Here is a 57,671-nt window from a genome sequence, read left to right on the forward strand (position 1 = left end):
GCTGGCGGCTCTCGCCGTGAACCAGCTGGCCGAGGGCAGAAGCGCGATCCTGTGCGTCCCCGACTACCGGGACGTCGAACACCTCCTTGCGGCGCTCGACGACCTCGGTGTCGGTGCCGCGGTCGCGAGGGCCGACGCCAAGCAGACCCCCGCTGCTCGCTACCGCTCCTACCTGGACGGACTGCATCCGGTGCCGCGGATCGTCGTCGGCAACCGGTCGGCCGTCTATGCACCGGCGCACGACCTCGGACTCATCGCCCTCTGGGACGACGGCGACCCCCTCCATCAGGAGCAGCTCGCCCCCTATGTGCACGCCCGCGACGTCGCGTTGACCCGGCAGGAGATGAGCGGATCCGCGCTCGTCTTCGCCGCGCACTCGCGCAGTACCGAGACGCAGCGACTCGTCGAACTCGGCTGGCTGCACGAGGTCGCACCGACCCCGCCGATACGACCGAGAGTCGTCGTGTCCCGGGCCAGCGGCGACGACGCCATGACGAGCCAGGCGAGGATCCCGTCGAGCGCGTGGCGCGCGGTCGACGAGGCATTGCATCACGGACCGGTGCTGGTCCAGGTCGCGCGGCCGGGGTACGCGCCGCACCTCGCCTGTCGACGGTGCGGGACGAGGGCCCACTGCTCGGTGTGCCACGGTCCACTCCAACTCGCCACAGCCCGTTCGCAGCCCTCCTGCCGGTGGTGCGGTCACCTCGCGGCTGGGTGGTCGTGCGAGACCTGTCACGACACCGCGTTCCGCGTCACGGCCGCCGGCACCGGCCGGACCGCCGAGGAACTGGGCCGGGCGTTCCCCCGGTACCGGGTCGTGGTGTCGGACGGAGACGCCCCCAAGTTCGAGGTCGGCCCGGAGCCGGCGCTGGTGATCGCGACGCGAGGCGCGGAGCCCGTCGCCGCGGGCGGCTATGCCGCCGTCCTCCTGGTCGACGCCGACCGCATGCTGGCGCGGGAGTCGCTCCGCGTCGCCGAGGACTGCCTGCGGTGGTGGTCGAACGCCGCAGCTCTGGCAGCTCCACGCGCCCCGGTGCTCCTGATCGGCGTCGAGGCCCCCGTGGCGAACGCCTTCGCCCTCTGGCAGCAACCGCGGTTCGCGAGTGAGGAACTCGCCGAGCGCAGAGAGCTCGGGTTCCCTCCCGCGGTCCGGAGCGCGACCCTCACCGGCACCCGCGACGCCGTCGACGCCGCTCTCGCCGCACTGCCCGCCGAGTACCGGAGCCGCGTGCTCGGCCCGACCGTCGACGAAGCGGGGGACAGCGTCGCGATCCTGCGGGTCGACTACGGCCACGCCAGGGCGGTCGCCGAGCAGTTGCGGGCGACCGTCGTCGCGCAGGCGGCGAAGCGTCGACGGCCGACCCCCGGCAGGCGGGCGCCGAAAGCCCCGCCTACACTCAGAGTACGATTCGACGATCCGGAGATGCTGTCATGATCCACCCCGTCCACGAAGTCCGAACCGCATGAGGCTGGTCTTCGCCGGCACCCCCGCCGTCGCTGTCCCGACGCTCGACGCCCTCGTCTCGGCCGGGCACGAGATCGCGGCCGTCGTGACTCGACCCGACGCCCCGCTCGGCCGCAAGCGGGTCCTGACCCCGTCGCCGGTGGCAGCGGCCGCCGAACGGCTCGGGCTCCCGGTCATCCGCGCTGCACGTCTCGACGACGACGCGACCGCGCGGATCGTCGCGCTCCGAGCGGAACTCGGCGTGATCGTCGCGTACGGCGGACTCGTCCGCGAACCCCTCCTGTCCGCGCCGGCACACGGTTGGATCAATCTGCACTTCTCATTGCTGCCGTCCTGGCGCGGCGCGGCTCCCGTCCAGCGGTCCGTGATGGCCGGAGACGCGGTCACCGGTGCATCGGTCTTCCAGCTCGTGCCGGCTCTCGACGCCGGAGACGTCTTCGCGACGGTGGAGACGCCGATCGGCGAGGGCGAGACCTCGGGGGAGCTCCTCGACCGCCTCGCCGAGCTCGGCGCACCGCTCACCGCGGAGGTCGTCGCCGCCATCGCCGCCGGCACCGCGGTCGCGGCCCCGCAGCAGGGCGAGGTGTCGCTCGCGCCGAAGCTCGACGGCCAGGACGGTCGGATCGTCTGGGACCGCCCCGTCGCCGACGTGTGGTCGCAGATCCGCGGGGTGACCCCCGAACCGGGCGCGTTCACCCTCCTCGACGAGTCACGGCTGAAGGTGCACCGCGCCGTCCCCGCGACGACCATGCCGACGGACCCACCGGCGCCCGGGACGATCGCGTCCGTCGACGGCCTCGTCCTGGTCGGCACGGCGGACACACCGTTGCAACTGCTGCAGGTGCAGCCGGCCGGGCGCACGGCGATGCCCGCCGCCGACTGGTGGCGCGGCGCATCCGCTGGAACCGATCGGCTGGTCACCGCGTGAGCGGCCAGCAGCCCGAGGGCCAGCGACGCCGCGACCGACGGCCCCGCGACGAGGAACCCCGACGCGGACGCCAGCGTCCCACGCGTCCGCGTGACTCGGCGACCGTGCAGCCGGCACGCCGAGTGGCCTTCGACGTCATCCACGCCGTCAGCACCTCGGACGCCTACGCGAACCTCCTCCTGCCGCACCGGCTGGCCGAGGCGAAGTTGAGTCCGGCGGACGCCGGCCTCGCGACCGAGCTGACGTACGGCACCCTTCGCCGACGCGGGTACTACGACCGCGTCATCGCGCACGCGGCGAAGCGTCCCGTGACCGAGATCGACGACGCGATCCTCGACGTCCTGCGGCTCGGTGCCCATCAGCTGCTCTCCATGCGCGTCGCAGGCCACGCCGCCGTGAACGAGTCCGTCGAACTCGCCCGGTCCGCCGGTTCGCGGTCGGCGGCCGGCTTCACCAACGGTGTCCTCCGCACCATCTCGCGGACCGAACCCGCCGAATGGGAGCGGATCCTGCTGGGTGAGGTCACGAACGACACCGATCGCCTGGCGGTGAGCACCGCCCACCCGTCGTGGGTCGTTCGGGCCATCAGGCAGGCGCTCGACCTGCAGGACCGCGGCGACGAACTCGAGGAGGCGCTGGCCGCGGACAACCTCGCCCCGCAGGTGAACCTCATCGCGCTCCCGGGGCTCGCCGACCGGCCTGAGGACGCCGAGCCGAACCGCTTCTCCCCGTACGGCTTCCGCAACCCCGGCGGCGACCCGGTCCAGCTCGTCGGGACCGGCGGCGGCCGCCTCCGCGTCCAGGACGAGGGCTCGCAGCTCGCCGCGCTCGCGCTGACGCGGGCGGTACCGGTGCGGCCCGGCGAGCGATGGCTCGACCTGTGCGCGGGCCCGGGTGGCAAGGCGGCACTCCTGGCCGCCGAGGCTCTCGCCGGGGAGGCACGCCTCGATGCGAACGAACTGGTCCCTGCGAGGGCCCGTCTCGTGGAACGCGCCCTCGCAGGTGTCCCGCTCGAGGTGTCGGTCTCGACCGCCGACGGCACGAAGCTCGCTGCGGAGCATCCCGGGAGCTACGACCGAATCCTCCTCGACGCCCCGTGCACCGGGCTCGGCGCGCTGCGACGACGACCGGAGGCGCGGTGGCGGAAGACCCCGAAGGACGTCTCCGAACTCACCCGACTGCAGGGCTCACTGCTCGACGCCGCCATCACCGCGCTCGCTCCCGGCGGGATCGTGGCGTACGTGACCTGTTCGCCGCACGTCGGCGAGACGGCACTGATCGTGGAGAGCGCGCTGCGAGCCCACCCCGGGATGGAGCGACTCGACACCTCCGCGGTGCTCGACCAGGTCACGACCGAACCGCTCGACGCCGCGGCGCCCGGTGGCGCGGTCCAGCTCTGGCCGCACCGCCAGGGCACCGACGCCATGTACATCGCGCTGCTCCGCAAACCCGCGGAGTCGGCCGGACCCGCTGTCGATCGATAGGCTCGAGCACATGTCCGCGCGCATCAACCCGAGCATCCTGTCCGCCGATTTCGTGAACCTCCAGGCCGACCTGGAGCGGATCGCGAGCGCCGACCTCGTCCACGTCGACGTCATGGACAACCATTTCGTCCCGAACCTCACCTTCGGTCCGCAGATGGTCGGTCGCATCCAGGACGTGTCTCCGGTCCCGCTCGACGTCCACCTCATGATCTCGGACGTCGATCGATGGGCTCCCGGCTACGCCGAGCTCGGGGCGTTCTCGGTGACGTTCCACGCCGAGGCCACCGGCGACCCCGTCGCCCTCGCCAGACGCCTGCGTTCCATCGGAGCGCGTGCCGGGATCGCGGTGAAGCCCGGCACGCCCATCGAGCCGTACCTGGAACTCCTGCCGGAGTTCGACCAGGTGCTCGTCATGACGGTCGAACCGGGGTTCGGCGGACAGTCGTTCATGCCGGAGACCATGCCGAAGCTGCAGGCGCTGTCAGCCGAGGTCGCACGCACCGGTCTCGACGTCTGGCTCCAGGTCGACGGCGGGATCTCCGCGGACACGATCGGGATCGCGGCCGCCGCCGGTGCCGACACCTTCGTCGCGGGGTCGGCCGTCTACAGCGGTTCCGATCCGGCCTCGAACATCGCGCTGCTCCGGGCCGCCGCCGAGGCGTCGACGCACACCCACTGACGCAGCGGGCCGGTCCAGCGCGTCCGCGGTGCGCGCCGCCGCCCGGAACCGGTACCCTGGAGCACGTGAAAACCTTCGACGAGCTGTTCGACGAGCTGCGCCTGAAGGCCGAGACCCGGCCGGAGGGTTCCGGCACCGTCCGCGAACTGGACACGGGTGTGCACGGCATCGGGAAGAAGATCGTCGAGGAGGCCGCCGAGGTCTGGATGGCGGCCGAGTACCAGAGCGACACCGAGACGGCCGAGGAGATCTCCCAGCTGCTCTACCACGTGCAGGTGATGATGGTGGCGAAGGGGCTCACCCCCGCCGACGTCTACCGACATCTGTAGGAGCACGTCGCGGCGCATCCGCCGCGCCTCCTGATCACCCTGTCGAGACACCATCGCACAACACGAAAGTCACCCCATGCTGAGAGTCGCCGTGCCCAACAAGGGCTCGCTGTCCGAGACCGCCGTCGAGATGCTGCAGGAGGCCGGCTACGCGACCCGTCGCGACACCAAGGAGCTCCACGTCGTCGACGCACGGAACGACGTCGAGTTCTTCTACCTCCGTCCGCGCGACATCGCGACCTACGTCGGTTCCGGCGCCCTGGACATCGGCATCACGGGGCGCGATCTGCTCCTGGACTCGCACTCCGCCGCGACTGAACTCGCCGAGCTGGGCTTCGGCGGGTCGACGTTCCGCTTCGCCGGTCCGGCCGACGAGTTCTCCGAGCTCTCCGATCTCGCGGGGAAGACGGTCGCCACCAGCTACCCCGGCCTCGTCGGCAACTTCCTCCGCGACGCCGGTGTGGATGCGACGCTCGTCCACCTCGACGGTGCGGTCGAGTCGGCGGTCCAGCTCGGGGTCGCGGACGCGGTGGCCGATGTCGTGTCCACCGGCACGACCCTCCGGAAGGCCGGACTGGGCATCTTCGGCCCGGTGATCCTCGACTCCACCGCCGTGCTCATCGCGTCGCCGGAGACGAAGCCCAACACCGCGACGCTCATCCGCCGACTGCAGGGCGTCCTCGTCGCGCGGCAGTACGTGCTCGTCGACTACGACCTCCCGGTCCGGCTGCTCGAGCAGGCGACCGCCGTCGCCGGTGGCATCGAGTCGCCGACGATCTCGCCGCTCCGCGACCCCGAGTGGGTGGCGGTCCGGGTCATGATCCCTCGCGGCGACGCGAACGACGTCATGGACCGCCTCTACGAGCTCGGCGCACGCGCCATCCTCGTCACGGCCATCCACGCCGCCCGACTCTGATTCGCCCGTCCCTCACCACCCGTCCCAGTCGCTCTGCGGAGGCCTCCGTGTCACTCGCCACCCGAGTCATCCCCTGTCTCGACGTCGCCGACGGGCGCGTCGTGAAGGGCGTCAACTTCCTCGACCTCCGCGACGCCGGCGACCCCGTCGAACTCGCGAAGCGCTACGCCGAGCAGGGCGCGGACGAACTGACCTTCCTCGACGTCACGGCCACCGTCGCCGAACGCGACACCACCTACGACCTCGTCAGCCGGACCGCCGAGCAGGTCTTCATCCCGCTCACGGTCGGCGGCGGGGTCCGCTCGACCCAGGACGTCTCCCGGCTGCTGGCCAGCGGGGCGGACAAGGTCGGCGTGAACAGCGCGGCGATCGGCCGACCGGAGTTGCTGGGGGAGATCGCCGACCGCTTCGGCGCTCAGGTCCTCGTCCTCTCCCTGGACGTGAAGCGACACGCCGGCAGCGCATCCGGATGGATCGTCACGACACACGGCGGCCGACGTGAGACCGAACTCGACGCGCTCGCCTGGGCCATCGAGGCGATCGAACGCGGTGCGGGCGAGCTGTTGGTGAACTCGATCGACGCCGACGGCACCAAGGCCGGGTTCGACACCGAGCTCATCAGCGCCATGCGCGAGATCAGCCGGGTTCCGGTCATCGCGTCAGGGGGAGCAGGCCGCCTCGCCGACTTCCCACCTGCGATCGCCGCGGGGGCCGACGCCGTCCTCGCTGCGAGCGTCTTCCACAACGGCGAGTTGACGATCGGCCAGGTCAAACAGGAACTCGCCGACGCCGGTTGGACGGTGCGGGCATGAGCGCGGACATCACCATCCCGGTGGGCGCCGATCCGGAGACCGCGATCGGGCAGCTCACCTTCGACGCGCAGGGCCTGCTCCCCGCGATCGTGCAGCAGTGGGACTCCCGCGAGGTGCTCATGCTCGGCTGGATGGACGCCGAGGCCGTCCGCCGGACGATGACCGAGGGTCGGGTCACCTACTGGTCCCGCTCACGACAGGAGTACTGGCGCAAGGGGGACACCTCCGGACACGTGCAGTTCGTCCGGGCGCTCGCCTACGACTGCGACGGGGATACCCTGTTGGTGGAGGTCGATCAGCACGGCGCTGCCTGCCACACGGGCACACGCAGCTGTTTCGACGGCCGGAGCCTCGACGTCGTCGCAGCGCCATCGCCGACACCATGAATCGAGTTGGAGCATGACCGAGAGCACTGCAGCACCCCAGTCCGGGCCGGTGGAGCCGCCGAGGCGCGACGAACCGTCCGAGGCTGACGAGCTCGAGTCACGAGCTCTGCGCAGTCGTCAGCGCCGCCTGAAGACCCTGCTCCTCGTCACCGCCGTCCTCGCCGACGCGCTCATCCTCGCGGCGTGGACCCAGACCTGGCTCTCGATCAGCCTCGTTGGCGTCGGCCCACACTCCGGCGCGCTCGACGTGGTCGGCTCCGTCGCCGCTCCCGCCCTGTCCGCACTCGCCCTCGCCGGTCTCGCCCTCGTCGCCGCGCTGGCGATCGCCGGGCCGGTGTTCCGCATCATCCTCGGCCTGCTGGAGGCCGTGATCGGCGCCTGCGTCATGATCTCGTCGATCGCCGTGCTCGCCTCGCCGGCGACCGCGGGCGCGGCGGCCGTGACCGAGGCCACGGGCGTCGCCGGGAGCCAGTCGACCATCGACCTCGTCGCGGCGACCACGCTCACCGCCTGGCCGGCGATCACCCTGGTGCTCGGCGTCGTGCTCGCACTCGCCGGGCTCGCGACCGTGCTCACCCACCGCCGGTGGCCCGGTCCGTCGAAGAAGTACCAGACCGTCCGGTTCACGCAGGTCGAGACGGCCCCGAGCGCCGACCCGGTTGGCGCCTGGGACGACCTCAGCCGCGGCGACGACCCGACGCGCTGACCGCTCCGCCGACCCCCGACGGCACCCCGGGCCACCTGGGAACTCGTGGCCCACGCACGGAACCGCGCGCCGGTTGCCGGTACACTGGAACCCGCACTCGCACAGAAGGAGAACCATGAGCACCGACCCCTCGGACCCCGGCCACGGACACTCGCCCGCCGCCTGGACGGCCGTGATCATCATGTTGGTCGCGTTCGCCGCCGGTACGGTCTTCTTCTGGCTCGACATGCCCGTCCTCGTCTGGGCCTCCGCCGGCGTCCTCCTCCTCGGGTGGATCACGGGTGGTGTCCTCGCCAAGGCGGGTTACGGCGTCGGCGGGTCCAAGACCGTGGCGAAAGAGCACTGAACATGCTCGCCGACCTGATGGCCGGCGCGAAGGAGGACGCTCTCGGGCGCCTCGCGGGCCGTCCGGCTGCAGTCGTCGAAGCCGCTGCTGTCGAGGCCCCTCCGGCCATCGACGCCCTCGCTGCGCTCGCCCCGGCCGACCAGGTCAAGATCATCGCCGAGGTCAAACGGTCCAGTCCGTCCCGCGGCGCGCTGGCCGACATCCCCGACCCGGCGCTCCTCGCCTCGCTCTACGAGCAGGGTGGTGCCAGCGCGGTCAGCGTGCTGACCGAGGGCCGGAAGTTCGGCGGCTCGCTGCAGGACCTCGAGGCCGTCCGTGCCGCGATCCGCATCCCGGTCCTGCGCAAGGACTTCATCTCCCTGCCGTACCAGGTGTTCGAAGCCCGGGCATCCGGCGCCGACCTGGTCCTCCTGATCGTCGCCGGACTCGATCAGGCCACCCTGTCGTCGCTGCATGAACTCGTCGTGCAGCTCGGCATGACCCCGCTGGTCGAGACCCATTCCGCCGACGAGCTGGCCAGAGCGAGCGACATCGGCGCGCGGCTCATCGGTGTCAACGCGCGGAACCTCAGCACCTTCGAACTCGACCAACACCTCTTCGGATCGTTGACCGACCGTTTCCCCGCCGACGCCGTCAAAGTGGCCGAGTCCGCTGTGCTCCGCGCCGCCGACGTCGCCGCCTACCGACGTGACGGCGCCGACGTCGTCCTGGTCGGCGAGGCGCTCGTCACCGGCGACCCCGTCGCCACCCTCGAACAGTTCCTGGGAGCCACCGCATGACCATGTCACCAGCAACCCCCGCCCACGCGGAACCGACGCACCTCCGGGACGAAGCCGGTCCGTTCTTCGGTGACTTCGGCGGACGCTACATGCCGGAGGCGCTCATCGCCGCGGTCGACGAACTCGCGACGGCCTACGAGGCCGCCAAGGCCGACGAGAGCTTCCAGGCCGAGCTGACCACGCTGCTCCGCGACTACGCCGGCCGCCCGTCGATCATCACCGAGGTGCCACGCTTCGCCGCATCGGCCGGTGGTGCGCGCATCTTCCTGAAGCGCGAGGACCTCAACCACACCGGCTCGCACAAGATCAACAACGTCCTGGGCCAGGCGCTCCTCACGAAGCGCATCGGCAAGACCCGCGTCATCGCCGAGACGGGGGCCGGTCAGCACGGTGTGGCCACGGCCACGGCGGCCGCACTCTTCGGCCTCGACTGCACCATCTACATGGGCGAGGTCGACACCGAGCGCCAGGCGCTCAACGTCGCCCGCATGCGGCTCCTCGGCGCGACCGTGATCCCCGTCACGACGGGGTCGCGGACCCTCAAGGACGCCATCAACGAGGCGTACCGCGACTGGGTCGCGTCGGTCGAGACCACGAACTACATCTTCGGCACCGCGGCGGGCCCACACCCGTTCCCGGTCATGGTCCGCGACTTCCAGAAGATCATCGGAGAAGAGGCCCGCGCACAGCTCCTCGAGCTGAACGGTTCACTTCCCGACGCGGTCGTCGCCTGCGTCGGTGGCGGCTCCAACGCCATCGGTATCTTCCACGCCTTCCTCGACGACGCGGACGTCGCGCTCTACGGAGTGGAGGCTGCCGGCGACGGCGTCGACACCCCTCGGCACGCCGCGTCCATCGGCCGCGGTCGTCCGGGTGTCCTGCACGGTGCCCGCACCTTCGTCCTGCAGGACGACGACGGCCAGACCGTCGAGTCCCATTCCATCTCCGCCGGCCTCGACTACCCGGGCGTCGGACCGGAGCACGCCTGGCTCGCCGACACCGGGCGGGCGACGTACGTCCCCGCGACGGACGCCGAGGCGATGGAGGCCTTCCGGCTCCTGAGCCGCACCGAGGGGATCATCCCGGCGATCGAGTCCGCCCACGCACTTGCCGGGGCCATCGTCCTCGGCAAGGAGCTGGGCCCCGAGGCGACCATCCTGATCAACCTCTCCGGGCGCGGAGACAAGGACGTCGAGACGGCTGCCACCTACTTCGGACTCCTCGACGAAGCCGGGCGGAACGCATGACCGCCCCGGCCACCGACCACACGACGGTCTCACCGGTCGCCTCGGCGATCGACGCCGCCGCCGCCGACCGCCGCGGCGCCCTCATCGGGTACCTCCCCGTCGGGTTCCCCGACCTCCAGACGAGTATCGACGCCGCCATCGCGCTCGCGCAGAACGGCGTCGACGTCCTCGAGCTCGGCGTGCCCTACTCCGACCCCGTGATGGACGGAGCGGTCATCCAGGCTGCGACCATGACCGCCCTCGCGGAGGGGTTCCGGTTGCGCGACGTCTTCACGGCGATCAGCGCCATCCGCGCCGCCGTGGACGTCCCGATCCTCGTCATGACGTACTGGAACCCGGTGCTGCAGTACGGCGTCGAGCGCTTCGCCTCCGACCTCGCCGCGGCCGGCGGAGCCGGGCTCATCACCCCCGACATCACCCCCGACGCCGCGGCGGACTGGCTGGACGCCAGTGAACGCCACGGTCTCGACCGGGTCTTCCTGGCAGCACCGACCTCGAGCGACGAGCGCCTGTCGCTCGTGACCGAGCGCTCCCGCGGCTTCGTGTACACCGTCTCCACGATGGGCATCACCGGTGCCCGGCAGGACCTCGACGCGGCCGCGAAGACCCTCGTCGGTCGTCTCCGCACGGCGGGGGCACAGCACGCGTGCGTCGGCATCGGCATCTCGACAGCGGAGCAGGTCCGCTCGGTCCTCGAGTACGCCGACGGAGCCATCGTCGGCTCCGTCTTCGTCAAGGCTCTCGCCGACGGCGGCGTCCCGGCGATCACCGAGGTCGCCCGTTCACTCGCGGCCGGCACCGCCCGCTGAGGGTGTCCTCACCACGTCCGCGATGCTGAAAGCCGTACACTCGATCAGAGTTCGTAACGAAAGGCGACCACTGCAGTGATTGCACCCCTCAGCATCCCGAGCCCGAACCCGGACATCGCGACCTTCAGCGTGGGCCCGTTCACGGTGCACATGTACGCGCTCTGCATCATCGCCGGGATCATCGCCGCCACCATCCTCACCTCCCGCCGGCTGACGAAGCGCGGCGCCGAGCCGGGCATCGTGCTCGACATCATCCTGTGGGCCATCCCCTTGGGGATCATCGGTGCGCGGATCTTCCACGTCCTGACCCACCCCGGCGACTACTTCTACCCGGGTGCCGACCTCCTGCGGACGCTCTACATCTGGGAGGGCGGCATCGCGATCTTCGGTTCGCTCATCGGTGGAGCGGTCGGTGCCTACATCGGCTGCCGCATGACGGGGATCCGGTTCTGGACCTTCGCCGACGCCCTCGCGCCCGGCCTGCTGCTCGCCCAGGCGTTCGGTCGCCTCGGCAACTACTTCAACCACGAGCTCTACGGGCTCCCCACGGACCTGCCCTGGGGCCTCGAGATCGAGGCCAGCAACCCCGCGTTCCCGATCGGTCTGCCCGCCGGCACGCTGTTCCACCCCACGTTCCTGTACGAGATCATCTGGAACCTGCTGGGGGTGGCCGTCATCCTCTGGATCGGACACCGCTTCAACCCGCAGTGGGGCCGCTTGTTCGGTGTCTACCTCATCTGGTACGGCGCCGGTCGCACGGTCTGGGAGACCATCCGGATCGACCCGAGTGAGTACCTGTTCGGCATCCGCGCCAACGTCTGGGCCGCGATCCTCGCGATCGTCGTCGGACTCGCGATCATCGTCATCCAGTCGCGTCGCCACACGGGTGCCGAGCCGTCGCCGTACGTCCCCGGCCGTTCCTGGGCCGATCCGAAGGCTGCGGTAGACTACTACGACACCGACGCGGAGAACCTGGGGCTGCGCAGTGCCTCCGCCGACGACGATGCCGACGGATCAGACCGCACTGCGTCATCCACTCCGTCGTCCGAAGCCACGGTCGCCACAAGCAAGACCGGCTCTCGCTCCTAGGCTGAACGCACCCTCGTCGGCCCGGTGGATCCCGGCTCAGCAGGGGATCCATCACCCGTTTCGTCCCAGGGCCAGCGACGTCCCCCTTCTGATCCCCTTTCGTGAGGACGGTAATTCCATGGCGCATGCACCGTACGCTTCGTTCAGCTCGGTTCCGCCCAAGCAGGGCATGTACGACCCGGCGAACGAGAAGGACGCCTGTGGCCTGGCGATGGTCGCGACCCTGACGGGCGAGGCCTCGCACAGCATCATCGACGCGGCGCTCGGTTCGCTCCGCAACCTGGAGCACCGCGGCGCGATCGGTTCCGACGCCGGGACCGGCGACGGCGCGGGCATCCTCACCCAGATGCCCGACGCCTTCCTGCGCGGCGTCGCCGGATTCGACCTGCCGCCGCTCGGTGCGTACGCCGTGGGCATCGCCTTCCTGCCCACCGACGCCTCCGAGCGCGCACAGCTCCAGACGCGCATCGCCGCGATCGCCGCGGAGGAGGAACTCACCGTCCTCGGCTGGCGCGAGGTGCCGGTCGACCCCGACGAGCTGGGGAAGCTCGCCCGTGCGGCCATGCCGGCGTTCGAGCAACTGTTCGTCACCGGGTCCAGCTCCTCGACGCCGACCGGGATCGCCCTCGACCGACTCGCCTTCCGGCTCCGGAAGCGGGCGGAGCGCGAGCTCGGGGCGTACTTCATCTCCCTGTCGAGCCGCACGCTCGTCTACAAGGGCATGGTCACGACACTCCAGCTCGAACCGTTCTACCCCGACCTGTCCGACGAGCGGTTCGCGACCAAGCTCGCCATCGTCCACTCGCGGTACTCCACCAACACGTTCCCGTCCTGGCCGCTCGCCCAGCCGCTGCGCATGATGGCACACAACGGCGAGATCAACACCGTCGAGGGCAACCGCAACTGGATGCGCGCGCGGCAGTCGCAGCTCGAGTCCGAGCTCATCGGCGACATCCGCCCGCTGCTCCCCATCATCACGCCCGGAGCGAGTGACTCCGCCTCGTTCGACGAGGTCCTGGAGCTGCTGACGCTGACCGGGCGGTCCCTCCCGCACGCCATGATGATGATGGTGCCCGAGGCCTGGGAGAAGCAGACCGGGCTGTCGCAGGAGCGACGCGACTTCTACGAGTTCAACTCCATGCAGATGGAACCGTGGGACGGTCCGGCCGCCCTCACCTTCACGGACGGCTCACTCGTCGGCGCGACCCTGGACCGGAACGGCCTGCGTCCGGGTCGCTGGCTGGAGACGACCGACGGCCTCGTCGTCCTGGGTAGCGAGATCGGCGTCCTCGACGTCGACCCGAGCCGGGTCAAGCGCAAGGGCCGCCTGCGCCCCGGAAAGATGTTCCTCGTCGACACCGAGGCCGGGCGGATCATCGAGGACGACGAGATCAAGGACGAGCTCTCGGCTTCGGCACCCTGGGGCGACTGGCTCGACGCCGGACGCATCAACCTGAGCGACCTGCCGGAGCGCGAGCACATCGTGCACACGCCGGCATCCGTCACCCGCCGCCAGCGGACCTTCGGATACACCGAGGAGGAGGTGCGCATCCTCCTGCAGCCCATGGGGCAGAACGGTGCGGAGCCGCTCGGCGCGATGGGGTCGGACACCCCGATCGCGGTGCTCTCCGACCGCCCTCGGCTCCTCTTCGACTACTTCGTGCAGCAGTTCGCCCAGGTCACCAACCCGCCGCTCGACTCGATCCGCGAGGAGGTCGTCACCTCGCTGAAGCTCGGGCTCGGCCCGGAGCGCAACCTCCTCTCGTGGGGCCCCGAGCACGCCAAGCAGGTCGTCCTCGACTTCCCGGTCATCGACAACGACGAGCTCGCCAAGATCCAGCACATCGACCCGAACCCGGCGAGCCCACTGACGACGACCGTCAAGGCGCTGTACCGCGTCGAGGACGGCTCGGCCGGACTCGAGACGCGCCTGCGCGAGATGTGCGACGAGGTCGACCAGGCGATCCTCGCCGGCTCGGAGTTCATCGTCCTGAGCGACCGTGACTCGAACTCCGACCTCGCGCCGATCCCGTCGCTGCTCTCGCTCGCCGCCGTGCACCACCACCTGATCCGCGCCGAGAACCGGATGAAGGTCGGGCTCGTCGTCGAGGCCGGCGACGTGCGCGAGGTCCACCACGTCGCGCTGCTCATCGGCTACGGCGCCTCCGCGATCAACCCGTACCTGGCCATGGAGAGCTGCGAGGACCTCGTCCGCAGCGGCCTCATCCAGGGCGTCACCCGCGAGCAGGCCGTCAAGAACGTCATCAAGGCGCTCGGCAAGGGCGTACTCAAGATCATGTCGAAGATGGGCATCTCCACGGTGTCCTCCTACGCCGGAGCACAGGCCTTCGAGGCCGTCGGCCTGAGCCAGCAGCTCGTCGACAGCTACTTCACCGGTACGGAGACGAAGCTCGGCGGTGTCGGCATCGAGGTGATCGCCGAGGAGAACGCGAAGCGTCACCGGTACGCCTACCCCGAGGACGCCGCATCGACGGCCCACGAGCGCCTGCAGTCGGGCGGGGAGTACCAGTGGCGTCGCGACGGTTCGCCGCACCTCTTCAACCCGGAGACGGTCTTCAAGCTGCAGCACGCGACCAAGACGCGCCGGTACGACATCTTCCGCGAGTACACCCACATGGTCGACTCCCAGGCGGCGCAGCTCATGACGCTCCGCGGGATGTTCACGCTCCGCGCCGGTGCCCGCCCGCCCGTCCCGCTCGACGAGGTCGAGTCGGTCGCGTCGATCGTGAAGCGGTTCTCGACCGGGGCGATGAGCTACGGTTCCATCTCGCGCGAGGCGCACGAGACGCTGGCGATCGCGATGAACAGCATCGGTGCCAAGTCGAACACGGGTGAGGGCGGCGAGGACGTCGACCGGCTCCTCGACCCGACGCGCCGCAGCGCGATCAAGCAGGTCGCCTCCGGCCGGTTCGGCGTGACGAGCATGTACCTGACGCACGCCGACGACATCCAGATCAAGCTCGCCCAGGGTGCGAAGCCCGGCGAGGGCGGGCAGTTGCCGCCGACGAAGGTGTACCCGTGGGTGGCACGGACGCGGCACGCCACGGCGGGCGTCGGCCTCATCTCGCCGCCGCCGCACCACGACATCTACTCCATCGAAGACCTCAAGCAGCTCATCTTCGACCTGAAGCGTGCGAACCCGAAGGCCCGGATCCACACCAAGCTGGTGAGCCAGTCCGGCATCGGTGCGGTGGCCGCGGGCGTCGCGAAGGCGCTCTCGGACGTGATCCTGGTCTCGGGTCACGACGGCGGAACCGGCGCGAGCCCGTTGAACTCCCTGAAGCACGCCGGGACGCCGTGGGAGCTGGGTCTCGCTGAGACGCAGCAGACGCTCATGCTCAACAACATGCGCGACCGCGTCGTGGTGCAGGTCGACGGTCAGATGAAGACCGGACGCGACGTCGTCATCGGCGCACTGCTCGGCGCGGAGGAGTTCGGCTTCGCGACGGCACCGCTCGTCGTCTCCGGGTGCGTCATGATGCGCGTGTGCCACCTCGACACCTGCCCGGTCGGCGTCGCGACGCAGAACCCGGTGCTGCGCGAGCGGTTCACCGGCAAGCCGGAGTTCGTCGTGAACTTCTTCGAGTTCATCGCCCAGGAGGTGCGCGAGTACCTCGCCGAGCTCGGGTTCCGGACGCTCGAGGAGGCGATCGGCCACAACGAACTGATCGACGCCGACCGAGCGATCGACCACTGGAAGGCGTCCGGGCTCGACCTCGCCCCGGTCCTCGTGGGTCCTGTCTTCGCCGACGACGAGCCGCGGATCAACCGCCGGCCGCAGGAGCACGAGCTCGAGAAGCACTTCGACCAGCAGCTCATCACGGCCGCCTCTGACGTGCTCGAACACGGCGGCCACTTCTCGGTCGACCTGCCCATCCGCAACACGGAGCGGGCGGTCGGCACCATGCTCGGCCACGAGGTCACCCGGCGGCACGGCGAGAACGGGCTCCCGGCAGGGAGTATCGACATCACCCTGCGCGGCTCGGCCGGGCAGTCCTTCGGTGCGTTCCTCCCCGGCGGCATCGCCCTGCGGCTCATCGGCGACTCGAACGACTACGTCGGCAAGGGCCTGTCCGGTGGGCAGATCGTCGTCCGGCCATCCGAGCGCGCAGCCTTCGCGCCCGAGGAGAACGTCATCGCCGGCAACGTCATCGGGTACGGCGCGACCCAGGGCACCATGTTCCTGAGCGGGATCGTCGGCGAGCGGTTCCTGGTGCGCAACTCCGGCGCCACGGCGGTCGTCGAAGGCGTCGGTGACCACGCGCTCGAGTACATGACGGGTGGTCTCGCCGTCATCCTGGGTCAGACCGGCCGGAACCTCGGCGCGGGCATGTCCGGCGGCACGGCCTACGTGTTCGACCTCGAACGTGACCAGGTCAACCGCGACTCCCTCGCCTCGGGGGAGCTCACCCTGTCCGAACTCGACAGTGCCGACGCCGAGATCGTCCGCGACCTCCTCGAACGGCACGTCGTGGAGACCGGTTCTCCGCTGGCCGGCCGGCTGCTCGCCGACATCGAAGACTCACTCGCCCGGTTCGTCAAGGTCCTCCCGCGTGATTACGCGGCAGTCCTGGCGACCCGACAGACCGCACTCGACGAGGGGCTCGACCCCGACGGCGACATCGTATGGAACCGAATCCTGGAGGTGACCGGTGGCTGATCCCAAGGGATTCCTGAAGGTACCGGAGCGCGAGCTCCCGAAGCGCCGGCCCGTGCCGGTCCGCATCATGGACTGGAAAGAGGTCTACGAGCAGAGCGACCCCGCGACCGTCCGCAAGCAGGCTGGTCGCTGCATGGACTGCGGCATCCCGTTCTGCCACCAGGGCTGCCCGCTGGGCAACCTCATCCCGGAGTGGAACGACTTGATGTGGCGAGGCGAGGGCCGCTCGGCCATCGAGCGCTTGCACGCCACGAACAACTTCCCGGAGTTCACGGGTCGTCTCTGCCCGGCGCCGTGCGAGAGTTCGTGCGTGCTGGGCATCAACCAGCCCGCCGTGACCATCAAGCAGGTCGAGGTCTCGATCATCGATCAGGCGTTCGCCAACGGGTGGGTCGAGTCCCACCCGCCGGAGCGGCTGACCGGCAAGACGGTCGCCGTCGTCGGCTCCGGGCCGGCCGGCCTCGCCGCAGCCCAGCAGCTGACGCGTGCCGGCCACACGGTCGCGGTCTACGAGCGCGACGACCGCATCGGCGGTCTGCTGCGCTACGGCATCCCCGACTTCAAGATGGAGAAGAAGCACCTCGACATCCGGCTGAAGCAGATGCAGGACGAGGGCACCCGGTTCCGCGCCGGCGTGAACATCGGGGTCGACATCAGCTGGGACGAGCTCCGCGCCCGCTACGACGCCGTCGTCATCGCCACCGGTGCCATGGTGCCGCGCGACCTCCCGATCCCCGGTCGTGACTTCTCCGGGGTCCACTTCGCGATGGAGTACCTCGTGCAGGCGAACCGCGTCGGCGCCGGAGACACGGTCTCCGACCAGATCACGGCGGAGGACAAGCACGTGGTGGTCCTCGGCGGCGGCGACACCGGTGCCGACTGCATCGGCACGGCGCACCGTCAGGGTGCCGCCTCCGTCACGAACCTCGCCATCGGCACGCAGCCGGCGGGGGAGCGGCCCGAGCACCAGCCGTGGCCGATGATGCCGACGCTCTTCGAGGTCGCGAGTGCGCACGAAGAGGGCGGCAACCGCGAGTACCTGGTGTCGACCGTCGAGTTCCTCGCCAACGAGGCCGGCGAGGTGCGGGCGATCCGCGTCGCCGAGACGGAGTTCGTCGACGGCCGTCGCGTGCCGAAGAGCGGCACCGAGCGGGAGATCCCCGCCGACCTCGTCCTGCTCGCACTCGGGTTCACGGGCCCGGAGGGCGAGACCCTCGAGTCGCAGTTCAAGCTCCCCTTCACCGGGCGCGGCAACGTGGCACGGGAGCACGACTACCAGACCAACCAGCCCGGCGTGTTCGTCGCCGGCGACGCCGGTCGTGGCCAGTCCCTCATCGTCTGGGCGATCGCCGAGGGCCGCGCTGCGGCGTCGGCAGTCGACCAGTACCTCGAGGGTGAGACCCAGCTTCCCTTCCCCGTCCGTCCCACGGATCAGCCCATCTCCCTCTAGGCTTTCAAGCGGACGACAAGCGTCGGACGCATCATGCCGAGCAGTGAGTACCGAAGCGCCTCGTGCGCAGAAACCATGGAGAACACACACACATGAGACGAGCCAAGATCGTCGCAACGCTGGGGCCTGCAGTCTCCAGCTATGAGAACATCCGGGCCATCATCGATGCGGGGGTCGATGTCACCCGGATGAACCTGAGCCACGGCAGCTACGACGTGCACGAGGCCATCTACGCCAACGTGCGCAAGGCCACCGAGGACTCCGGCCGTGCCGTCGCCGTCCTGGTCGACCTGCAGGGCCCGAAGATCCGCCTCGGCAAGTTCGAGGGCGGCCCGTACGACCTCGCCGTCGGCGACATCTTCAAGATCACCATCGAGGACATCCTCGGTACCAAGGAGATCTCCTCGACGACGTTCAAGGGCCTGCCCCAGGACGTCAAGCCGGGCGACTTCCTCCTGATCGACGACGGCAAGGTCAAGGTCGAGGTCGTTGAAGCGGACGACACCGTCGTGACCACTCGCGTCATCGTCGCCGGCCCCGTGTCGAACAACAAGGGCATCAACCTCCCCGGTGTCGCCGTCAACGTCCCCGCGCTCAGCGAGAAGGACGAAGCGGACCTCCGATGGGGACTGCGTCTCGGCGCCGACCTCATCGCCCTGTCCTTCGTGCGCGACGCGGCCGACATCGACCGCGTCCACGAGATCATGGCGGAGGAGGGCCGCAAGGTCCCCGTGATCGCCAAGATCGAGAAGCCGCAGGCCGTCGAGAACCTCGAGAGCATCGTCGAGGCGTTCGACGCGATCATGGTCGCCCGTGGCGACCTCGGCGTCGAGCTCCCGCTCGAGGCCGTCCCGATCGTGCAGAAGCGCGCGGTGGAGCTCGCCCGTCGTATGGCTAAGCCGGTCATCGTCGCGACGCAGATGCTCGAGTCGATGATCTCCAGCCCCATCCCGACCCGCGCGGAGACCTCCGACGTCGCGAACGCGGTGCTGGACGGTGCTGACGCGGTCATGCTCAGTGGCGAGACGAGTGTCGGCGCCTACCCGGTGATCACGGTGCAGACCATGGCCCGGATCGTCGAGTCGACCGAGATCCACGGTCTCGACCGCGTTCCGCCGCTCGGCACGAAGCCGCGCACCCAGGCCGGAGCGATCACGTTGGCGGCCGTCGAGGTGGCGGACTTCGTCGAGGCGAAGTTCCTCTGCGTCTTCACGGAGTCGGGCGAGTCGGTCCGCCGAATGGCCCGTCTCCGCAACCGGATCCCGATCCTGGCGTTCACGCCCGACCCGGCCATCCGTCGTCGGATGGCGCTGAACTGGGGCGTCGAGTCCTTCGTCGTCGAGCGCGTCACGCACACCGACCAGATGGTCGCCCAGGTGGACGAGGTCCTCGTCGCCACGGGCAAGGCCGCCGTCGGTGAGCCGGTCATCATCATCTCCGGTTCCCCTCCCGGCATCCCCGGGACGACGAACGACATCCGCGTCCACAAGGTGGGCGACGTCCTCTAGTCGTCGACAGCAGCGAAGGCCGTGGTCCTCCCGTACGGGGACCACGGCCTTCGTCGTCCGCCGGGTATGCGGTGGCACCGCGATTCCGGAGGCCGTGGGTCTAGCCTGATGCCCATGAACCGTTCCGTCCTCGTCGACGACACCCTCCGCAGCGCCGTGGGCCTGGACCAGGGAGGAATCGACCGTGAGGCGACCGGGTCGGCGGGACTCCTGGCCTCCCGATTCGCCGTCCTGGAGCTCGCCGCGGTCGCCGTCGGCGCCGTGGAGGATGCCGCCGACCGACTCCGCATCGCCCTCGGATACGAGCCGATGCACACGGCTCTCGACCTCGAGCGGATCGCCGCGGCCTACCAGAGCGACCGCCTGTTGCGGATCGACGGAGCAGCCGTGGACGCGTTCGCGCCACTGTCCGGCTTCTTCGCCGCGGCCGACGGCTGGGTGCGCACGCACGCGAACTACCCCCACCATCGTCGCCGCCTGAGCGCCATGCTCGGGATCGGCGACGAGGCCACCCGCGCAGAGCTCGCCTCGGCGATCGCCTCCCGCTCGGCTCTCGACCTGGAATCGGAGGCCGCGGGAGTCGGCGCACTCCTCGTCGCCGTCCGGAGCGCTGCCGAGTGGTCGTCCACACCACAGGCCGCCGTCGGTGATGGACCGCTCGTCAGGCGTCATGGCGGCTCCGTCGGCTCGACGATCGCCTCGCGGGTGCGGCCGACGAGGCGGCAACCCTTGCGCGGCCTCCGCGTCCTCGACCTGACGCGGGTGATCGCCGGTCCGGTGTCCACGAGGACCCTCGCGCTCCTCGGCGCGGACGTCCTGCGCGTGGATCCACCGCAGGTCCCCGAGATCCCGTGGCAGCACACCGACAGCGGCCAGGGGAAGCGGACAGCGGCGCTCGACGCGTCGACACCGCGCGGCCTCGCGACACTGCAGACGCTGAGCGACGAGGCCGACATCCTGATGACGGGGTACCGACCACACGCCCTCGAGCGCCTCGGTCTGCGAGGTCGCGACGGTCTGGTCACCGGCTCCGTCGACGCCTGGGGTACGACGGGGCCCTGGGGTGATCGACGCGGTTTCGACAGCCTGGTCCAGGCCGCCACGGGCATCGCGCTGGTCGAAGGGAAGGACGGCGCCCCGGGTGCCTTGCCTGCTCAGGCGCTCGACCACAGCGCGGGATACCTGCTGGCGGCGGCCATCGTCGACGACGTGGCGGCGGTCGTCGGCGGCGGTGATGCCGGCCGGTCGTCGGTGTCGCTCGCCCGCGTCGGTGCGGCGCTCCAGCGACTGCCACGATCCGAGGAACGCCCGCCGTCGGACCTCCCGGGAGCGCGGTGCCTGGTGACCCACGGTGCGGTGACGACGGCCCGCCCCGGGCTCAGCGCCTTCGACGACCATGCGTCCCCGGCGGCGGTCCTGGGGAGCGCCGAACCGCAGTGGACCCCGCGCAGCTGATCCCGGCACACTCCGCACCGGGAGATGACCGCCGTCCGGTCGCTCGCCTACCCTGGAGGTATGCGCCTCATCCTCATCAGACACGGTCAGACCTCGTCCAACGTCGCCGGCCTGCTCGACACCGCGATCCCCGGCGCCGTCCTCACCGACCTCGGCGAGACGCAGGCGGCCGCCCTCCCCAAAGCGCTCGTGGGGGAGCGGATCGACGCGGTCTACGCCTCCACCGCGGTGCGGGCGCAGCAGACCGCCGCACCTGTCGCCGAAGTCAGCGGGCTTCCCGTGATCGTCCGTGACGGACTCCGGGAGATCAGCGCCGGCGACAACGAGATGCTCGGGTCGCCCGAGGCCGTCCAGGTCTACATCGACACCATCGTGGCGTGGGCGATGGGAGACCTCGACACCCGGATGCCGGGCGGCGAGAACGGCCACGAGGTGTTCGCGCGCTTCGACGCCGTGATCGAGGAGCTCGAGGGTTCCGGACTGGAGAGCGTGGTGGTCGTGAGCCACGGAGCGATGCTCCGGTCCTGGCTCGGGCTGCGCGGGGCGAACGTCGACGGACACTTCATCGGCACGCACCCCATCACGAACACGGGCGTCATCATCGTCGACGGGGACACGACCACCGGTTGGCGGGTCGACACGTGGACGGGCGACGCCGTCGGCGGACCGGAGCTGACGACGGAGGCCGACGGTCCGGCCGCCGCCGTCGAGCGCGGCTTCTGATCAGTTCGCGTCGTCGGCCGAGGTCGCGCCGTCCGTGAGGAACGGTCCGGGCTCTTCGCCGGGCTGACCCGGGAGTGAGCCGACGAGACGGTCGAGCTCGGCGGCGTCGACGTCGATGCCCTGGTCGCTGAGACGGTCCGCCAGCGCTGCCCGGACGTCGAGGTCGGGAGTGAGGGACCGGTCGGCCGCGACCTGCACGAGGATGCCCTGGAGCCGGTCGTCGGTGCTGGCGTCGTGGACGTCCTGGCGCGGGTCGGTGTGCTCTGCGGTCATGGTGTCGGGTCCCATCGTTGTCGGACGACGTGAGGTACGCCGTGCTCTCGACGGTACGCTACGGCGTCGCCGACACCTCCCGCAGGGGCTTGCGCAAGCTGTGTCGGCAGAGCATGTTGAGTGCACCCAACTGGGATTCCACTCGTTCGCGGTACCGGTGGTGGGACTCGAACCCACACGTCTTTCGACAAAGCATGTTGAGTGCGCCCGGAGGGCTTTCCCACTCATCGCGGTACCGGTGGTGGGACTCGAACCCACACGTCTTTCGACAAAGCATGTTGAGTGCGCCCGGAGGGCTTTCCCACTCGTTCGCGGTACCGGTGGTGGGACTCGAACCCACACGTCTTTCGACAAAGCATTTTGAGTGCTCCGCGTCTGCCATTCCGCCACACCGGCGCGTTCGCCGCACGGCGAACAGCAACCTGCATCAGAGTACCGTAGGATTTGAGGGTGACCGAGCAAGAGACCCCTCCCGCAGCCCCACGGCGCGTCGTCGTCGCTGAGGACGAATCCCTCATCCGCCTCGACATCGTCGAGATCCTCCGCGACAACGGTTTCGAGGTCGTCGGCGAGGCCGGCGACGGCGAGACCGCTGTCGCCCTCGCGACGGAACTCCGTCCGGATCTCGTGATCATGGACGTCAAGATGCCTCAGCTCGACGGCATCTCCGCGGCCGAGCGCATCGGTAAGGCGCACATCGCCCCGGTGGTCCTCCTCACGGCCTTCAGCCAGAAGGAGCTCGTCGAGCGGGCGAGTGAGGCAGGTGCCCTCGCCTACGTCGTGAAGCCGTTCACGCCGAACGACCTCCTTCCCGCGATCGAGATCGCCCTCTCGCGCTACCAGCAGATCATCACCCTCGAGGCCGAGGTCGCCGACATGGTCGAGCGGTTCGAGACCCGCAAGCTCGTCGACCGGGCGAAGGGCCTCCTCAACGAAAAGATGGGCCTCACCGAGCCCGAGGCGTTCCGTTGGATCCAGAAGGCCTCCATGGATCGCCGCCTCACCATGCACGATGTCGCGCAGGCCATCATCGAGCAGCTCAGCGCCAAGAAGTAGCGCTCCTCCCTCGTCGCAAGAGCGGCCCGTCCCCTCGGGGGCGGGCCGCTCTGCTGTGTCCGGTGCCGGACTCGTCAGCCGGTCGGTGCGTCCTTGATGAGGTTCGTGATGCGGATCGTGGAGCACCGTCGTCCCTGCTCGTCGGTGACGGCGATCTCGTGCACGGTGAGCGAGCGACCGAGGTGGATCGGCGTGCAGACACCCGTCACAATGCCCTCGGTGGCGGATCTGGTGTGCGTCGCGTTGATGTCGATGCCGACCGCGAGCTTGCCCGGGCCCGCGAAGAGGTTGGCGGCCATCGAGCCGAGGGACTCGCCGAGCACGACGTACGCCCCACCGTGCAGCAGCATCGCAGGTTGGGTGTTGCCCTCCACCGGCATGGTGGCGACGGATCGCTGCACCGTGAACTCGGTGAACTCGATGCCCATCTTGGCGGCGAGTGCGCCACTGCCCCTCGTCCGCAGGAACTCGAGTGCGTCGTCGGTCTCGTTCGTCATGTCCACCTTCGGATCGGGCCTGAGCCGTGTCGGCACCGGCTTGTAGGCTGGGCGCGTGTCGGAATCAGAAAAGCCTACCCTCCTCGTCGTCGACGGCCACTCGCTCGCATTCCGGGCGTTCTACGCCCTGCCGGTCGACAGCTTCCAAACCCGCGACGGTCAGCACACGAACGCCATCCACGGCTTCATCTCCATGCTGATCAGCCTGCTCAAGAACGAGAACCCGAGCCACATCGCCGTGGCGTTCGACATCTCGCGCCGTTCCTTCCGCACCCGCGAGTACCCCGAGTACAAGGGCACACGCGGCGAGACCCCGCCCGAGTTCAAGGGGCAGGTGCCGCTGCTCGAAGAGGCGCTCAAGGCGATGAACATCACGACGATCAGCAAAGAGGACTACGAGGCCGACGACATCCTCGCCACCCTCGCCAAGCAGGGCGCTGAGGACGGCTTCCGCGTGCTCGTCGTCTCCGGCGACCGCGACACCATCCAGCTCGTCACCGACGACGTCACCCTGCTGTACCCGTCGAGCCAGGGCGTCTCCGCGCTCACCCGGTACGACGGCGCCAAGGTCTTCGAGCGCTACGGCATCCGGCCGGAGCAGTACCCGGAGATCGCGGCGCTCGTCGGCGAGACGAGCGACAACCTCCCGGGCATCCCGAAGGTCGGCGAGAAGACCGCCGTGAAGTGGCTCAACCAGTTCGGCTCCCTCGAGCAGATCCTCGAGCGCGCCGACGAGATCACCGGCAAGGTGGGGGAGAGCCTCCGCGAGCACAAGGAGAACGCGGTCCGCAACCGCCGCCTCAACCGGCTCCTCACCGACGTCGAACTGCCTGTCGGACCGAAGGACCTCGAACGCCGACCGATCGACGCGGACGCGGTGGCGGCCGTCTTCGGGCGGCTCGAGTTCCGCACGCTGCTCGATCGGGTCCTCAAACTCGACGGACTCGAGGCCAACACGGATGTGTCCGCACCGCAGGCGGGCGGCATGGTCATGCCACCGCAGAAGGAGCTGCTCGACGAAGAGCTCGAGGCGTGGATCACCCGTGCAGTCGCCGCACATCCCGCCGGGATCGGTCTCCACCTCGACCTCGACGGCGGCCTCCCGGTCGCAGCCGGCCTCGCGACGCCCACGGAGATCGTCTCGCTCGCCTGGCGTCCCGGTGAGGCCGACTACGCGCCGCTCGAGGCGTGGTTGGCGAGCGACGCCCCGAAGATCATGCACGACGCCAAGCCGCAGCTCCAGGCGGTCACGCGCGCCGGCCTGACGGTCGGCGGTCTCGGCTACGACACCGCGGTCGCCGGTTGGCTCCTGCGTCCGAGCGGCGGCGACAAGACGATCGCCGACCTCATCACGCGCTATCTCGACGAGACGATGCCAGTCGCCGACCCGAACCAGCTCGTCCCCGAGACCGACCCCGTGGGTGCCGGCGGCACCGCCTGGTACGCCCTCCGCGTCGCCGAGGCGACCCGCACGGCGCTCGACGCCGGGTCACTCGGCGTCCTGCTCGACATGGAGCTGCCGGTCCTCCAGGTGCTGGCCCACATGGAGCTGACCGGCGTGACGGTCGACCACGACATCCTGAGCGGCCTGTCCGAGCAGCTCGGCAACCGGGCCGCGGAGCTCGCGAGCAACGCGTATACGGAGATCGGCCGCGAGGTCAACCTCGGATCACCGAAGCAGCTGCAGGAGGTCCTCTTCGACCAGCTCGCCATGCCGAAGACACGCGCCAACAAGACGGGCTTCTCGACGGACGCCGGCGCCCTGGCCGATCTCCAGGAGAAGAGCCCGCATCCGTTCCTCGGGCTTCTCCTCGAACACCGCGATGCGACGAAGCTCCGCCAGATCGTGGAGACGCTCGACAAGGCGATCACGCCCGACGGCCGCATCCACACGACGTACGTGCAGATCGGGACCAGCACCGGTCGGATCTCCTCGACCGACCCGAACCTGCAGAACATCCCCGTGCGCACCGAGGAGGGACGCCGCATCCGTGCCGCCTTCCAAGCCGGCTCCGGGTACGAGACCCTGCTGACCGCCGACTACTCGCAGATCGAGATGCGGATCATGGCGCACCTCTCCGGCGACGCCGGCCTCATCGAGGCGTTCAAATCCGGCGAGGACCTCCACCGCTTCGTCGGCGCGCGCATCTTCGGCGTCGCCGCCGAGGACGTCACGCCCGCGATGCGCAACAAGGTGAAGGCGATGTCGTACGGACTCGCCTACGGTCTGAGCGCGTTCGGGCTCTCGAAGCAGCTGCGGATCACGAGCGCTGAGGCGAAGCAGCTCATGGTCGACTACTTCGAGCGCTTCGGTGCGGTCCGCGACTACCTGCGCAACGTCGTCGAGCAGGCGAAGCTCGACGGCTACACCGAGACGATCTTCGGTCGTCGGAGGCTCTTCCCCGAGCTCTCGAGCCCCAACCGACTGGTCAGGGAGAACGCCGAACGTCAGGCGCTGAACGCCCCGATCCAGGGTTCGGCCGCCGACATCATGAAGCGCGCCATGATCGGCATCGAGTCAGAGCTGCGCTCCGAATCCCTCAGCTCGCAGATGATGCTGCAGGTGCACGACGAACTGATCTTCGAGGTCGCAGAAGGGGAGTGGGACGCCCTGGAGCGCATCGTCCGAGCACAGATGGCGGGTGCCGCCGAGCTGTCGGTGCCGCTGGAGGTCCAGATCGGCCGCGGGCACGATTGGGACGCCGCAGCCCACTGAGCGCCCCGCAGGTCCGCACCCGGCGCCGGACGGGTGCGGACTAGGCTCGACGTCATGTCCCACGAAGAACCTCGTCAGAGCACACCGATCGACGTCATCGCCGAGAGCTGGGTGGAGACCCTCGTCCAGCTGAAGCCGGAGGTCGGTACCTACATCGGCCGCACGGACGTCGGCGGACGGTATGGCGACTACTCGCCGGCCGGGCACGAGGCGTACATCGACGCCGCGTCGCGCACGCTTCGCGAGCTGCGGTCGGCCGCACCGGTCGACGCCGTCGACCGCGTCACCCAGACCGACCTCTCGGCGGAGCTGGAGCTCGACCTCGCCTCGTCGGAGGCCGGTCTCCAATACCGCGACCTCAACGTGATCGCGTCGCCGTCGCAGGAGCTGCGCGATGTCTTCGACCTGATGCCGACGGCCACGGTCGAGGACTGGAGCACCATCCGGACCCGCCTCGGCGCGTTGCCGGACGCGGTCGACGGGTACATCGAGACCCTGCGCGCGGGCATCGCCCGGGGGATCACCCCGGCACGCCGTCAGGTGGCCGAGGTGTACGAGCAGGTCCTCCGCACCGGCGCCGGCGACGGGTTCTTCATCGGCTTCGCCGCCAACGCCGGACCGGCGGACGGCCAGCTCCCGGCGTCCCTCGCCGGCGAACTCTCGACGGGTGCCGGTGCCGCAGCCGTCGCCTACAACCGTCTGGCGGACTTCCTCGCGCACGAACTGCTGCCTGCTGCAACCCAGGAGGACGCCATCGGCCGCGAGCTCTACACGCTGCAGTCCCGCCGTTTCCTCGGCGCGACGGTCGACCTCGACGAGAGCTACGAGTGGGGCATCGAGGAACTGGCGCGCATGGTGTCGGAGCAGGAGGCGATCGCGAACGAGATCCTCCCCGGCGCGTCCGTCGAGGAGGCGGTCGCCTTCCTCGAACAGGATCCGGCGCGCAAGCTGCACGGCACCGACGCGCTCCGGCGGTGGATGCAGGAGACGAGCGACCGTGCGGTCGAGGAGCTGGGGCGGACGCACTTCGACATCCCGCAGGAGATCCGCGCGCTCGAGTGCATGATCGCGCCGACGCAGGAGGGTGGGATCTACTACACCGGCCCGACGGACGACTTCTCTCGCCCTGGCCGCATGTGGTGGTCCGTCCCCGCCGGCGTCACCGAGTTCGACACGTGGCGCGAGCTCACGACCGTCTACCACGAGGGCGTGCCAGGACATCACCTGCAGATCGGGCAGGCCGTCGTCAACCGGAAGACGCTCAACCTCTGGCGTCGACAGCTCGCCGGCACCTCCGGCCACGCGGAGGGCTGGGCCCTCTACGCCGAGCGCCTGATGGAGCAGCTCGGATACCTCGACGACCCGGCGGACCGTCTGGGCATGCTCGACGGTCAGCGGATGCGCGCGGCCCGCGTCGTCCTCGACATCGGGGTGCACCTCGGCAAGCCGCTCCCGGACGGCAGCGGAACCTGGACCGCCGAGTACGCCTTCGACTTCATGGGTCGGAACGTCAACATGTCGCCGGAGTTCGTCCGGTTCGAGGTCAACCGGTACCTCGGTTGGCCCGGCCAGGCGCCGTCGTACAAGATCGGCCAGCGCATCTGGGAACAGCTCCGTGACGACGCGGCCCGCCGCGCCGGGGACGCCTTCGACATCAAGGACTTCCACCGTCGGGCGCTCGACCTCGGGGGCGTCGGGCTCGACACGCTGCGGTCGGCGATGCTCGGATGACGACCGAACGGATCGTCGTCGCCGGCGCGTCCGGGTTCATCGGGCGTCGTCTGGTCGAGTCGTTCCGGGCCGACGGTGCCACCGTCTCCGTCATCGGGCGCGGTGCCGCCGACGCGCGGTGGGGTGACCACACGGGCATCGCCCGGCTGGTCGACGGCGCGGACCTCCTGGTCAACCTCGCCGGGAAGAGCGTGAACTGTCGCTACACCCCGTCGAACCGCGCCGAGATCCTCCGGTCCCGCGTGGACACGACGACGGAGCTGGCGCGGGCGGTGCGTGCAGCCGCCTCGCCTCCGCCGCTCTGGATCAACTCGTCGACCGCCACGATCTACCGCCATGCCGACGACCGCCCGATGACGGAGGCCGACGGTGAGATCGGTTCCGGGTTCTCCGTCGACGTCGCGACCGCCTGGGAGCAGGCGTTCTTCGCGGACGAGCTGCCCGGGACACGACGGGTCGCCCTCCGCATCGCGATCGTCCTGGGCGACGGCGGAGCGCTCACCCCGCTCCGGTGGTTGGCGCGTCTCGGCCTCGGGGGACCCCAACTGGACGGTCACTGGCCCACTTCCCGATCGCGTCGTGCCGCCGGGACGGATCACCGGTTCGGGACGCCGGGCGGGCGGCAGCGGTTCAGCTGGATCCATCTGGACGACGTCGTCGGCATCGTCCGGTTCCTCCGTGGCCATCCCGAACTCGACGGCGTCGTCAACGTGACGTCACCGAACCCCACCGACAACCGCGGATTCATGCGGACCGTGCGGTACGTGCTCGGGATGCCGCTCGGCCTCCCCGCACCCCGCTGGTTGCTGGAAATCGGGATGTCCGTCCTGCGGACCGAGAGCGAACTGGTCCTGAAGAGTCGCTGGGCGATGCCGGAGCGGTTGCTGCAGGCGGGCTACCGGTTCGAGCACCCGACGCTCGATCCAGCGCTGCGGGACATCCTCTCCGACCGCGGCTTGCCTGCACACCCGGAAAATCGCTAGACTGGACTGTCACAATTGTGACGTCCTATCCGCCTGCCCGTCTCGCAGAGCGACACCGATCCCCGGATCGGTTCACACAACAGCATCGCTTCGATCAACGTCCGTGGTCATCCACGGGTCCGGAGCCGTGCGCGAGGCCGGCCTGAATCATTGTCCACCTGGAGCAATTACTACATGACAAGCGCAACGACCGCCCCCAAGCAGGTCGCAATCAACGACATCGGATCTGCTGAGGACTTCCTCGCAGCGGTCGAAAAGACTCTGAAGTTCTTCAACGACGGCGACCTCATCGAGGGCACCGTCGTGAAGATCGACCGCGACGAGGTCCTCCTCGACGTCGGCTACAAGACCGAGGGTGTCATCCCCTCGCGTGAACTCTCCATCAAGCACGACGTCGACCCCTCCGAGGTCGTCAACGTCGGCGACACGATCGAGGCTCTCGTTCTCCAGAAGGAGGACAAGGAAGGCCGTCTGATCCTGTCGAAGAAGCGCGCACAGTACGAGCGTGCTTGGGGCGACGTGGAGAAGATCAAGGAATCCGACGGCGTCGTCACCGGTTCGGTCATCGAGGTCGTCAAGGGCGGCCTCATCGTCGACATCGGCCTCCGTGGCTTCCTCCCGGCCTCGCTCATCGAGCTGCGCCGCGTCCGCGACCTCACGCCGTACCTCGGCCAGGAGATCGAGGCGAAGATCCTCGAGCTCGACAAGAACCGCAACAACGTGGTCCTGTCGCGCCGTGCGCTCCTCGAGCAGACGCAGTCCGAGAGCCGCACCACCTTCCTCAACAACCTCCAGAAGGGACAGGTCCGCAAGGGCGTCGTCTCCTCGATCGTCAACTTCGGCGCGTTCGTCGACCTCGGCGGCGTCGACGGTCTCGTCCACGTCTCCGAGCTCAGCTGGAAGCACATCGAGCACGCCAGCGAGGTCGTCGAGGTCGGTCAGGAAGTCACCGTCGAGATCCTCGAGGTCGACCTGGACCGCGAGCGCGTCTCGCTGTCGCTCAAGGCGACCCAGGAGGACCCGTGGCAGGTCTTCGCCCGCACCCACGCCATCGGCCAGGTTGCACCGGGTAAGGTCACCAAGCTCGTCCCGTTCGGTGCGTTCGTCCGCGTCGCAGACGGCATCGAGGGCCTCGTGCACATCTCGGAGCTCTCCGGCAAGCACGTCGAGCTGGCCGAGCAGGTCGTTTCGGTCGGCGAAGAGGTCTTCGTCAAGGTCATCGACATCGACCTCGAGCGTCGCCGCATCTCGCTGAGCCTCAAGCAGGCCAACGAGGGTGTCGACCCCGAGGGCACCGAGTTCGACCCGGCCCTCTACGGCATGCTCACGGAGTACGACGAGCTCGGGAACTACAAGTACCCCGAGGGCTTCGACGCCGAGACGCAGGAGTGGAAGGAAGGCTTCGACGCCGAGCGCGAGAAGTGGGAGCAGGACTACGCTGCCGCCCAGGCTCGTTGGGAAGCGCACAAGAAGCAGGTCGCTGCCGCAGCCGTCGAAGAGGCCAACCAGGCTTCCTCGTCGACCGCGTCCTCGTCGGCCGGTTCCTCGTTCTCGAGCGACTCCGCCGGCGGCGGCACGCTCGCTGACGACGAGTCCCTCGCGGCCCTCCGCGAGAAGCTCTCGAGCAACTAGTCCCACCAGCACCGACCAGCGTCGGTGTCCAGCAGGGGGTCGCCTTCGGGCGGCCCCCTGCTGCGTTGTGCGGGGCGCTCGTCGGAGGCGCTGCACGCTCCGCGGGTACGCTGGCTGACATGTACCTCATCGGCCTCACCGGCGGGATCGCCTCCGGCAAATCGACCATCGCGGCCCGGCTCGCTGGACACGGCGCCGTCGTCATCGACGCGGACGTCCTCTCACGAGAGGCCGTCGAACCGGGGACGCCGGGACTGGCCGCCATCGCGGAGCGCTTCGGTGCCGACGTGATCGGGCCCGACGGAGCACTCGACCGCGCTGCGCTCGGCTCCATCGTCTTCGCCGACGACCAGGCGCGGGCCGACCTCAACGCCATCGTGCACCCGGAGGTCAAGCGGCGTTCGCAGGCCCGGATCGCCGAAGCCTCGAGCGACCCCGGTGCCGTCGTCGTCTACGACGTCCCGCTGCTCGTCGAGACCGGCCGCGCCGACGAGTTCGACCTCGTGGTCGTCGCCGCGGCTCCGGAGGGGGAGCGCGCCCGTCGGCTCGTCGACCTCCGCGGGCTCGACCGGGTCGAGGCGGAACGACGGATCGCGGCCCAGGCGACCGAAGAGCAGCGCACCGCCGTCGCCGACGTGGTGATCGACACCGCCGGCTCGCTCGAGCACACCCTCAGCCAGGTCGACGCGGTCTGGCACCGCGCCGCCGCGGCCGCTGTACGGGCGCCCGATCGGCAGGACGGCGTCTGAGCGCGTCGCCCGCTCCGCTGTGGGCGAAGCGGGGCAGCGGTGTCGGTGGTCCTCCGTAGACTCGGAGCATGGAACCAACACGCGCCGTCCGCCCCTTCGAGGTGATCAGCGAGTACGAGCCGAGCGGCGATCAGCCCGCCGCCATCGAGCAGCTGTCCGGGCGCATCAACGCCGGCGAGACCGACGTCGTCCTGTTGGGCGCCACGGGTACCGGCAAGTCCGCGACGACCGCCTGGCTCATCGAAGCCGTCCAGCGCCCGACGCTCGTCCTGGCGCACAACAAGACGCTCGCGGCCCAGCTGGCGAACGAGTTCCGCGAGCTCATGCCGAACAACGCGGTCGAGTACTTCGTCTCCTACTACGACTACTACCAGCCCGAGGCCTACGTCCCACAGACCGACACCTTCATCGAGAAGGACTCGTCGATCAACGCCGAGGTCGAGCGGCTGCGGCACTCGACCACCAACTCGCTGCTGAGCCGTCGTGACGTCATCGTCGTGTCGACCGTGTCGTGCATCTACGGCCTCGGTGCGGCGGAGGAGTACCTGGAGGCGATGGCGGCGCTGCAGGTCGGGCAGAACATCGGGCGCGACCGACTCATCCGCAAGTTCGTCGGTATGCAGTACAACCGCAACGACGTCGACTTCTCGCGCGGCAACTTCCGTGTGCGCGGCGACACCATCGAGATCATCCCGGTCTACGAGGAGCTCGCGATCCGCATCGAGTTCTTCGGCGACGAGATCGAAGCCCTCTACGCCCTGCACCCGCTCACCGGCGACGTCGTGAAGAAGCTCGACGCGGTGTCGGTGTTCCCGGCCTCCCACTACGCCGCCAGCCCGCAGACGATCCAGCGCGCCATCGGCACCATCCAGGAGGAGCTGGCGGAGCGGCTCCAGTCGCTCGAACGCGAGGGCAAGCTCCTCGAGGCCCAGCGGCTCCGCATGCGCACCACCTTCGACCTCGAGATGATGCAGCAGATCGGCTTCTGCTCCGGCATCGAGAACTACTCGCGCCACATCGACGGCCGCTCGGCCGGCGAGGCACCGAACTGCCTCCTCGACTACTTCCCCGACGACTTCCTCACCGTCATCGACGAGTCGCATGTCACCGTCCCGCAGATCGGCGCGATGTTCGAGGGCGACGCCTCCCGCAAGCGCACCCTCGTCGAGCACGGGTTCCGACTCCCGAGTGCGATGGACAACCGCCCGCTCCGGTGGGACGAGTTCAAGAACCGCGTCGGCCAGACGGTGTACCTCTCGGCGACGCCGGGCAAGTACGAGATGGGCATCGCGGACGGCATCGTCGAGCAGATCATCCGCCCGACCGGCCTCGTCGACCCGGCGATCATCGTGAAGCCCTCCAACGGCCAGATCGACGACCTCCTCGAGGAGATCCGGGTCCGCGCCGAGCGCGACGAACGCGTCCTCGTCACCACCCTCACCAAGAAGATGGCGGAGGAGCTCACCGACTTCCTGACCGAGGCCGGCGTGCGCGTCCGCTACCTGCACTCCGACGTCGACACCCTGCGGCGGGTCGAGCTGTTGAGCGAACTCCGGCAGGGCGTCTACGACGTCCTCATCGGCATCAACCTGCTGCGCGAAGGGCTCGACCTCCCCGAGGTCTCGCTCGTGGCGATCCTCGACGCCGACAAGGAAGGCTTCCTCCGCTCGTCGACCTCGCTCATCCAGACCATCGGTCGTGCCGCCCGCAACGTGTCCGGCGAGGTCCACATGTACGCCGACGTCCTGACCGACTCGATGAAGCGCGCGATCGAGGAGACGGACCGTCGCCGCGAGAAGCAGGTCGCCTACAACGAGGAGCGCGGGATCGATCCGCAGCCGCTGCGCAAGCGGATCGCAGACATCACCGAGGCGCTCGCCCGGGAAGGCGCGGACACCGCGGCACTGCTCGCCGGACGCGACAACGGCAAGAAGAAGAGCCCGACGCCGAACCTGCGGCGGGAGGGCATCGCCGCCGAGGGCGCGAACGACCTCGAGTCGATCATCGCGGACCTCAACGCGCAGATGCTGGCCGCCGCGGCGGAGCTCAAGTTCGAACTCGCCGGCCGTCTCCGCGACGAGGTCTCCGAACTCAAGCAGGAACTCCGACAGATGGCCAAGGCCGGGCACATCTAGTCCGCCGCTTCGCTGAGAGCGCAGTACCACAGACACCGCTCGGGAGTCCGGTGTCGGTGGTGCTGCGTAGACTCGAAGGGTGTCAATTGCCAAGGTAGATCACCACTCCACGCTCAGCGTCCGCGGTGCCCGCGTCCACAATCTTCAGAACGTCGACCTCGAGATCCCTCGCGACTCGCTCGTCGTCTTCACGGGTCTCTCGGGCTCGGGGAAGTCCTCACTCGCCTTCGACACGATCTTCGCCGAGGGCCAGCGACGCTACGTCGAGTCGCTCTCGGCGTACGCCCGCCAGTTCCTCGGTCAGGTGGACCGCCCGGACGTCGACTTCATCGAGGGCCTGAGCCCCGCGGTCTCGATCGACCAGAAGTCCACGAACCGCAACCCCCGGTCGACCGTCGGGACGATCACCGAGGTCTACGACTACATGCGGCTGCTCTGGGCGCGCATCGGCGTCCCGCACTGCCCGGTCTGCGGCGAGGTCATCCAGCGTCAGACGGTGCAGCAGATCGCCGACCAGCTGATGGAGCTCGAGGAGCGACGCCGCTACCAGATCGTCGCCCCCGTCGTGAGCCAGAAGAAGGGCGAGTTCGTCGACCTCTTCAAGGAGCTCTCGGCCAAGGGCTTCGCGCGCGCCATCGTCGACGGCGAGGCGATCCAGCTCGCGGAACCGCCGACCCTCAAGAAGCAGGTCAAGCACGACATCGCGGTCGTCGTCGACCGCCTCGTCGCCGGGCCCGAGATCCTCGGTCGCCTGACCGACTCCCTCGAGACGGCACTGCAGCTCACCGACGGCCTCGTGACGATCAACTTCGTCGATGAGGAGGGCGACGACGCCTGGCGCACCTTCTCCGAGAAGCTCTCCTGCCCGAACAACCACCCGTTGCAGCTGACCGAGATCGAGCCGCGGACGTTCTCGTTCAACGCCCCGTTCGGCGCCTGCCCGGAGTGCTCGGGCCTCGGCACGCGCATGTCGGTCGACGCGGAGCTGCTCCTCGGCGACGAGGAGCTCAGCATCAACGAGGGCGTCATCGTCCCGTGGACCACCCAGGGCAAGGGGCTCTACCAGTACTACGAGAAGCTGCTCGACGGGCTGGCCCGCGACCTCGACTTCTCGCTCGACACCCCCTGGCGCGACCTGCCGGCGTCGGTTCAGGAGGCGGTGCTCCGCGGCGACAACTTCAAGGTCAAGGTCAAGTGGAAGAACCGCTTCGGCCGCGAGATGAGCTACTCCTCGGGCTTCGAGGGCGTCATCCCGTACATCGAGCGTCAGTACCTCCAGGCCGACACCGACAGCCAGCGCGTGCGCTGGTCCGAGTACCTGCGCGAAGTCCCGTGCCAGGTCTGCGGCGGTCGTCGCCTCAAGCCCGAGGTCCTCTCCGTCCTGATCCACGAGCACAACATCGCCGAGGTCGCCGAACTGAGCCTCTCCGACGCCCGCGCGTTCATGGACCGCCTCGAGCTGAGCGACCGCGAGGCCCACATCGCCGCGCAGGTGTTGCGCGAGATCAAGGTCCGACTCGACTTCCTGATCCAGGTCGGACTCAACTACCTCGACCTGGCCCGGACCGCCGGTTCCCTCTCGGGCGGTGAGGCGCAGCGCATCCGCCTCGCGACGCAGATCGGCTCGGGACTCACCGGCGTGCTCTACGTCCTCGACGAACCGAGCATCGGCCTGCACCAGCGCGACAACCGCCGTCTCATCGAGACCCTCGTGGCCCTGCGCGACCTCGGCAACACGCTGATCGTCGTCGAACACGACGAGGACACCATCCGCACCGCCGACTGGATCGTCGACATCGGTCCCGGCGCGGGCGTCAACGGCGGCCGTGTCGTGCACTCCGGGTCGTACGAGGCGCTCGAGGCCAACACCGAGTCCCTCACCGGTGACTACCTCTCCGGCCGCAAGGCCATCGAGATCCCGGCGAAGCGTCGTCCGATCGACACGAAGCGTCAGATCCAGGTGATCGGAGCGCAGGCCAACAACCTGAAGAAGGTCAGCGCGGACTTCCCGCTCGGGGTCCTCACCGCCGTCACCGGCGTGAGCGGCTCCGGGAAGTCCTCGCTCGTCAACGACGTCCTGTACCGGGTCCTGGCGAACAAGCTGAACGGCGCGCGCAAGCTGCCCGGCAAGCACACCAGGGTCACGGGTCTGGAGCACCTCGACAAGGTCGTCCACGTCGACCAGGCGCCCATCGGCCGCACCCCGCGCTCGAACCCCGCCACGTACACGGGCGTCTTCGACAAGATCCGCAACCTCTTCGCGGAGACGCAGGAGGCCAAGGTCCGCGGCTACCTCGCCGGCAGGTTCAGCTTCAACGTCAAGGGCGGCCGCTGTGAGGCCTGCTCGGGCGACGGCACGATCAAGATCGAGATGAACTTCCTGCCCGACGTCTACGTCGCCTGCGAGGTGTGCGGGGGAGCGCGGTACAACCGCGACACCCTGACCATCCACTACAAGGGCAAGAACATCGCCGAGGTCCTCGACATGCCGATCGCCGAGGCTGCCGACTTCTTCGAGCCGATCTCCTCGATCCACCGGTTCCTGAAGACGCTCGTCGAGGTCGGCCTGGGCTACGTCCGTCTCGGCCAGAGCGCCACGACGCTGTCCGGTGGCGAGGCCCAGCGCGTGAAGCTCGCGACGGAGCTGCAGCGGCGGAGCAACGGACGCAGTGTCTACGTCCTCGACGAGCCGACCACGGGTCTGCACTTCGAAGACGTCCGGAAACTGCTGCTCGTCCTCGGCGGGCTCGTCGACAAGGGCAACACGGTCATCGTGATCGAGCACAACCTCGACGTCATTAAGTCCGCAGACTGGCTCATCGACATGGGCCCCGAGGGTGGAGCCGGTGGTGGGACGGTCCTCGCCACCGGGACACCGGAGCACCTCGCGACGGTCCCCGGCAGCCACACGGGCTTCTTCCTGAACGAACTGTTCGAGGCAGAGGCCGGCGGCAGCCGCAAGGCGGGCTGACGTGGCGGCCGTCCGCGGCGGAAGTGGTCTGGCGTACCGGCCGAAGGCGGGGGAGATCCCCACCATGCCCGGCGTGTACCGCTTCAGCGACGACTCGGGCCGGGTGCTCTACGTCGGCAAGGCGATGAACCTCCGGGCGAGGCTCAGCAACTACTTCGCGCCCCTGCACACCCTCCACGAGCGCACGCGCCGCATGGTGACGACCGCGACCGGGGTCACCTGGACGACGGTCGGCAGCGACGTCGAGGCGCTGCAGCTCGAGTACACGTGGATCAAGGAGTACGACCCGCCGTTCAACGTCAAGTTCCGCGACGACAAGTCGTACCCGTACCTCGCGGTCACCCTCGGTGACGAGGCGCCGCGCGTCATGGTCACCCGGAACACCCGGATCCCGGGGGCCAAGTACTTCGGCCCGTACCCGAAGATCTGGGCCGTCCACGACACGGTCGACCTCATGATCAAGGTCTTCCCGATCCGCACCTGCTCCGATTCGGCGTACAAGCGGGCCATGGCCTCGGGAAAGCCCTGCTTCCCCGGGCAGATCGGGCGGTGCGGCGGCCCGTGCTCCGGCAAGGTCACCCTCGAGGAACACCGTGCGATCGTCGACGACTTCGTCTCGTTCATGGTCGGCAACGACCGCCGCTTCACGACGCGCATCACCGCCGACATGAAGGCCGCCGCGGCGCGCCAGGACTACGAGTCCGCGGCCGTCTACCGGGATCAGCTCCAAGCACTCGACCAGGTGCTCGCGAAGAGCGCGGTCGTCCTGCGCGACGCCGTGGACGCCGACCTGTTCGGCATCGACCACGACGAGCTCGCCGCGTCGGTGCAGCAGTTCATCGTCCGTGGCGGCCGCATCCGCGGTGTGCGGTCGTGGACCGTCGACAAGGAGCTCGACATGTCGACCGCCGAGCTCGTCGACAGCGTCGTCCAACGGGTGTACGCCGCCGCGAGCGGGACCGAGGTCCCGCGAGAGGTGCTCGTCCCGGAACTGCCGGACGACGCCGAGAGCCTCGAGGACTGGCTGGCCGAACGCCGCGGCTCGAAGGTCGCCCTCCGCGTCGCCCAACGCGGTGAGAAGGCGACGCTCATGGAGACCGCGGTCGTCAACGCCAAGCAGGCCCTCATGCTCTACAAGACCCGGCGCAGCTCCGACTTCGTCGCCCGGACACAGGCACTCGAGGACATCCGCGATGCGCTCGGGATGCCCGAGGCGCCCCTGCGGATCGAGTGCTTCGACGTGTCGCACCTGAGCGGCACCAACATCGTGGCGTCGATGGTGGTCTTCGAGGACGGGCTGTCCCGCAAGGACGAGTACCGCCGCTTCGGCGTCGCCGAGTCCACCGACGACACCGACTCGATCTACCAGGTCGTCTCCCGGCGACTCGCGCACCTGACGTCGTCCGAGCCCGTCGAGACGGTCGACGAGACCACGGGGGAGCGCAAGCGCCGGAAGTTCACCTATCCGCCGCAGCTCCTCATCGTCGACGGCGGGCAACCGCAGGTCGCCGCTGCCGCGCGTGCCCTGGAGGAGTCCGGCCTGACCGGGATCACCCTGTGCGGACTGGCGAAGCGACTGGAGGAGATCTGGTTGCCCGACGACCCGTATCCGGTGATCCTGCCGCGGGGGAGCGAAGCGCTGTTCCTCCTCCAGCGGGTCCGCGACGAGGCGCACCGGTTCGCCATCAGTTTCCAGCGACAGAAGCGAAAGCGCGACATCTCGACCGTCCTCGGTGAGATCCCTGGGCTCGGTCCGGCGAAGGTCCGCGAGCTGCTCAAGCACTTCGGATCCGTCGCCCGCTTGAAGACCGCGACGCCGGCCGAGATCACCGAGGTCAAGGGCATCGGCGACAAACTGGCGGCCACGGTGCACGAGGCGTTGACCTCCGGCTCCGCACAGCCCTCGCAGGCCTCTCGGAATGGGTAGGCTGGGACTTCAGACCTTCGAGGAAAGCGTGTCGATGACCCCGGGCCAGCCGCAGCACCAGCAGGAAGTCCTCATCGTCACGGGGATGTCCGGCGCCGGACGCTCCACCGTCGCGAACGCGCTCGAGGATCTCGGCTGGTACGTCGTCGACAACCTGCCCCCGCAGATGCTCCGTCCCCTCGTCGATCTCGCCGAGCGCGCCGGATCACGTCTGCCGCGGATCGCCGCGGTGGTCGACGTCCGAGGCCGCGACTTCTTCAGCGAGCTGCAGGAGATCGTGCCGGCCCTCCGGGGCGGGACGCACCTCCGCATGATCTTCCTGGAGGCGACCGACGCGGCGCTCGTCCGCCGGTTCGAAGCCGTCCGCCGGCCGCACCCGCTCCAGGGCGAGGGAACGATCCTCGACGGCATCGTGGCGGAGCGTCACCGACTGAGCGAGATCCGCGAGTCGAGCGACGTCATCATCGACACGAGCGACCTCAACATCCACCAGCTCGCCACGACCACGCGTGAGCTCTTCGCCGGCGCGGAGACACCGGGTGTCCAGGTCACCGTGCTGAGCTTCGGGTTCAAGTACGGCCTGCCGCCTGATGCGGACCTCGTCGCCGACATGCGGTTCCTCCCGAACCCGTTCTGGGTCCCGGAGCTGCGTGCGTTGAGCGGTCAGGACCCCGAGGTCAGTGAGTACGTGCTCTCGCAGACCGGAGCCGCCGAGTTCCTCGAGAGCTACGCCCACGCCCTCGAACCCGTCCTCGCCGGGTACCAGCGCGAGAACAAGCGTCACGTCACCATCGCCGTCGGCTGCACGGGGGGCAAGCACCGCTCGGTCGCGGTCGCCCTCGAACTCGCCGACCGGCTGCGGAACCAGTCCGGCGTCGCCGTGCACGTCCGGCACCGAGACCTCGGGCGCGAATGACGCCCACGGGCCCGACGCAGCCGCGGCGGAGCCCGAACGGTCCGAGGCACCACGCCTCCGGATCGCGAACATGCAGGATCGACGCCGCACTCCGACGGTGCGATCACGACAGATAGGAACCACCGTGGCCCTCACCGCCGACGTCAAGAACGAACTGGCGCTCGTCCGCGAGACCCGCAACTCGGTCCGAGCGGCCGAACTCGCGTCCCTGCTCCGCTTCTCCGGCGGACTCCACACGATCTCCGGGCGCGTGGCGATCGAAGCCGAACTCGACAGTCCGACCCTCGCGCAGCGGGTGCGTCGTGACATCGGCGAGCTCTACGGGATCCGCAGCGAGATCCTCGTGCAGAACCCCGGCAGCTCGGGCAAACCGAGCCTGTTCGTGGTGCGCGTCATCGAGGGCGGCGAGACCCTCGCCCGGCAGACCGGACTCCTCGACGCCCGACGGCGTGCGGTCCGCGGGCTGCCGAACCGGCTGACCACCGGGTCGCGCGACGAACTCGCCGCCGTCTGGCGGGGCGCGTTCCTCGCGACCGGGTCCCTGACCGACCCCGGCCGATCCGCGTCACTCGACGTCGTGTGCCCCGGCAACGAGTCCGCGATGGCGCTCGTCGGTGCCGCGGGCCGCATCGGTGTCTCCGCGAAGGCGCGGGAGGTCCGCGGCATCCACCGTGTCGTCATCCGCGAGGGCGACGCGATCAGCGGCATGCTGTCGCTCATGGGGGCCACCGGCACCGTCACCTCCTGGGAGGAGATGCGGCAGCGCAAGGAGGTCCGGGCGACCGCGAACCGCCTCGTCAACTTCGACGACGCCAACCTGCGCCGCTCCGCCCAGGCGGCCGTGGCGGCCTGCGCGCGCGTCGAGCGCGCCCTCGAGATCCTGGGCGACGAGGTCCCCGACCACCTGCAGTACGCCGGTGCCCTGCGCCTCGACCACCGTGAGGCCAGCCTCGACGAACTGGGCCACTTCGCCGACCCTCCGATGACGAAGGACGCCATCGCCGGCCGCATCCGGCGCCTGCTCGCCATGGCGGACAAGCACGCGAGCGATCTCGGCATCCCGGGCACCGACGCCAACCTCCCGGCGGATTACGAGGACTGAAACAGCTCGTGAATCCTCGCCGACCCGCCATCGTCGCGGTTCGTCATGCTGGGAACAAGCCCCGACTCCCGACGGTTGCCGCTCACTAGACTGGGTGATGACGCTCAGAGCCGTGTGCAGACAGCGCACGGGACAACACGAGGAGATCACGAAGAATGGCTGTTTACTCACTGCCCGAATTGCCGTACGACTACAGTGCGCTCGAGCCGCACATCAGTGCGACCATCACCGAGCTCCACCACGACAAGCACCACGCCACCTACGTGGCCGGCGCGAACACTGCCCTCGAGAAGCTCGCTGAGGCCCGCGACGCCAACGACTTCACGAACGTCAACAAGCTCGAGAAGGACCTCGCGTTCAACCTCGGCGGTCACGTCAACCACACCATCTGGTGGAACAACCTCTCCCCGGACGGCGGCGACAAGCCGACCGGCGAGCTCGAGTCGGCCGTCGACGAGTACTTCGGCAGCTTCGACAAGTTCCAGGCGCACTTCACCGCCGCCGCACTCGGCGTGCAGGGATCCGGATGGGCCGCGCTCACCTGGGACACCCTCGGTCAGCGCATCAACATCCAGCAGTTCTTCGACCAGCAGGGCAACTTCCCGGCCGGCACCGTCCCGCTGCTGCTGCTCGACGTCTGGGAGCACGCCTACTACCTCGACTACAAGAACGTCCGCGCCGACTACGTCAAGGCGTTCTGGAACATCGTCAACTGGGCCGACGTCCAGGCACGCTTCGAGGTCGCGCGCAAGCAGACCAACGGCCTGCTGGTACTGTCGTAGTTGACCGGTCCGTCCCGGTCCCACGGGCCGGGACGGACCACCTTCCTCCTCACTCGGGGAGGGCGCTCACTCCGAGCAGACCGTACAATCGCGCCGTCTGGCGCCTCAGTATCAGGAGTCATCTGTGTCCGTCAAGATCGGCATCAACGGCTTCGGCCGCATCGGCCGCAACTTCTTCCGCGCCGCCCTCGCCAAGGGCAGCGACCTCGAGATCGTCGCTGTCAACGACCTCACCGACAACAAGGCGCTCGCCCACCTCCTGAAGTACGACTCCATCACGGGTCGTCTGGACGCGACGGTCGAGCTCGACGGCGACAAGATCATCGTCAACGGCAAGCCCATCATCGTGCTCGCGGAGCGCGACCCCGCCGACCTCCCCTGGGGCGAGCTCGGCGTCGACATCGTCATCGAGTCGACCGGTCGCTTCACGAAGTCCGACGACGCCCGCAAGCACATCACCGCCGGCGCCAAGAAGGTCCTCGTCTCGGCTCCCGCCACGGGCAGCGACGTCGCCACGATCGTCCTCGGCGTCAACGAGGGCACCTACGACGCAGCGACGCACGACATCATCTCGAACGCGTCCTGCACGACGAACTGCCTCGCGCCGCTCGCCAAGGTCCTGCTCGACAACTTCGGCATCGAGCGTGGCCTCATGACCACGGTCCACGCCTACACCGCCGACCAGAACCTGCAGGACGGCCCGCACAGCGACCTCCGTCGTGCCCGCGCCGCCGCTGTCAACATCATCCCGACCTCCACCGGTGCAGCCAAGGCACTCGGCCTGGTCATCCCGGAGCTCGTCGGCAAGCTCGACGGCTACGCCCTGCGCGTCCCGGTCCCGACCGGTTCGATCACCGACCTCACGGTCGAGCTGACCAACCCGGCCACGGTCGAGGAGATCAACGCCGCGTACAAGGCTGCCGCCGAGGGCCCCCTCAAGGGCATCCTGAAGTACACCGAGGACCCGATCGTCTCGAGCGACATCGTGACCGACCCGCACTCCTCGATCTTCGACGCCGGCCTCACCAAGGTCATCGGCTCGCAGGTCAAGGTCGCCTCGTGGTACGACAACGAGTGGGGCTACTCGAACCGCCTCGTCGACCTCACCGAGTACGTCGCGGACCGCCTCTAACCAACCGGCTGTCTGCCGCACTCCTCACCCGAGCAGCCAGACACCGCATGGTCCGAACGGGCGTCCTGAATCATCTTCAGGGCGCCCGTTCGGCTTCGTCGGTGGTCGTGGCTCAGCGCAGAGAAAGACCTTCCTCATGACCCTCCGCACCCTCGACTCGCTGGGCGACCTCAGCGGTCGCAGAGCCGTCGTCCGCCTCGACCTCAACGTTCCGCTCAAGGACGGCGTCATCACCGACGACGGCCGCATCCGCGCGGCCCTCCCCACCCTCAACGCGCTCATCAACCAGGGTGCGCGTGTCGTCATCGTCTCGCACCTCGGCCGCCCCGACGGCACACCCGACGCGAAGTACAGCCTTGCGCCCGTCGCGCAGCGGCTGTCCGAACTCCTCGGCAAGCCCGTGACCTTCGCCGCCGACACCGTCGGCAGTGCCGCGACCGACGCCGTCGCCGCGCAGACCGACGGTGACGTCGTGCTGCTCGAGAACCTGCGCTTCAACTCCGCCGAGACCAGCAAGGACGCCGGCGAACGCGAGGCGTTCGCCGCCAAGCTCGCCGCCTTCGGCGACGTCGTCGTCTCCGACGGCTTCGGTGTCGTCCACCGGAAGCAGGCGAGCGTGTACGAGCTCGCCCAGCTGCTCCCGAGCGCTGCCGGGCTGCTCATCGCCGCCGAGCTCGAGGTACTCGACCGTCTCACCGAGACCCCGGAGCGCCCCTACACGGTCGTCCTCGGCGGCTCGAAGGTCTCCGACAAGCTGGGCGTCATCGGCCACCTGCTGCCGCGCGTCGACTCGCTGCTCATCGGCGGTGGCATGCTGTTCACCTTCCTCGCCGCCCAGGGGCACGCCGTCGGCTCGAGCCTGCTCGAAGCTGACCAGATCGAAACCGTCCGCGGGTACCTCGCGAAGGCCGACGAGCTCGGCGTGACCATCGTCCTGCCGACCGACGTCGTCGTCGCCTCGGCGTTCGGTGCCGACGCCGAGCACGTCGTGCGCCCGGCCGACGCCATCGAGGACACCCCGTTCGGTGCCTCAGGACTCGGACTCGACATCGGACCGGACACGGCTGCAGCGTTCGCCGAGATCGTCGCCGCGTCCAAGACGGTGTTCTGGAACGGCCCGATGGGTGTGTTCGAACTCGCGCCCTTCGCCGCCGGTACGCGCGCGGTCGCTGAAGCACTCACCCGCACGGACGGCCTGAGCGTCGTCGGTGGCGGTGACTCGGCCGCAGCGGTTCGTGCGCTCGGCTTCGATGATGACCAGTTCGGTCACATCTCAACTGGTGGCGGCGCCAGCCTCGAGTTCCTCGAGGGCAAGCGTCTGCCTGGACTGGAGGTCCTCGGATGGCAGCAGTAACCCCCGGGCGCACGCGTGTGCCCCTGATCGCCGGCAACTGGAAGCTCAACCTGGACCACCTCCAGGCGATCGCCCTCGTCCAGAAGCTCGATTGGACGCTCAAGGACGGCAAGCACGACTACGCCGACGCCGAGGTGGCCATCTTCCCGCCGTTCACGGACCTCCGCTCGGTCCAGACGATCGTCGCCGCCGACAAGCTCAAGCTGGCCTACGGCGCGCAGGACCTGTCGCAGCACGACTCCGGCGCCTACACCGGTGAGATCTCCGGGGCGTTCCTCGCGAAGCTCGACTGCCGCTACGTACTCGTCGGACACTCCGAGCGCCGCACCCTGCACAACGAGACCGACGAGGTCGTCCAGGCGAAGACGGCCGCAGCCGTGCGACACGACCTCGTCCCCGTCATCTGCATCGGTGAGACCGCCGAAGACCTCGAGGAACACGGCCCGTCGGCCGTCCCCGTGGCGCAGCTCAAGGCGGCCATCGACGGACTCGCACCGGACGCGGACATCGTCGTGGCCTACGAGCCGGTGTGGGCCATCGGCTCCGGTCAGGCGGCGACGCCCGACCAGGCGCAGCAGGTCGCAGCCGCTCTCCGCAGCACGCTCGCCGAGGTCCTCGGCGACGAGGCGGCGCAGCGCACGCGGATCCTCTACGGCGGTTCGGTGAAGGCCTCGAACATCGCCGGCTTCATGCGCGAACCAGACGTCGACGGCGCCCTCGTCGGTGGTGCGAGCCTGCTCGCCGACGAGTTCGCCGGGATCGCCCGCTTCTCGCAGCACGTCGGACTCTGACCGACCTGCTGCACCAGCAGCACCGACACGGCTCGGCCCGCGGCACCAGCCGCGGGCCGAGCCGTGTCCGCTGAACCGTCGAGGTATACTGGACGGCGGTTCAGCCCCTCTGAACGCGAATGCGAAAGGTCTCACGTGGAGATTCTCCAGGTCATCCTGCAGGTGCTGCTCGGCATCACCAGCCTCCTGCTCACCTTCCTGATCCTGCTGCACAAGGGCCGCGGCGGCGGTCTGTCCGACATGTTCGGCGGCGGCTCCTCCAGCAACCTCGGTTCGTCAGGGGTCGCCGAGCGCAACCTCAACCGCTTCACCGTCATCCTCGGCCTGACCTGGGGTGCCTGCATCGTCGTGATCGGGCTCCTGACGAAGTTCGCCGCCGCCTAGACCGGCCGCGAAGCCCCGATCCCGGGGACGCAACTCGACGCACCACACCCGAACCACTCTCGACAGTACGAGAAAGAGGAAACACCATGGCATCAGGCGGAAGCGCTATCAGGGGATCACGCGTCGGCGCCGGTCCCATGGGCGAGCAGGACCACGGCTACCACGCGGACCGCATCGCCATCTCCTACTGGGACGCCCTCGGCAACGAGACGGTCCGCCACTTCGCGGCGAACGTCCCCGACGAGGAGATCCCGGAGACGATCGACTGCCCGACGTCCGGTCTGCCGGCCGGTCGCGACAAGGCGAACCCGCCGGAGGTCGCGAAGCTCGAGCCGTACAAGACGCACCTCGCCTACGTGAAGGAACGACGCACGGAGGAAGAGGCGGAGCAACTGCTCGAAGAGGCACTCCAGCAGCTCCGTGCACGCCGCGGTACGGCAGCGAAGTAACCGCACAGCACCACATGCAGAAAGGCCGTTCCCCGAGGGGAACGGCCTTTCTGCATGCTGGCACCGGATCGGCGACCGGTCTCCCGCTAGTACTCCGGGAGGATCAACGAATCCGGGACTTCTGCGGCCGCATCCTGGTCGACGAAGAACACCGTCCGTTTGCGTCCCTTGGCCCCGGCGGCGGGGACCTCGTTGTAGCTGGCACCCGCGAGGGCGAGGCCGAGTGCCGACGCCTTGTCGGTGCCGGCGAGGACGAGCCAGACCCGCACGGAGGAGTTGATGGCCGGCCGGGTCAGGCTGAGTCGTTCCGACGGCGGCTTGGGGGAGTTCCGCACCGGCACGACCGAGGTGTCGGTGACCGAGACCTCGGCCCGCTCCGGGAAGAGCGACGCCACGTGACCGTCGGGACCGACACCGAGGAACGTGATGTCGAACCGCGGGTGGTCCTCGCCGGGCCGCGCGAACCGACGGAGCTCGTCCGCGTAGCGCACCGCAGCGGCGTCGAGGTCGATGCCGTCCTCCGGCGCCGGGTATCCGTGCACGTGTTCGGCGACGAGGCCACGCTCCGGAAGCGCCAGCAGGGTCTCCAGCAAGGCCTCGCGTGCCTGCAACTCGTTCCGATCGGCGTCGTCCCGAGCGACCCAGCGCTCGTCCCCCCACCAGAGGTGCACCCGGGACCAGTCCACCCGGTCGCGGTCCTTCGACGCGGCCACGGCGGCGAGCGTCCCCGTGCCGACCGTACCGCCGGTGAGGACGACGTGGACCGTCTCCTGCGACTCGAGCAGTTCACGGGTTCGGGAGAGGAACCGCTTGGCGACCGAGGTCGTCAGCTGGTCGCGGTCCTGGTAGACGAGGACGCGTCGCTCGGTCGGCATCAGCTGGTCCGAGCGCGGAGCGTGACCGGCTCGCCGAGGCCGGGGAGGCCCACGGTGATGACCTGTCCGTACAGGACGTCCGGGTCGAGCGTGCGCAGCTCCTCGGCGAGGCAGTCGCGCAGACTGCGACGGGGGAGCGAGAGGTCGTGCGTCGGCTGTCCGGGCTGGATCAGCGTCGCGATGTCGGGAACGGGTCGCTCGAGGACGACGTTGCCGGACGCCCGCGTGAGGCGGACACCGTGGATGCCGCTCGACCCGTGCGCCATGCTGAGTTCGTGGGTCACGTCGACCTGCAACTGCAGCTGGAGCCAGGCGGCGAGCAGCTCGGTCGACGGGGAGTCCGATGCTCCGGACACCTCGATCGCCGTGACGGGCTCGTACGGCGGCTGGTCGAGCACCGCCGCGAGCTGTGCACGCCAGAGCGTGAGCCTGGTCCACGCGAAGTCCGTGTCTCCGGGGGCGTAGTTCGCCGCGCGACCGCGGAGGGCGGCGTGGGTGTCCGCCGCCGCGGACGCGTCGGTGATGCGACGCTGGGCGATGCGGCCGATCGGTGACGTCGAGACGCGTTCCGGTGCCTCTCCCGGCCACCAGGCGACCACGGGCGCGTCGGGCAGGAGCAGACCGGTCACGAGGCTCTCCTCGTTCTCGGCGACCGCACCGTAGGCGCGCAGGATGACCACCTCGCTCGCTCCGGCGTCGCCGCCGACGCGGATCTGGGCATCGAGCCGGTCTCCGATGGAGGAGTGCTGGTCGTCGTGCTCGGTGGAGAGGACGATGACCCGCATGGGGTGCTCGCGGGAGGCCTCGTTGGCGGCCTCGATGGCCTCCTCCTCGGCTCCGAGCCGCGTCGAGATCACCAGGGTGAGCACGCGCCCCAGGGCGACGGCGCCGCCGTCCTCGCGGATGGTCACGAGCGCCTTCGAGAGCTTGCTCGTGGTCGTGTCTGGCAGGTCTACGATCATGGTCGTCTCCAGGTGCGTCCGTCGCGGTTCATGAGGTCGTCGGCCGAGGACGGGCCCCAGGTGCCGGGAGCGTACTGCTCGAGCGGCGTGTCCTGAGCGGCCCAGTACTCCTCGATCGGGTCGAGGATCTTCCAGGAGAGCTCGACCTCCTCGTGACGGGGGAAGAGGGGCGGGTCGCCCAGCAGGACGTCGAGGATGAGACGTTCGTACGCCTCGGGGCTCGCCTCGGTGAAGGCGTGGCCGTAGCCGAAGTCCATCGTGACGTCGCGGACCTGGGTGCCGGCACCCGGGACCTTCGAACCGAAGCGGATGGTGACACCCTCGTCGGGCTGGACCCGGATGACCAAGGCGTTCTGGCCGAGCGCCGAGGTCTGGCTCTCCGCGAACAGGTACTGCGGAGCACGCTTGAAGACGACCGCGATCTCGGTGACGCGGCGTCCGAGGCGCTTCCCGGCACGCAGGTAGAACGGCACGCCGGCCCACCGACGCGTGTTGATGTCGAGCCGCATGGCCGCGTAGGTCTCGGTCGTCGACTCCGGGTTCATCCCGTCCTCGTCGAGGAAGCCCAGCACGTGCTCGCCGCCCTGCCAACCACCGGCGTACTGCCCACGGGCCGTCGCGGCCCCGAGGTCGTCGGGGAGGCGGACGGCCGCGAGGACCTTCTCCTTCTCCGCGCGCAGGTCTGCGGCGTTGAAGGAGATCGGCTCCTCCATCGCCGTGAGGGCGAGGAGCTGCAGCAAGTGGTTCTGGATGACGTCGCGCGCTGCTCCGATGCCGTCGTAGTACCCGGCGCGACCGCCGACGCCGATGTCCTCGGCCATGGTGATCTGCACGTGGTCGACGTAATTGGCGTTCCAGATGGGCTCGTACAGCTGGTTCGCGAACCGGAGCGCCAGGATGTTCTGGACGGTCTCCTTGCCGAGGTAGTGGTCGATCCGGAAGATCGAGTCCGACGGGAAGACCGACTGCACGATGTCGTTCAGCTCGCGAGCCGTCTTGAGGTCGCTGCCGAACGGCTTCTCGATGACCACCCGGCGCCACTGACCATCAGCGGGTTCCGCGAGTCCCGAGCGACGGAGCTGCTCGGTGACCTGCGGGAACGCCTTCGGTGGGATCGAGAGGTAGAACGCGTGGTTGCCCATCGTCCCGCGATCCGCATCGAGTTCCTCGATGGTCTCTTTCAGCTTCTCGAACGCCGCGTCGTCACCGAATTCACCGGGGACGAACCGGATGCCCTGGGCGAGCTGGTTCCAGACGTCCTCGCGGAACTCGGTCCGGGCGTACTGCTTGACGGATTCGTGGACGACCTCCATGAAGTCCTGGTCCTCCCAGTCCCGTCGGGCGAACCCGACGAGGGAGAAGCCAGGGGGCAGGAGGCCCCGGTTCGCCAGGTCGTACACGGCCGGCATCAGCTTCTTGCGGGACAGGTCGCCTGTCACGCCGAAGATGATGAGGCCGCTCGGACCGGCGATCCGATTGAGGCGTCGGTCGGTGTCCACCCGCAGCGGGTTGGACTCCGGGGTGATTTCCACCGGGGACATGAAGCTCCTTGTGCAGTGACGCGCTAGTCGTTGACGGCGTCGAAGAGGGTGACGATGTTCTGGTCCGGCGACGTGAGGGTCAGCGTGAGGACCGGACGACCGTGCTCGGCGAGGACGCGGGCGTCGCCGCCAGCCTGGGCCTCGATGAGCTGGCCGAAGGTGAACGGGCGCTCGGGGATCTCCAGGTCGACGGCGGCCGTCTCGGTGATCTGCAGGAACACGCCGTTCGCGGGGCCGCCCTTGTGGTACTGACCCGTCGAGTGCAGGAAGCGCGGACCCCACCCGAAGGTCGTGGGTCGTGCCGCCTTCGCCGCGACGAGGTCGCGGATGCTCTCGAGCTGCGGGGAGGCAAGGCGGTCGACGTAGCCCTGGATCGCGACGTAGCCGTCGGAGGGGAGCTGCGCGAGCAGTGCCTCGACAGCGCCGGACAGGGTGGTCACGCCGTCGAGCAGACCGGCCGAGCCGCGGACCTCGACACCGTCGGCGACGAAGGCGGGTGCCTCAGGCTCCGGACGGTTGTCGAGCAGACCACGGGTGGCGACCTTCGCGGACTCGACGTCCGGCTGGTCGAACGGGTCGATGCCGATGAGGCGCCCGGCGACGACGGTCGCGTACTCCCACACCAGCATCATCGCGCCGAGGCTGCCGCTGACGAGGATCTCGCCCTCGTGGCGGTCGTGGCGCAGCAGGTGGAACTCGTGGGCGTCGTCGACGATGCGGACGATCTGGAGGTCGGCCGGCTTCGACTCGAGCTCGGGAGCGAGCGGGTTGAGCACGACGGGCAGCAGGCCGCGACCGGACTTACCGGTCGATTCGGCGATGAGCTGTTCGGCCCAGTCCGGGAATCCGACGATGTGCGTCCCGTCGGTGATGAGACCGACCTTGTCGCGCAGCGGAACGGTGCCGCCGATCGCCGCACCCAGGATGAGTCCCGGGTTCGACGCGTCGTCGATCGCGAGTTCGCCGAGCACCGCGTCGGCCTCGTCGAGCAATGCGCCGATGTCGACACCGGCGAGACCGGACGGCACGAGACCGAAGGCGGTGAGCGCGCTGTAGCGACCGCCGACGTTGGGGTCGGCGTTGAAGACCCGGTAGCCGGCCTCGTTCGCCGCCGCCTCGAGCGGGGAGCCCGGGTCGGTGACGATGACGATGCGACCGGCGGGGTCGATCCCCGCAGCCGTGAACGCGGCCTCGTAGGCGCGGCGCTGGCTGTCGGTCTCGACGGTGGAGCCGGACTTCGAGGAGACGACGAGCACCGAGGTCTCGAGGCGGTCCGCCAGGGCCGAGAGGACCTGACCGGGAGCGGTCGAGTCGAGGACGGTGAGATTGCCGCCCAGCGTGTTCGTGATGACCTCGGGTGCGAGCGAGGAACCGCCCATGCCCGCGAGCACGATGTGGTCGATGCCCTCGTCGTTGAACTGCTCACGGAGCGCGAGGATCGGCTCGACCAGCGGGCGGGAGATGGACACCGCCTGGACCCAGCCGAGGCGCTTGGACGCCTCGGCCTCGGCCGCAGGACCCCACAGTGTGGGGTCCTGGTCCGTGATGCGCGACGCGACGAGGTCGCTGACGAGCGTCGGGACCACCGATGCGACAGCGGCTTCCGCCGCGCCGCTCACGCGGATCTTGAAGCTCACTTGGAGGCCTCCAGAGCCGTCTTCACGGTCTCGAGCAGCTCGTCCCAGGACACGATGAACTTCTCGACACCCTCGCGCTCGAGCAGCGCCGTCACCTCGTCGTAGGACACGCCGAGTGCGGCGATGGCGTCGAGGACCTCGTTCGCAGCCGCGTAGGAGCCGGTGACGGTGTCGCCGGTGATGACGCCGTGGTCGAAGGTCGCCTCGAGGGTCTTCTCCGGCATGGTGTTGACGACGCCGTCGGCGACGAGCTCGGTCACGTAGAGCGTGTCGGGGAGGTCGGCGGACTTGACGCCCGTCGAGGCCCAGAGCGGACGCTGCTTGTTGGCGCCGGCCTCGAGGAGCGCGGTGGCACGCTCGCTCGCGAACTCCTGCTCGAAGACCTGGTAGGCGAGCTGGGCGTTCGCGACGCCGGCCTTGCTCTTCAGCGCGGTCGCCTCGGGGCTGCCGATCGCGTCGAGGCGCTTGTCGATCTCGGTGTCGACCCGCGACACGAAGAACGAGGCGACCGAGTGGATCGTCGAGAGGTCGTGGCCCGCGGCCTTGGCCTGCTCGAGACCGGTGAGGAACGCGTTGATGACCTCGCGGTAGCGGGTGAGGCTGAAGATCAACGTGACGTTGACGCTGATACCGGCGCCGATGACCGCGGTGATGGCCTCGAGGCCCTCGACCGTCGCGGGGATCTTGATCATCGCGTTGGGCTGGTTGACCTTGGCCCAGAGCTGCTTGGCCTGGTCGATCGTCGAGGCTGCGTCGTGCGCGAAGCCCGGCTCGACCTCGATCGACACGCGGCCGTCGTACCCGTTGGAGGAGTCGTAGACCCCACGGAAGATCTTCGATGCCGCGGCCACGTCGTCGGTGGTGATCTCGAAGACCGCCTCGGTGACGTCCTTGCCGTCGGCGGCGAGCTGGGCGACCTGCTCGGCGTAGACGTCGCCGTTGCTGAGCGCGGACGCGAAGATCGTCGGGTTCGTCGTGACACCGACGACGTTGCGGTCGGCGATGAGCTGCTCCAGCCCACCGGACTGGATGCGTCCGCGGGAGAGGTCGTCGAGCCAGATGCTGACGCCGGCGGCGGACAGCTGGGCGGTTGGGGTTTCAGTCATGTTCTTCTGTCTCCTTCGCCCGGGCTACTTGCCGAGCGTCTCGTGTGCTGCGGAGACGACTGCCTCCGTGGTGATGCCGAACTCACGGAACAGCGTCTTGTAGTCGGCGGACGCACCGAAGTGCTCGATCGACACGGTCCGGCCGGCGTCGCCGACGATGCTCTTCCAGGTCAGGCCGAGACCCGCCTCGACGGAGACGCGTGCGGTGACGGCCTTCGGGAGGACGGACTCGCGGTACTCGGCGGACTGCTCCTCGAACCACTCGAGTGCGGGCACCGAGACGACGCGGGCGTTGACGCCCTCGCCGCGCAGGACCTCGCGGGCCTCGACGGCGAGCTGGAGCTCGGAGCCCGTCGCGATGAGGATGACGTCCGGCGTGCCGCCGGGCGCCTCGGCGAGGATGTACGCACCCTTGGCGACGTTCGACGCTGCAGCGAAGGTCTCGCCGGTGGCGTCGCCCGTGCCGCGCTCGAACACCGGGATGTTCTGACGGGTCAGCGCGATGCCGGTCGGGCCGCCGCGACGCTTGAGGATCTCGAGCCAGGCGTAGGCCACCTCGTTCGCGTCGCCCGGTCGCACGACGGCGAGGTTCGGGATGGCACGGAGCGAGGCGAGCTGCTCGATCGGCTGGTGCGTGGGGCCATCCTCACCGAGGGCGACGGAGTCGTGGGTCCACACGAAGATGGACGGCACGTTCATGAGCGCGGCGAGACGGACGGCCGGACGCATGTAGTCGCTGAAGATGAGGAAGGTGCCACCGAACGCGCGGGTCGGGCCGTGCAGGACGATGCCGTTGAGGATCGCGGCCATGGCGTGCTCGCGGATGCCGAAGTGCAGGACGCGACCGTAGGGGTTACCGGTCCACTCGTGGGTGGAGTGCTCGCTCGGGATGAACGACGCACCGCCCTCGATCGTCGTGTTGTTCGACTCGGCGAGGTCGGCCGAACCGCCCCAGAGCTCCGGGATGACCGGGCCGAGGGCGTTGAGCACCTTGCCGGATGCGGCGCGGGTCGAGACGTCCTTGCCGGCCTCGAACACGGGCAGCGCCGACTCGACACCCTCGGGGAGTTCGCCGGCCTCGAGACGCTCGAGCAGCGCAGCGCGCTCCGGGTTGGCCGCGGCCCAGGCGTCGAACGTCTGCTGCCACTCGGCGCGTGCCTCGGCACCGCGGTCGATCGCCTTGCGGGTGTGCTCGATGACCTCGTCGGCGACGAAGAAGTTCTGCTCGGGGTCGAAGCCGAGCACCTCCTTGACGGCCGCGAGCTCCTCGGCGCCCAGCGCCGAACCGTGGATCTTGCCGGAGTTCTGCTTCTTGGGAGCCGGCCAACCGATGATGGTCTTGAGGATGATGAGCGACGGCTTGTCGGTCTCTGCCTTCGCGGCCTCGATCGCGTCGTTGAGCGCGTGGACGTCCTCGACGTACTCGCCCGTCTTCTTCCAGTCGACGACCTGGACGTGCCAGTGGTAGGCCTCGTAGCGGGCCTTGACGTCCTCGGTGAAGGCGATGTTGGTGTCGTCCTCGATCGAGATCTGGTTGGAGTCGTAGATCGCGATGAGGTTGCCGAGCTGCTGGTGACCGGCGAGCGAGGAGGCCTCGCTCGTGACGCCTTCCTGCAGGTCACCGTCACCGGCGATGACGTAGACGAAGTGGTCGAACGGGCTCGTGCCGGCCTCGGCCTCGGGGTCGAACAGGCCACGCTCGAAGCGGGACGCGTACGCGAAGCCCACGGCGGAGGCGAGCCCCTGGCCGAGGGGACCCGTGGTGATCTCGACGCCGTCGGTGTGGCCGTACTCCGGGTGACCCGGCGTGAGCGAGCCCCAGGTGCGGAGCGCCTCGAGGTCGGAGAGTTCCAGACCGTAGCCGCCCAGGTAGAGCTGGACGTACTGGGTCAGCGAGCTGTGCCCGACCGACAGGACGAAGCGGTCGCGTCCGAGCCAGTCCTGGTCCTTCGGATCGCGTCGCATGACCTTCTGGAACAGCAGGTAGGCGGCGGGGGCGAGACTCATCGCCGTTCCCGGGTGGCCGTTGCCGACCTTCTCCACCGCGTCGGCGGCGAGGATGCGCGCCGTGTCGACTGCTTTGCTGTCAATGCTTTCCCACTGCAGATCTGCCACTGAATACTGACCCTTCTCATCGGAACAGGAGGCCGACGAGCGGTCGAGCCTTCTTCTGTGCGTTCGCGGCCCACGTCGTCTTCGGCGTCCGAGCACACGACACCGCTCTTCGAACTGGGTGAAGGGGGGCGCACGCGTGCACAGTGGCTGGCGAGCACTTCCCAGCATAGCGAACCCCTGCAGCCGAGGGTCGATTTTCGACGAGCGCGAACACGCGACGTCACGGATCGTCGCAGAGCTTGCAGGACAGGCGTGACCCGGTGAGGGACCGCGCGTCTGCGCACCGTGAGTAGGGAGCCGTCCGCGCGTGTCGTAGAATCGTCTGCGGACCGCGCACCGGGCGAGCAGTGCGTGGTGAACCGAACGTTAGAGGAGCAATGGACGTCGCTGTAGCAGAACGTGTGTCGAGCCCCAAGCTCGGTTTCCGACGCAAGGCGAAGGCGTACATCGCCCTCACCAAGCCGCGGGTCATGGAACTGCTGCTCGTGACGACGATCCCCGTCATGATCCTCGCGAAGGCCGGTCTGCCCGACTGGTGGCTCGTGATCGCGACCGTCATCGGCGGGTCGTTGAGCGCCGGCTCCGCGGCGGCGTTCAACTGCTACATCGACCGCGACATCGACGCGGTCATGGACCGCACGAAGAAACGCCCTCTCGTCACCGGCGAGCTCACACCGCGTGAGGCACTCGTGTTCGCGTGGACGCTCGGCGTCGTCTCGACGGTCTGGCTCCTCGCCACCACCAACTGGCTCGCGGCCGCACTGTCCGTCGGCGCGATCCTCTTCTACGTCTTCGTCTACACGCTGTGGCTGAAGCGACGCACCCAGCAGAACATCATCTGGGGTGGCATCGCGGGCTGCTTCCCCGTCGTCATCGGCTGGGCCGCCGTCACCGGTTCGCTCTCGTGGGCACCGATCATCCTCTTTGCGGTCGTGTTCCTCTGGACGCCGCCCCACTACTGGCCGCTGTCCATGAAGTACCGCAGTGATTACCAGGCCGTCGGCGTGCCGATGCTCGCCGTCGTCCGCGGTCGCGCTCAGGTCGGCCTCCAGGTCATCCTGTACGCGTGGGCGACGGTCGTCTGCTCGCTCCTGCTCATCCCGGTGGCCGACATGGGGCTGCTGTACAGTGCCGTCGCTCTCCTGTCCGGCGGCTGGTTCGTCTACGAGACCCACCGCCTCTACAACCTCGCGATCCGCCACGAGCACGTCTCGCCGATGCGCGTCTTCCACGGGTCGATCACCTACCTGACCCTCCTGTTCCTCGCCGTCGGCATCGACCCGCTGCTCCCGTTCTGACCCGGTGGCTGACGCAGCGGAACGCGGCCGGCTGATCGCTGCGACGGGGGAGAGCCCCGACATCGTCTTCGATCGGTTCGTCTCCTGGGCCGAGGCCGGCGGACTCAGCCTGTACCCGGCGCAGGAGGAGGCGCTCATCGGCATCGTCGACGGCGCCAACGTCATCCTCTCCACCCCGACCGGCACCGGCAAGAGCCTCGTCGCCGCCGGCGCACACTTCGCGGCGCTGAGCTCCGGTCGCCGCAGCTACTACACGGCCCCGATTAAGGCGCTCGTCAGCGAGAAGTTCTTCGCACTCGTCGAGATGTTCGGCGCGGAGAACGTCGGGATGGTGACCGGGGACTCCTCGGTGAACGCCGACGCGCCGATCGTCTGCTGCACCGCGGAGATCGTCGCCAACCTGGCGCTCCGGCACGGCGAGGACGCCGGCATCGACCAGGTCGTGATGGACGAGTTCCACTTCTACGCCGACCCCGACCGCGGGTGGGCGTGGCAGGTCCCGCTGCTCACCCTCCCGGACACACAGTTCATCCTCATGTCCGCGACCCTCGGCGACGTCGGCGACCTCGCACGGGACCTCGAGCGCCGGACCGGCCGTGAGACCGCCATCGTGACCGGCGTCGAACGACCGGTGCCGCTCCACTTCTCCTACGCGACCACACCGATCCACGAGACCGTGGAAGACCTCCTCCACACGGGACAGGCTCCGATCTACATCGTCCACTTCGCGCAGGCGGCGGCGCTCGAGCGGGCCCAGGCGTTGACCAGCCTCAAGGTCGTCACCCGCGAGCAACGCGATGAGATCGCCGACGCCATCGGCGACTTCCGGTTCAGCACCGCGTTCGGCACGACGCTGTCCCGGCTCGTCCGCAGCGGAATAGGCGTGCACCACGCCGGCATGCTGCCGAAGTACCGACGCCTCGTGGAGCAGCTGGCCCAACGTGGTCTCCTCCGCGTCATCTGCGGGACGGACACCCTCGGCGTCGGGATCAACGTCCCGATCCGCACGGTCCTGTTCACGGCGCTCACGAAGTACGACGGCACGAAGATGCGCCAGGTGAACGCCCGGGAGTTCCACCAGATCGCCGGTCGTGCGGGTCGGGCCGGCTACGACACCGCGGGCACCGTCGTCGTCCAGGCCCCCGAGCACGAGACCGAGAACCTCAAGCTCATCGAGAAGGCCGGCGACGACCCGAAGAAGCGCCGGAAGATCATCCGGAAGAAGGCGCCGGAGGGGTTCGTGTCCTGGGGGGAGCCGAGCTTCCAGCGACTCGTCGCGGCCGAGCCTGAGACGCTGACCAGCCACATGCAGCTCACCCACGCGATGATGCTCAGCGTCATCGCACGAGGCGGCGACAGCTTCGGCACCATCCGCTCCCTCGTCTTCGACAACCACGAGCCTCGGGCGAGACGCTTCGCCCTGGCCAGGCGCGCGCTCGAGATCTACCGCACCCTTCGCACGGCAGGCGTCATCACCCAGACGATCGACCCCGAGACGGGTGAGGTCGTCATCGGCCTCACGGTCGAGCTGCAGCCGAACTTCGCACTCAACGCTCCGCTGTCGCCCTTCGCCCTCGCCGCGTTCGAGCTCTTGGACCCCGCGGAGCCCGGCTTCGCGCTCGACGTCATCTCGGTCGTTGAGTCGACGCTCGACGATCCGCGCCAGATCGTCATGGCCCAGCAGCACCTCGCCAGGGGTGAGGCCGTGCAGGCGATGAAGGCCGAGGGGATCGAATACGACCAGCGCATGGAGCTCCTCGAGGCGGTCACCCATCCGAGACCGCTGGCGGAACTCCTCGAGGCGGCGTTCACGAGCTACACCGCCGCGCAGCCGTGGGCACTCGACCTCGAGCTGCGCCCGAAGGCGGTCGTCCGCGACTTCATCGAGCGCGCACTGAACTTCAGCGAGTTCGTCTCGTTCTACAGTCTCTCGAGGTCCGAGGGACTCGTTCTGAGGTACCTCTCCGACGCCTTCCGGGCGATCCGGCAGAGCGTGCCGGACGAGTTCAAGGACGAGGAGCTCCAGGACCTCATCGAGTGGCTCGGAGAACTCGTCCGACAGGTCGACTCGAGTCTGCTCGACGAGTGGGAAGAACTGTCCCACCCGGACCCCGAACGCCATGCGGAGACGAGTCGGTCACTCCCACCCACGCCACGGAGCGTCCTCGCCAACCGCCGGGCGTTCACCGTCCTCGTCCGGAACGAACTCTTCCGCCGGGTCCAGCTCGCGTCGCTGGAGCACTACGACGCGCTCGGCGAGCTCGACGCGTCGGCTGGATTCGACGCAGATACCTGGGCGGACGCCATGGATCCGTACTTCGAGGAGCACGGTGAACTCCCGACGGGTGCTGCAGCACGGAGCCCGGCGCTACTGGTCGTCGACGACGAGGACGAGCGCCCCGTCGGCGACACGGGCGGTGTCTGGCGGGTGCGTCAGGTGTTCGCCGATCCAGCCGGCGACCATGACTGGGGGATCAGCGCGGTCATCGATCTCGACGCCTCCGACGAGACCGGCACCGCGGTCGTCCGGGTGACCGCGGTCGGGATGCTCTGAGCCCTCAGCAGGCGCAGTGGGCCGTCAGCAGACCCGCTGACCCGTCGGCGGGAGAGCGTCTGAGTCGTCAGCGGGAGACGCTGAGGAATGCCGACTCGTCGACGCATGACGCGGTCCGGACCGGGATCCGCTGCTGCAGCACGACCCAGGTCATCGCGGCGACGAGCAGTCCGGCCAGCACCATGTGCAGCCCGACGAGCACCTCGGGGAG

Annotated in this window: 47 protein-coding genes and 2 tRNA genes (2 of these 49 cut by a window edge); 38 read left to right on the forward strand and 11 right to left on the reverse strand. The window is 69.1% G+C overall.

Annotated elements, in window-relative coordinates:
* The 19 genes from ACLIME_RS05360 to ACLIME_RS05450 form a co-directional block, all read left to right on the forward strand.
* Nucleotides 1-1,435: the 3' portion of a primosomal protein N' gene (locus ACLIME_RS05360; protein WP_411558382.1), read on the forward strand. It extends 500 nt beyond the left edge of the window; only the last 1,435 of its 1,935 coding nucleotides appear in the window; its start codon lies off the left edge, out of view; it ends in the stop codon at nucleotides 1,433-1,435.
* Between the two features lie 28 nt (nucleotides 1,436-1,463).
* A complete protein-coding gene (fmt, locus tag ACLIME_RS05365; protein WP_411558383.1) occupies nucleotides 1,464-2,393 on the forward strand; it encodes a methionyl-tRNA formyltransferase in 930 nt (309 codons plus the stop codon).
* Nucleotides 2,390-3,877, forward strand: coding sequence for an RsmB/NOP family class I SAM-dependent RNA methyltransferase (locus ACLIME_RS05370; RefSeq protein WP_411558384.1), 1,488 nt, complete (start codon nucleotides 2,390-2,392; stop codon nucleotides 3,875-3,877). The genes fmt and ACLIME_RS05370 overlap by 4 nt, the downstream gene beginning before the upstream one ends.
* Before the next feature lie 10 nt (nucleotides 3,878-3,887).
* A complete protein-coding gene (rpe, locus tag ACLIME_RS05375; RefSeq protein ID WP_079705936.1) occupies nucleotides 3,888-4,556 on the forward strand; it encodes a ribulose-phosphate 3-epimerase in 669 nt (222 codons plus the stop codon).
* A 65-nt stretch (nucleotides 4,557-4,621) separates the two neighbouring features.
* A complete protein-coding gene (locus ACLIME_RS05380; protein WP_064293847.1) occupies nucleotides 4,622-4,885 on the forward strand; it encodes a phosphoribosyl-ATP diphosphatase in 264 nt (87 codons plus the stop codon).
* Between the two features lie 76 nt (nucleotides 4,886-4,961).
* Complete coding sequence (gene hisG, locus ACLIME_RS05385) at nucleotides 4,962-5,801, forward strand: ATP phosphoribosyltransferase (RefSeq protein WP_411558385.1); 840 nt, start codon at nucleotides 4,962-4,964, stop codon at nucleotides 5,799-5,801.
* A 47-nt stretch (nucleotides 5,802-5,848) separates the two neighbouring features.
* Complete coding sequence (gene hisF / locus ACLIME_RS05390) at nucleotides 5,849-6,613, forward strand: imidazole glycerol phosphate synthase subunit HisF (protein ID WP_411558386.1); 765 nt, start codon at nucleotides 5,849-5,851, stop codon at nucleotides 6,611-6,613.
* Complete coding sequence (hisI, locus tag ACLIME_RS05395; RefSeq protein WP_079705938.1) at nucleotides 6,610-6,999, forward strand: phosphoribosyl-AMP cyclohydrolase; 390 nt, start codon at nucleotides 6,610-6,612, stop codon at nucleotides 6,997-6,999. Before hisF ends, hisI begins: the two co-directional genes overlap by 4 nt.
* A gap of 13 nt (nucleotides 7,000-7,012) precedes the next feature.
* Nucleotides 7,013-7,705: a Trp biosynthesis-associated membrane protein gene (locus ACLIME_RS05400; protein ID WP_411558387.1), complete on the forward strand. Its 693-nt coding sequence runs from the start codon at nucleotides 7,013-7,015 to the stop codon at nucleotides 7,703-7,705.
* Nucleotides 7,706-7,820: 115 nt separating this feature from the next.
* Nucleotides 7,821-8,051 carry a DUF6704 family protein gene (locus ACLIME_RS05405; RefSeq protein ID WP_079705940.1) on the forward strand — a complete coding sequence of 77 codons (231 nt, stop codon included), beginning with the start codon at nucleotides 7,821-7,823 and terminating at the stop codon, nucleotides 8,049-8,051.
* Nucleotides 8,052-8,053: 2 nt separating this feature from the next.
* Complete coding sequence (gene trpC, locus ACLIME_RS05410; RefSeq protein ID WP_411558388.1) at nucleotides 8,054-8,830, forward strand: indole-3-glycerol phosphate synthase TrpC; 777 nt, start codon at nucleotides 8,054-8,056, stop codon at nucleotides 8,828-8,830.
* The gene (gene trpB / locus ACLIME_RS05415) at nucleotides 8,827-10,077 is read left to right on the forward strand and encodes a tryptophan synthase subunit beta (protein ID WP_370281926.1); all 1,251 of its coding nucleotides are present in this window, start codon (nucleotides 8,827-8,829) and stop codon (nucleotides 10,075-10,077) included. The genes trpC and trpB overlap by 4 nt, the downstream gene beginning before the upstream one ends.
* Nucleotides 10,074-10,886, forward strand: coding sequence for a tryptophan synthase subunit alpha (gene trpA, locus ACLIME_RS05420; protein WP_411558389.1), 813 nt, complete (start codon nucleotides 10,074-10,076; stop codon nucleotides 10,884-10,886). Before trpB ends, trpA begins: the two co-directional genes overlap by 4 nt.
* A gap of 75 nt (nucleotides 10,887-10,961) precedes the next feature.
* A complete protein-coding gene (gene lgt, locus ACLIME_RS05425; protein ID WP_079002517.1) occupies nucleotides 10,962-11,975 on the forward strand; it encodes a prolipoprotein diacylglyceryl transferase in 1,014 nt (337 codons plus the stop codon).
* Between the two features lie 118 nt (nucleotides 11,976-12,093).
* Nucleotides 12,094-16,656 carry a glutamate synthase large subunit gene (gene gltB / locus ACLIME_RS05430; protein ID WP_124769353.1) on the forward strand — a complete coding sequence of 1,521 codons (4,563 nt, stop codon included), beginning with the start codon at nucleotides 12,094-12,096 and terminating at the stop codon, nucleotides 16,654-16,656.
* Nucleotides 16,649-18,106 carry a glutamate synthase subunit beta gene (locus ACLIME_RS05435; RefSeq protein WP_079705945.1) on the forward strand — a complete coding sequence of 486 codons (1,458 nt, stop codon included), beginning with the start codon at nucleotides 16,649-16,651 and terminating at the stop codon, nucleotides 18,104-18,106. The genes gltB and ACLIME_RS05435 overlap by 8 nt, the downstream gene beginning before the upstream one ends.
* A gap of 92 nt (nucleotides 18,107-18,198) precedes the next feature.
* Nucleotides 18,199-19,614, forward strand: a complete 1,416-nt coding sequence (gene pyk, locus ACLIME_RS05440; protein ID WP_079705946.1) for a pyruvate kinase — start codon at nucleotides 18,199-18,201, stop codon at nucleotides 19,612-19,614.
* A gap of 114 nt (nucleotides 19,615-19,728) precedes the next feature.
* On the forward strand, nucleotides 19,729-21,069 hold the full coding sequence (locus ACLIME_RS05445) for a CoA transferase (protein WP_411558390.1): 1,341 nt from the start codon (nucleotides 19,729-19,731) through the stop codon (nucleotides 21,067-21,069).
* A gap of 60 nt (nucleotides 21,070-21,129) precedes the next feature.
* Entirely contained in the window at nucleotides 21,130-21,792 is a 663-nt protein-coding gene (locus ACLIME_RS05450) for a histidine phosphatase family protein (RefSeq protein ID WP_079705948.1), read from the forward strand.
* On the opposite strand, the gene ACLIME_RS05455 is transcribed toward ACLIME_RS05450, so the two are convergent.
* The 3 genes from ACLIME_RS05455 to ACLIME_RS05465 all read right to left on the reverse strand — a co-directional run bounded on the left by ACLIME_RS05455 (nucleotide 21,793) and on the right by ACLIME_RS05465 (nucleotide 22,461).
* Nucleotides 21,793-22,065 (reverse strand): hypothetical protein, encoded by a 273-nt coding sequence (locus tag ACLIME_RS05455; RefSeq protein WP_124769355.1) that lies wholly within the window; start codon nucleotides 22,063-22,065, stop codon nucleotides 21,793-21,795.
* A gap of 152 nt (nucleotides 22,066-22,217) precedes the next feature.
* Nucleotides 22,218-22,305 (reverse strand) — tRNA-Leu (locus ACLIME_RS05460).
* Nucleotides 22,306-22,380: 75 nt separating this feature from the next.
* A tRNA-Leu gene (locus ACLIME_RS05465) sits at nucleotides 22,381-22,461 on the reverse strand.
* A gap of 54 nt (nucleotides 22,462-22,515) precedes the next feature.
* On the opposite strand from ACLIME_RS05465, the gene ACLIME_RS05470 reads away from it, so the two are divergent.
* On the forward strand, nucleotides 22,516-23,121 hold the full coding sequence (locus ACLIME_RS05470; protein ID WP_064296913.1) for an ANTAR domain-containing response regulator: 606 nt from the start codon (nucleotides 22,516-22,518) through the stop codon (nucleotides 23,119-23,121).
* Nucleotides 23,122-23,195: 74 nt separating this feature from the next.
* Here ACLIME_RS05470 and ACLIME_RS05475 read toward each other — a convergent pair whose 3' ends face one another.
* Nucleotides 23,196-23,618 carry a hotdog fold thioesterase gene (locus tag ACLIME_RS05475; RefSeq protein ID WP_079705949.1) on the reverse strand — a complete coding sequence of 141 codons (423 nt, stop codon included), beginning with the start codon at nucleotides 23,616-23,618 and terminating at the stop codon, nucleotides 23,196-23,198.
* Nucleotides 23,619-23,673: 55 nt separating this feature from the next.
* Here ACLIME_RS05475 and polA point away from each other — a divergent pair, with 55 nt between their 5' ends.
* From polA to ACLIME_RS05555, 16 genes are all read left to right on the forward strand, one after another.
* A complete protein-coding gene (gene polA, locus ACLIME_RS05480; RefSeq protein ID WP_411558391.1) occupies nucleotides 23,674-26,334 on the forward strand; it encodes a DNA polymerase I in 2,661 nt (886 codons plus the stop codon).
* 54 nt (nucleotides 26,335-26,388) lie between these two features.
* A complete protein-coding gene (locus tag ACLIME_RS05485; protein WP_411558392.1) occupies nucleotides 26,389-28,065 on the forward strand; it encodes a DUF885 domain-containing protein in 1,677 nt (558 codons plus the stop codon).
* A complete protein-coding gene (locus ACLIME_RS05490) occupies nucleotides 28,062-29,048 on the forward strand; it encodes an epimerase (RefSeq protein WP_411558393.1) in 987 nt (328 codons plus the stop codon). Before ACLIME_RS05485 ends, ACLIME_RS05490 begins: the two co-directional genes overlap by 4 nt.
* A 174-nt stretch (nucleotides 29,049-29,222) precedes the next feature.
* Nucleotides 29,223-30,680 carry a 30S ribosomal protein S1 gene (gene rpsA / locus ACLIME_RS05495; RefSeq protein WP_056005690.1) on the forward strand — a complete coding sequence of 486 codons (1,458 nt, stop codon included), beginning with the start codon at nucleotides 29,223-29,225 and terminating at the stop codon, nucleotides 30,678-30,680.
* Nucleotides 30,681-30,799: 119 nt separating this feature from the next.
* Nucleotides 30,800-31,429, forward strand: a complete 630-nt coding sequence (gene coaE / locus ACLIME_RS05500; RefSeq protein WP_411558394.1) for a dephospho-CoA kinase — start codon at nucleotides 30,800-30,802, stop codon at nucleotides 31,427-31,429.
* A 68-nt stretch (nucleotides 31,430-31,497) separates the two neighbouring features.
* The gene (gene uvrB / locus ACLIME_RS05505; RefSeq protein ID WP_056777426.1) at nucleotides 31,498-33,564 is read left to right on the forward strand and encodes an excinuclease ABC subunit UvrB; all 2,067 of its coding nucleotides are present in this window, start codon (nucleotides 31,498-31,500) and stop codon (nucleotides 33,562-33,564) included.
* Nucleotides 33,565-33,643: 79 nt separating this feature from the next.
* Entirely contained in the window at nucleotides 33,644-36,535 is a 2,892-nt protein-coding gene (gene uvrA, locus ACLIME_RS05510) for an excinuclease ABC subunit UvrA (RefSeq protein WP_159878819.1), read from the forward strand.
* Between the two features lie 64 nt (nucleotides 36,536-36,599).
* The gene (gene uvrC / locus ACLIME_RS05515) at nucleotides 36,600-38,462 is read left to right on the forward strand and encodes an excinuclease ABC subunit UvrC (protein WP_411558777.1); all 1,863 of its coding nucleotides are present in this window, start codon (nucleotides 36,600-36,602) and stop codon (nucleotides 38,460-38,462) included.
* A gap of 34 nt (nucleotides 38,463-38,496) precedes the next feature.
* The gene (gene rapZ, locus ACLIME_RS05520) at nucleotides 38,497-39,378 is read left to right on the forward strand and encodes an RNase adapter RapZ (protein WP_064296920.1); all 882 of its coding nucleotides are present in this window, start codon (nucleotides 38,497-38,499) and stop codon (nucleotides 39,376-39,378) included.
* A gap of 124 nt (nucleotides 39,379-39,502) precedes the next feature.
* A complete protein-coding gene (gene whiA, locus ACLIME_RS05525; RefSeq protein ID WP_064296921.1) occupies nucleotides 39,503-40,480 on the forward strand; it encodes a DNA-binding protein WhiA in 978 nt (325 codons plus the stop codon).
* A 155-nt stretch (nucleotides 40,481-40,635) separates the two neighbouring features.
* Nucleotides 40,636-41,262: a superoxide dismutase gene (locus ACLIME_RS05530; protein WP_064296922.1), complete on the forward strand. Its 627-nt coding sequence runs from the start codon at nucleotides 40,636-40,638 to the stop codon at nucleotides 41,260-41,262.
* A 124-nt stretch (nucleotides 41,263-41,386) separates the two neighbouring features.
* Nucleotides 41,387-42,394, forward strand: a complete 1,008-nt coding sequence (gene gap, locus ACLIME_RS05535; protein WP_064296923.1) for a type I glyceraldehyde-3-phosphate dehydrogenase — start codon at nucleotides 41,387-41,389, stop codon at nucleotides 42,392-42,394.
* A gap of 136 nt (nucleotides 42,395-42,530) precedes the next feature.
* On the forward strand, nucleotides 42,531-43,748 hold the full coding sequence (locus tag ACLIME_RS05540; protein ID WP_411558395.1) for a phosphoglycerate kinase: 1,218 nt from the start codon (nucleotides 42,531-42,533) through the stop codon (nucleotides 43,746-43,748).
* The gene (gene tpiA, locus ACLIME_RS05545) at nucleotides 43,736-44,539 is read left to right on the forward strand and encodes a triose-phosphate isomerase (protein WP_079705957.1); all 804 of its coding nucleotides are present in this window, start codon (nucleotides 43,736-43,738) and stop codon (nucleotides 44,537-44,539) included. The genes ACLIME_RS05540 and tpiA overlap by 13 nt, the downstream gene beginning before the upstream one ends.
* 135 nt (nucleotides 44,540-44,674) lie before the next feature.
* On the forward strand, nucleotides 44,675-44,923 hold the full coding sequence (gene secG / locus ACLIME_RS05550; RefSeq protein WP_056005661.1) for a preprotein translocase subunit SecG: 249 nt from the start codon (nucleotides 44,675-44,677) through the stop codon (nucleotides 44,921-44,923).
* A gap of 86 nt (nucleotides 44,924-45,009) precedes the next feature.
* Entirely contained in the window at nucleotides 45,010-45,372 is a 363-nt protein-coding gene (locus ACLIME_RS05555) for an RNA polymerase-binding protein RbpA (RefSeq protein ID WP_064296926.1), read from the forward strand.
* Between the two features lie 86 nt (nucleotides 45,373-45,458).
* On the opposite strand, the gene pgl is transcribed toward ACLIME_RS05555, so the two are convergent.
* Genes pgl through tkt form a run of 6 tightly spaced genes read right to left on the reverse strand, consistent with a single transcriptional unit; the run spans nucleotide 45,459 to nucleotide 53,608 of the window.
* Nucleotides 45,459-46,247 carry a 6-phosphogluconolactonase gene (gene pgl / locus ACLIME_RS05560; RefSeq protein WP_079705958.1) on the reverse strand — a complete coding sequence of 263 codons (789 nt, stop codon included), beginning with the start codon at nucleotides 46,245-46,247 and terminating at the stop codon, nucleotides 45,459-45,461.
* Nucleotides 46,247-47,209: a glucose-6-phosphate dehydrogenase assembly protein OpcA gene (locus tag ACLIME_RS05565; RefSeq protein WP_079705959.1), complete on the reverse strand. Its 963-nt coding sequence runs from the start codon at nucleotides 47,207-47,209 to the stop codon at nucleotides 46,247-46,249. Before ACLIME_RS05565 ends, pgl begins: the two co-directional genes overlap by 1 nt.
* The gene (zwf, locus tag ACLIME_RS05570) at nucleotides 47,206-48,750 is read right to left on the reverse strand and encodes a glucose-6-phosphate dehydrogenase (RefSeq protein WP_064296929.1); all 1,545 of its coding nucleotides are present in this window, start codon (nucleotides 48,748-48,750) and stop codon (nucleotides 47,206-47,208) included. The genes ACLIME_RS05565 and zwf overlap by 4 nt, the downstream gene beginning before the upstream one ends.
* Nucleotides 48,751-48,773: 23 nt before the next feature.
* Nucleotides 48,774-50,387, reverse strand: coding sequence for a glucose-6-phosphate isomerase (locus tag ACLIME_RS05575; protein WP_411558396.1), 1,614 nt, complete (start codon nucleotides 50,385-50,387; stop codon nucleotides 48,774-48,776).
* The gene (gene tal, locus ACLIME_RS05580) at nucleotides 50,384-51,493 is read right to left on the reverse strand and encodes a transaldolase (protein ID WP_079705961.1); all 1,110 of its coding nucleotides are present in this window, start codon (nucleotides 51,491-51,493) and stop codon (nucleotides 50,384-50,386) included. The genes ACLIME_RS05575 and tal overlap by 4 nt, the downstream gene beginning before the upstream one ends.
* A gap of 24 nt (nucleotides 51,494-51,517) precedes the next feature.
* Nucleotides 51,518-53,608 carry a transketolase gene (gene tkt, locus ACLIME_RS05585; RefSeq protein ID WP_064296932.1) on the reverse strand — a complete coding sequence of 697 codons (2,091 nt, stop codon included), beginning with the start codon at nucleotides 53,606-53,608 and terminating at the stop codon, nucleotides 51,518-51,520.
* Nucleotides 53,609-53,985: 377 nt separating this feature from the next.
* On the opposite strand from tkt, the gene ACLIME_RS05590 reads away from it, so the two are divergent.
* Both ACLIME_RS05590 and ACLIME_RS05595 read left to right on the forward strand, forming a co-directional pair.
* The gene (locus ACLIME_RS05590) at nucleotides 53,986-54,906 is read left to right on the forward strand and encodes a heme o synthase (RefSeq protein WP_411558397.1); all 921 of its coding nucleotides are present in this window, start codon (nucleotides 53,986-53,988) and stop codon (nucleotides 54,904-54,906) included.
* A 4-nt stretch (nucleotides 54,907-54,910) separates the two neighbouring features.
* Nucleotides 54,911-57,460, forward strand: coding sequence for a DEAD/DEAH box helicase (locus ACLIME_RS05595; RefSeq protein WP_071260203.1), 2,550 nt, complete (start codon nucleotides 54,911-54,913; stop codon nucleotides 57,458-57,460).
* Nucleotides 57,461-57,527: 67 nt separating this feature from the next.
* Here ACLIME_RS05595 and ACLIME_RS05600 read toward each other — a convergent pair whose 3' ends face one another.
* On the reverse strand, nucleotides 57,528-57,671 hold the final stretch of the coding sequence (locus ACLIME_RS05600) for a COX15/CtaA family protein (RefSeq protein WP_411558778.1). Its footprint extends 828 nt past the window's final position; the window shows 144 of its 972 coding nt (coding positions 829-972); its start codon lies beyond the right edge, outside the window — the gene reads right to left on this strand; it ends in the stop codon at nucleotides 57,528-57,530.

It is taken from the genome of Plantibacter sp. MPB07 (genome assembly GCF_046619465.1).
GTDB classification, from domain to species: Bacteria; Actinomycetota; Actinomycetes; order Actinomycetales; family Microbacteriaceae; genus Plantibacter; species Plantibacter auratus.

What these genes read in the sequence shown, in the direction of transcription:
- hisI (WP_079705938.1), top strand. Translation starts at nt 6,610, where the DNA reads ATGAGCGCGGACATCACCATCCCGGTGGGCGCCGATCCGGAGACCGCG.
- coaE (WP_411558394.1), top strand. Translation starts at nt 30,800, where the DNA reads ATGTACCTCATCGGCCTCACCGGCGGGATCGCCTCCGGCAAATCGACC.
- ACLIME_RS05565 (WP_079705959.1), bottom strand. Translation starts at nt 47,209, where the DNA reads ATGATCGTAGACCTGCCAGACACGACCACGAGCAAGCTCTCGAAGGCG.
- tpiA (WP_079705957.1), top strand. Translation starts at nt 43,736, where the DNA reads ATGGCAGCAGTAACCCCCGGGCGCACGCGTGTGCCCCTGATCGCCGGC.
- fmt (WP_411558383.1), top strand. Translation starts at nt 1,464, where the DNA reads ATGAGGCTGGTCTTCGCCGGCACCCCCGCCGTCGCTGTCCCGACGCTC.
- ACLIME_RS05400 (WP_411558387.1), top strand. Translation starts at nt 7,013, where the DNA reads ATGACCGAGAGCACTGCAGCACCCCAGTCCGGGCCGGTGGAGCCGCCG.
- ACLIME_RS05555 (WP_064296926.1), top strand. Translation starts at nt 45,010, where the DNA reads ATGGCATCAGGCGGAAGCGCTATCAGGGGATCACGCGTCGGCGCCGGT.
- trpA (WP_411558389.1), top strand. Translation starts at nt 10,074, where the DNA reads ATGACCGCCCCGGCCACCGACCACACGACGGTCTCACCGGTCGCCTCG.
- rpsA (WP_056005690.1), top strand. Translation starts at nt 29,223, where the DNA reads ATGACAAGCGCAACGACCGCCCCCAAGCAGGTCGCAATCAACGACATC.
- pgl (WP_079705958.1), bottom strand. Translation starts at nt 46,247, where the DNA reads ATGCCGACCGAGCGACGCGTCCTCGTCTACCAGGACCGCGACCAGCTG.
- ACLIME_RS05405 (WP_079705940.1), top strand. Translation starts at nt 7,821, where the DNA reads ATGAGCACCGACCCCTCGGACCCCGGCCACGGACACTCGCCCGCCGCC.
- ACLIME_RS05540 (WP_411558395.1), top strand. Translation starts at nt 42,531, where the DNA reads ATGACCCTCCGCACCCTCGACTCGCTGGGCGACCTCAGCGGTCGCAGA.
- uvrC (WP_411558777.1), top strand. Translation starts at nt 36,600, where the DNA reads ATGCCCGGCGTGTACCGCTTCAGCGACGACTCGGGCCGGGTGCTCTAC.
- ACLIME_RS05590 (WP_411558397.1), top strand. Translation starts at nt 53,986, where the DNA reads ATGGACGTCGCTGTAGCAGAACGTGTGTCGAGCCCCAAGCTCGGTTTC.
- rpe (WP_079705936.1), top strand. Translation starts at nt 3,888, where the DNA reads ATGTCCGCGCGCATCAACCCGAGCATCCTGTCCGCCGATTTCGTGAAC.
- rapZ (WP_064296920.1), top strand. Translation starts at nt 38,497, where the DNA reads ATGACCCCGGGCCAGCCGCAGCACCAGCAGGAAGTCCTCATCGTCACG.
- ACLIME_RS05475 (WP_079705949.1), bottom strand. Translation starts at nt 23,618, where the DNA reads ATGACGAACGAGACCGACGACGCACTCGAGTTCCTGCGGACGAGGGGC.
- ACLIME_RS05455 (WP_124769355.1), bottom strand. Translation starts at nt 22,065, where the DNA reads ATGACCGCAGAGCACACCGACCCGCGCCAGGACGTCCACGACGCCAGC.
- trpC (WP_411558388.1), top strand. Translation starts at nt 8,054, where the DNA reads ATGCTCGCCGACCTGATGGCCGGCGCGAAGGAGGACGCTCTCGGGCGC.
- ACLIME_RS05445 (WP_411558390.1), top strand. Translation starts at nt 19,729, where the DNA reads ATGAACCGTTCCGTCCTCGTCGACGACACCCTCCGCAGCGCCGTGGGC.
- pyk (WP_079705946.1), top strand. Translation starts at nt 18,199, where the DNA reads ATGAGACGAGCCAAGATCGTCGCAACGCTGGGGCCTGCAGTCTCCAGC.
- ACLIME_RS05450 (WP_079705948.1), top strand. Translation starts at nt 21,130, where the DNA reads ATGCGCCTCATCCTCATCAGACACGGTCAGACCTCGTCCAACGTCGCC.
- hisG (WP_411558385.1), top strand. Translation starts at nt 4,962, where the DNA reads ATGCTGAGAGTCGCCGTGCCCAACAAGGGCTCGCTGTCCGAGACCGCC.
- uvrB (WP_056777426.1), top strand. Translation starts at nt 31,498, where the DNA reads ATGGAACCAACACGCGCCGTCCGCCCCTTCGAGGTGATCAGCGAGTAC.
- ACLIME_RS05490 (WP_411558393.1), top strand. Translation starts at nt 28,062, where the DNA reads ATGACGACCGAACGGATCGTCGTCGCCGGCGCGTCCGGGTTCATCGGG.
- ACLIME_RS05485 (WP_411558392.1), top strand. Translation starts at nt 26,389, where the DNA reads ATGTCCCACGAAGAACCTCGTCAGAGCACACCGATCGACGTCATCGCC.
- tal (WP_079705961.1), bottom strand. Translation starts at nt 51,493, where the DNA reads ATGACTGAAACCCCAACCGCCCAGCTGTCCGCCGCCGGCGTCAGCATC.
- trpB (WP_370281926.1), top strand. Translation starts at nt 8,827, where the DNA reads ATGACCATGTCACCAGCAACCCCCGCCCACGCGGAACCGACGCACCTC.
- ACLIME_RS05530 (WP_064296922.1), top strand. Translation starts at nt 40,636, where the DNA reads ATGGCTGTTTACTCACTGCCCGAATTGCCGTACGACTACAGTGCGCTC.
- gltB (WP_124769353.1), top strand. Translation starts at nt 12,094, where the DNA reads ATGGCGCATGCACCGTACGCTTCGTTCAGCTCGGTTCCGCCCAAGCAG.
- zwf (WP_064296929.1), bottom strand. Translation starts at nt 48,750, where the DNA reads ATGTCCCCGGTGGAAATCACCCCGGAGTCCAACCCGCTGCGGGTGGAC.